Origin of the sequence: Fulvivirga sediminis (assembly GCF_016757215.1) — a bacterium.
GTDB lineage: Bacteria > Bacteroidota > Bacteroidia > Cytophagales > Cyclobacteriaceae > Fulvivirga > Fulvivirga sediminis.
In genome coordinates this window covers 57672-115342 of sequence record NZ_JAESIY010000001.1, presented here as the reverse complement: position 1 = coordinate 115342, position 57671 = coordinate 57672, and the positions used below count along the sequence as shown (strand labels likewise).

Annotated in this window: 54 protein-coding genes (2 of these 54 cut by a window edge); 29 read left to right on the top strand and 25 right to left on the bottom strand. The window is 36.0% G+C overall.

Going from position 1 to position 57671, the window contains the following annotated elements:
* Positions 1–132: the start of a sensor histidine kinase gene (locus JL102_RS00545; protein ID WP_202241535.1), read on the bottom strand. The gene continues 918 nt to the left of window position 1, outside the view; the window shows 132 of its 1050 coding nt (coding positions 1–132); the start codon lies at positions 130–132; its stop codon lies off the left edge, out of view.
* A 382-nt stretch (positions 133–514) separates the two neighbouring features.
* On the opposite strand from JL102_RS00545, the gene gldJ reads away from it, so the two are divergent.
* From gldJ to JL102_RS00520, 5 genes are all read left to right on the top strand, one after another.
* Entirely contained in the window at positions 515–1762 is a 1248-nt protein-coding gene (gldJ, locus tag JL102_RS00540) for a gliding motility lipoprotein GldJ (RefSeq protein WP_202241533.1), read from the top strand.
* Positions 1763–2373: 611 nt separating this feature from the next.
* Positions 2374–4752, top strand: coding sequence for a GAF domain-containing protein (locus JL102_RS00535; protein ID WP_202241532.1), 2379 nt, complete (start codon positions 2374–2376; stop codon positions 4750–4752).
* Between the two features lie 170 nt (positions 4753–4922).
* The gene (locus JL102_RS00530) at positions 4923–5462 is read left to right on the top strand and encodes a hypothetical protein (RefSeq protein WP_202241531.1); all 540 of its coding nucleotides are present in this window, start codon (positions 4923–4925) and stop codon (positions 5460–5462) included.
* 129 nt (positions 5463–5591) lie between these two features.
* Entirely contained in the window at positions 5592–6059 is a 468-nt protein-coding gene (locus JL102_RS00525) for a DUF4199 domain-containing protein (RefSeq protein ID WP_202241528.1), read from the top strand.
* Positions 6060–6319: 260 nt separating this feature from the next.
* Positions 6320–7348 (top strand): adenylate/guanylate cyclase domain-containing protein, encoded by a 1029-nt coding sequence (locus JL102_RS00520; protein ID WP_202241527.1) that lies wholly within the window; start codon positions 6320–6322, stop codon positions 7346–7348.
* On the opposite strand, the gene fabF is transcribed toward JL102_RS00520, so the two are convergent.
* The 5 genes from fabF to JL102_RS00495 all read right to left on the bottom strand — a co-directional run bounded on the left by fabF (position 7345) and on the right by JL102_RS00495 (position 13230).
* Entirely contained in the window at positions 7345–8595 is a 1251-nt protein-coding gene (gene fabF, locus JL102_RS00515; RefSeq protein ID WP_202241526.1) for a beta-ketoacyl-ACP synthase II, read from the bottom strand. The two genes, JL102_RS00520 and fabF, sit on opposite strands and share 4 nt — an antisense overlap.
* Positions 8588–9151: a TetR/AcrR family transcriptional regulator gene (locus tag JL102_RS00510; protein ID WP_202241523.1), complete on the bottom strand. Its 564-nt coding sequence runs from the start codon at positions 9149–9151 to the stop codon at positions 8588–8590. Before JL102_RS00510 ends, fabF begins: the two co-directional genes overlap by 8 nt.
* 49 nt (positions 9152–9200) lie before the next feature.
* On the bottom strand, positions 9201–10466 hold the full coding sequence (locus JL102_RS00505) for an MFS transporter (protein WP_202241522.1): 1266 nt from the start codon (positions 10464–10466) through the stop codon (positions 9201–9203).
* Between the two features lie 57 nt (positions 10467–10523).
* Positions 10524–10964 carry a hypothetical protein gene (locus tag JL102_RS00500; protein WP_202241521.1) on the bottom strand — a complete coding sequence of 147 codons (441 nt, stop codon included), beginning with the start codon at positions 10962–10964 and terminating at the stop codon, positions 10524–10526.
* Positions 10965–11181: 217 nt separating this feature from the next.
* Positions 11182–13230, bottom strand: a complete 2049-nt coding sequence (locus JL102_RS00495; RefSeq protein ID WP_237390270.1) for a S9 family peptidase — start codon at positions 13228–13230, stop codon at positions 11182–11184.
* Between the two features lie 160 nt (positions 13231–13390).
* On the opposite strand from JL102_RS00495, the gene JL102_RS00490 reads away from it, so the two are divergent.
* Complete coding sequence (locus JL102_RS00490) at positions 13391–13540, top strand: hypothetical protein (RefSeq protein WP_202241519.1); 150 nt, start codon at positions 13391–13393, stop codon at positions 13538–13540.
* 249 nt (positions 13541–13789) lie between these two features.
* On the opposite strand, the gene JL102_RS00485 is transcribed toward JL102_RS00490, so the two are convergent.
* From JL102_RS00485 to dxs, 3 genes are all read right to left on the bottom strand, one after another.
* The gene (locus JL102_RS00485) at positions 13790–14482 is read right to left on the bottom strand and encodes a response regulator (RefSeq protein ID WP_202241518.1); all 693 of its coding nucleotides are present in this window, start codon (positions 14480–14482) and stop codon (positions 13790–13792) included.
* 581 nt (positions 14483–15063) lie between these two features.
* A complete protein-coding gene (locus JL102_RS00480; protein ID WP_202241516.1) occupies positions 15064–15843 on the bottom strand; it encodes an alpha/beta fold hydrolase in 780 nt (259 codons plus the stop codon).
* Between the two features lie 3 nt (positions 15844–15846).
* Entirely contained in the window at positions 15847–17769 is a 1923-nt protein-coding gene (gene dxs / locus JL102_RS00475; RefSeq protein ID WP_202241514.1) for a 1-deoxy-D-xylulose-5-phosphate synthase, read from the bottom strand.
* Between the two features lie 188 nt (positions 17770–17957).
* Between dxs and JL102_RS00470 the strand changes: the two genes are divergently transcribed.
* Both JL102_RS00470 and JL102_RS00465 read left to right on the top strand, forming a co-directional pair.
* Positions 17958–18707, top strand: a complete 750-nt coding sequence (locus tag JL102_RS00470) for a segregation and condensation protein A (RefSeq protein ID WP_202241512.1) — start codon at positions 17958–17960, stop codon at positions 18705–18707.
* Positions 18708–19754 carry a lysylphosphatidylglycerol synthase transmembrane domain-containing protein gene (locus JL102_RS00465; protein ID WP_202241503.1) on the top strand — a complete coding sequence of 349 codons (1047 nt, stop codon included), beginning with the start codon at positions 18708–18710 and terminating at the stop codon, positions 19752–19754.
* 4 nt (positions 19755–19758) lie between these two features.
* Here JL102_RS00465 and coaE read toward each other — a convergent pair whose 3' ends face one another.
* From coaE to JL102_RS00430, 7 genes are all read right to left on the bottom strand, one after another.
* Positions 19759–20361 (bottom strand): dephospho-CoA kinase, encoded by a 603-nt coding sequence (gene coaE, locus JL102_RS00460; protein WP_202242382.1) that lies wholly within the window; start codon positions 20359–20361, stop codon positions 19759–19761.
* Positions 20354–21307, bottom strand: a complete 954-nt coding sequence (locus JL102_RS00455) for a YbbR-like domain-containing protein (protein WP_202241501.1) — start codon at positions 21305–21307, stop codon at positions 20354–20356. The genes coaE and JL102_RS00455 overlap by 8 nt, the downstream gene beginning before the upstream one ends.
* Entirely contained in the window at positions 21304–21648 is a 345-nt protein-coding gene (gene yajC, locus JL102_RS00450; RefSeq protein ID WP_202241499.1) for a preprotein translocase subunit YajC, read from the bottom strand. The genes JL102_RS00455 and yajC overlap by 4 nt, the downstream gene beginning before the upstream one ends.
* A gap of 107 nt (positions 21649–21755) precedes the next feature.
* Entirely contained in the window at positions 21756–22301 is a 546-nt protein-coding gene (locus tag JL102_RS00445) for a DUF1573 domain-containing protein (RefSeq protein ID WP_237390268.1), read from the bottom strand.
* A 48-nt stretch (positions 22302–22349) separates the two neighbouring features.
* Positions 22350–22673, bottom strand: coding sequence for a YtxH domain-containing protein (locus tag JL102_RS00440; protein WP_202241489.1), 324 nt, complete (start codon positions 22671–22673; stop codon positions 22350–22352).
* A gap of 11 nt (positions 22674–22684) precedes the next feature.
* Positions 22685–23791 (bottom strand): transcription antitermination factor NusB, encoded by a 1107-nt coding sequence (gene nusB / locus JL102_RS00435; RefSeq protein ID WP_202241487.1) that lies wholly within the window; start codon positions 23789–23791, stop codon positions 22685–22687.
* A gap of 188 nt (positions 23792–23979) precedes the next feature.
* Complete coding sequence (locus JL102_RS00430) at positions 23980–25083, bottom strand: Glu/Leu/Phe/Val dehydrogenase (protein ID WP_202242378.1); 1104 nt, start codon at positions 25081–25083, stop codon at positions 23980–23982.
* A 196-nt stretch (positions 25084–25279) separates the two neighbouring features.
* On the opposite strand from JL102_RS00430, the gene JL102_RS00425 reads away from it, so the two are divergent.
* On the top strand, positions 25280–27067 hold the full coding sequence (locus JL102_RS00425) for an ABC transporter ATP-binding protein (protein ID WP_202241485.1): 1788 nt from the start codon (positions 25280–25282) through the stop codon (positions 27065–27067).
* A gap of 1 nt (position 27068) precedes the next feature.
* On the opposite strand, the gene JL102_RS00420 is transcribed toward JL102_RS00425, so the two are convergent.
* The 6 genes from JL102_RS00420 to JL102_RS00395 all read right to left on the bottom strand — a co-directional run bounded on the left by JL102_RS00420 (position 27069) and on the right by JL102_RS00395 (position 32841).
* The gene (locus tag JL102_RS00420) at positions 27069–27596 is read right to left on the bottom strand and encodes a hypothetical protein (RefSeq protein ID WP_202241483.1); all 528 of its coding nucleotides are present in this window, start codon (positions 27594–27596) and stop codon (positions 27069–27071) included.
* 54 nt (positions 27597–27650) lie between these two features.
* Positions 27651–28331 (bottom strand): hypothetical protein, encoded by a 681-nt coding sequence (locus JL102_RS00415; RefSeq protein ID WP_202241482.1) that lies wholly within the window; start codon positions 28329–28331, stop codon positions 27651–27653.
* Positions 28332–28436: 105 nt separating this feature from the next.
* Entirely contained in the window at positions 28437–30209 is a 1773-nt protein-coding gene (locus tag JL102_RS00410; protein ID WP_202241480.1) for an ABC transporter ATP-binding protein, read from the bottom strand.
* Between the two features lies 1 nt (position 30210).
* Positions 30211–30954: a tRNA pseudouridine(38-40) synthase TruA gene (gene truA / locus JL102_RS00405; RefSeq protein WP_202241478.1), complete on the bottom strand. Its 744-nt coding sequence runs from the start codon at positions 30952–30954 to the stop codon at positions 30211–30213.
* Positions 30954–31655 carry an HAD family hydrolase gene (locus tag JL102_RS00400; RefSeq protein ID WP_202241476.1) on the bottom strand — a complete coding sequence of 234 codons (702 nt, stop codon included), beginning with the start codon at positions 31653–31655 and terminating at the stop codon, positions 30954–30956. Before JL102_RS00400 ends, truA begins: the two co-directional genes overlap by 1 nt.
* Positions 31642–32841 carry a thiolase family protein gene (locus JL102_RS00395; protein WP_202242376.1) on the bottom strand — a complete coding sequence of 400 codons (1200 nt, stop codon included), beginning with the start codon at positions 32839–32841 and terminating at the stop codon, positions 31642–31644. The genes JL102_RS00400 and JL102_RS00395 overlap by 14 nt, the downstream gene beginning before the upstream one ends.
* Before the next feature lie 111 nt (positions 32842–32952).
* On the opposite strand from JL102_RS00395, the gene JL102_RS00390 reads away from it, so the two are divergent.
* From JL102_RS00390 to JL102_RS00340, 11 genes are all read left to right on the top strand, one after another.
* Entirely contained in the window at positions 32953–33432 is a 480-nt protein-coding gene (locus JL102_RS00390; protein ID WP_202241475.1) for a DUF4293 domain-containing protein, read from the top strand.
* Positions 33433–33647: 215 nt separating this feature from the next.
* On the top strand, positions 33648–35540 hold the full coding sequence (gene htpG / locus JL102_RS00385) for a molecular chaperone HtpG (RefSeq protein WP_202241473.1): 1893 nt from the start codon (positions 33648–33650) through the stop codon (positions 35538–35540).
* Positions 35541–35722: 182 nt separating this feature from the next.
* Complete coding sequence (locus JL102_RS00380) at positions 35723–36538, top strand: toxin-antitoxin system YwqK family antitoxin (protein WP_317191601.1); 816 nt, start codon at positions 35723–35725, stop codon at positions 36536–36538.
* Between the two features lie 521 nt (positions 36539–37059).
* Entirely contained in the window at positions 37060–37500 is a 441-nt protein-coding gene (locus JL102_RS00375; protein ID WP_202241471.1) for a hypothetical protein, read from the top strand.
* On the top strand, positions 37497–38999 hold the full coding sequence (locus JL102_RS00370) for a sensor histidine kinase (protein ID WP_202241469.1): 1503 nt from the start codon (positions 37497–37499) through the stop codon (positions 38997–38999). Before JL102_RS00375 ends, JL102_RS00370 begins: the two co-directional genes overlap by 4 nt.
* Before the next feature lie 5 nt (positions 39000–39004).
* On the top strand, positions 39005–39430 hold the full coding sequence (locus JL102_RS00365) for a response regulator (RefSeq protein ID WP_202241467.1): 426 nt from the start codon (positions 39005–39007) through the stop codon (positions 39428–39430).
* Positions 39423–40871 carry a sensor histidine kinase gene (locus tag JL102_RS00360; RefSeq protein WP_202241466.1) on the top strand — a complete coding sequence of 483 codons (1449 nt, stop codon included), beginning with the start codon at positions 39423–39425 and terminating at the stop codon, positions 40869–40871. Before JL102_RS00365 ends, JL102_RS00360 begins: the two co-directional genes overlap by 8 nt.
* On the top strand, positions 40855–43179 hold the full coding sequence (locus JL102_RS00355; RefSeq protein ID WP_202241464.1) for a hybrid sensor histidine kinase/response regulator: 2325 nt from the start codon (positions 40855–40857) through the stop codon (positions 43177–43179). Before JL102_RS00360 ends, JL102_RS00355 begins: the two co-directional genes overlap by 17 nt.
* A complete protein-coding gene (locus JL102_RS00350; RefSeq protein ID WP_202241462.1) occupies positions 43169–43543 on the top strand; it encodes a response regulator in 375 nt (124 codons plus the stop codon). The genes JL102_RS00355 and JL102_RS00350 overlap by 11 nt, the downstream gene beginning before the upstream one ends.
* The gene (locus tag JL102_RS00345; protein WP_202241460.1) at positions 43540–44196 is read left to right on the top strand and encodes a response regulator transcription factor; all 657 of its coding nucleotides are present in this window, start codon (positions 43540–43542) and stop codon (positions 44194–44196) included. The genes JL102_RS00350 and JL102_RS00345 overlap by 4 nt, the downstream gene beginning before the upstream one ends.
* A gap of 174 nt (positions 44197–44370) precedes the next feature.
* On the top strand, positions 44371–45093 hold the full coding sequence (locus JL102_RS00340; RefSeq protein WP_202241458.1) for a sensor histidine kinase: 723 nt from the start codon (positions 44371–44373) through the stop codon (positions 45091–45093).
* On the opposite strand, the gene JL102_RS00335 is transcribed toward JL102_RS00340, so the two are convergent.
* On the bottom strand, positions 45090–45446 hold the full coding sequence (locus tag JL102_RS00335) for a YraN family protein (RefSeq protein WP_202241456.1): 357 nt from the start codon (positions 45444–45446) through the stop codon (positions 45090–45092). The genes JL102_RS00340 and JL102_RS00335 overlap by 4 nt on opposite strands.
* 26 nt (positions 45447–45472) lie before the next feature.
* Here JL102_RS00335 and lipB point away from each other — a divergent pair, with 26 nt between their 5' ends.
* From lipB to JL102_RS00310, 5 genes are all read left to right on the top strand, one after another.
* Positions 45473–46192 (top strand): lipoyl(octanoyl) transferase LipB, encoded by a 720-nt coding sequence (gene lipB, locus JL102_RS00330; protein ID WP_202241454.1) that lies wholly within the window; start codon positions 45473–45475, stop codon positions 46190–46192.
* Positions 46189–46593 (top strand): hypothetical protein, encoded by a 405-nt coding sequence (locus JL102_RS00325; RefSeq protein ID WP_202241452.1) that lies wholly within the window; start codon positions 46189–46191, stop codon positions 46591–46593. The genes lipB and JL102_RS00325 overlap by 4 nt, the downstream gene beginning before the upstream one ends.
* 2 nt (positions 46594–46595) lie before the next feature.
* Positions 46596–47315 (top strand): 3'-5' exonuclease, encoded by a 720-nt coding sequence (locus JL102_RS00320; RefSeq protein WP_202241450.1) that lies wholly within the window; start codon positions 46596–46598, stop codon positions 47313–47315.
* Between the two features lie 110 nt (positions 47316–47425).
* On the top strand, positions 47426–49579 hold the full coding sequence (gene rnr / locus JL102_RS00315) for a ribonuclease R (RefSeq protein ID WP_202241449.1): 2154 nt from the start codon (positions 47426–47428) through the stop codon (positions 49577–49579).
* 25 nt (positions 49580–49604) lie between these two features.
* Positions 49605–50579, top strand: coding sequence for a polyprenyl synthetase family protein (locus JL102_RS00310; protein ID WP_202241437.1), 975 nt, complete (start codon positions 49605–49607; stop codon positions 50577–50579).
* 67 nt (positions 50580–50646) lie between these two features.
* Here the strand turns inward: JL102_RS00310 and JL102_RS00305 are convergent, their stop codons facing one another.
* Positions 50647–52506: a M61 family metallopeptidase gene (locus JL102_RS00305; RefSeq protein ID WP_202241435.1), complete on the bottom strand. Its 1860-nt coding sequence runs from the start codon at positions 52504–52506 to the stop codon at positions 50647–50649.
* 140 nt (positions 52507–52646) lie between these two features.
* Between JL102_RS00305 and JL102_RS00300 the strand changes: the two genes are divergently transcribed.
* From JL102_RS00300 to msrA, 4 genes are all read left to right on the top strand, one after another.
* On the top strand, positions 52647–53036 hold the full coding sequence (locus tag JL102_RS00300) for an acyl-CoA thioesterase (RefSeq protein WP_202241433.1): 390 nt from the start codon (positions 52647–52649) through the stop codon (positions 53034–53036).
* A 136-nt stretch (positions 53037–53172) separates the two neighbouring features.
* Complete coding sequence (locus tag JL102_RS00295) at positions 53173–54270, top strand: 6-phosphofructokinase (RefSeq protein ID WP_202241431.1); 1098 nt, start codon at positions 53173–53175, stop codon at positions 54268–54270.
* A 22-nt stretch (positions 54271–54292) separates the two neighbouring features.
* Positions 54293–56653, top strand: a complete 2361-nt coding sequence (locus tag JL102_RS00290; protein ID WP_202241430.1) for a sensor histidine kinase — start codon at positions 54293–54295, stop codon at positions 56651–56653.
* A 54-nt stretch (positions 56654–56707) separates the two neighbouring features.
* Positions 56708–57259, top strand: coding sequence for a peptide-methionine (S)-S-oxide reductase MsrA (gene msrA / locus JL102_RS00285; RefSeq protein WP_202241428.1), 552 nt, complete (start codon positions 56708–56710; stop codon positions 57257–57259).
* 31 nt (positions 57260–57290) lie between these two features.
* Here msrA and JL102_RS00280 read toward each other — a convergent pair whose 3' ends face one another.
* A protein-coding gene (locus JL102_RS00280) for a hypothetical protein (RefSeq protein WP_202241426.1) crosses the window boundary here: on the bottom strand, positions 57291–57671 show its 3' portion. The gene runs 168 nt beyond the window's last position; only the last 381 of its 549 coding nucleotides appear in the window; its start codon lies beyond the right edge, outside the window — the gene reads right to left on this strand; its stop codon occupies positions 57291–57293.

Genomic DNA, 57671 nt, shown 5'->3' with positions numbered 1-57671 from the left:
AAGGAATACTGCTGATTTAAAACCAGAAACGTATGATGCAATAGAAACATATATCAAATAAAATAATAACCAGCCCACGCCTTGGAAAAGCCAATACAGTTTCTTTTTATTAAAATTATCAATGGTTATCATTTCGTTGGTTTACCAAAAGGAGCAATTAAGTATATACAGTCTCAAATATTATATAAGTTGATTTAAAAGTAAATCAATACTAATTATGCGGCTTGGGGATTTGTTAAGTGGTTTTTTAGTCTTCTCGCGTATTCTATAAAAGTATTATGGGCTATTATGATATGCTGAATCATTTTCTGCTTATATAGAAGTGAGCATATTTTTTAGTAATTTTGGCACTCTTTGGTAGCTATTCACAAAATGATAATATTTAAAAATCTATCTTTTGTTTAATAATTATCAAATAGAAATGTTATTTTGGCTACCAAATAACTTGTATTGGATATATTTATATCACTATATTAGTGTTTGCATTTGATTTTTTTGAATAAATAAAACAGGTATGAAAAGAACTGCAAGCTTTTTTAAAAGTGCTTTGTTAGTTGTCAGTGGTTCAATGTTGCTTACTTCGTGTTTTATGGGTGGAAGTAGTAGACCTACCAGTGTACACCCGGGAGCCGTAAGTACAGCCACCGGATTGGCTTATAATGATGAGGATAATAATGGATTTATGGTAAACCCATATGCAGGTCAGCCTGAAGGTCCTAATTTGCGTTTTATTGAAGGTGGTAGAGCTGTTATAGGCTCTTACGAAGAGGATGTACTTAAAAGACGAGACAATATAGAGAGAACTGTTTCAGTGGCTTCTTTCTATATGGATGAAACAGAAATTGCAAACATCCACTGGTTAGAATATCTACACTATCTCAATGTGTCTGATTCTTCAAGAGAGGTATATATGTCTGCCTTACCAGATACCTCAGTTTGGGTAAGTAGATTAGCATATAACGATCCTTATGTAGACCACTACCTTAGATATCCTGGCTTTAGATATTTCCCTGTAGTGGGTGTTAGCTGGGTACAAGCAAATAACTATGCAGAATGGAGAACTAGGGCCGTAAACATGAAAATGGCTGAAGATTCTGGTGAAGAATATGCTGAAACGGATGGAAGAATTCCTTTAGAGTCAGGTGTGGTACTTCCAAACTACAGACTACCTTCAGAAGCTGAGTGGGAATATGCTGCTACCGCACTTATTGGTACTCAGTGGTTAGATGAGAACCAAACACACCAAAGAGTATACCCTTGGGATGGACACGCTTTAAGAAATCCATATGGTAAAGAAATGGGTTATTTCTTGGCTAACTTCAAAAGGGGACGTGGTGACTATGCTGGTATAGCGGGTAAATTAAACGATGGAGCATTAATTACCTCATATATTTACGAGTTTCCTCCTAACGACTTCGGTCTTTATAATATGGCTGGTAACGTAAGTGAGTGGGTTCTGGATGTATACAGACCTATGTCATTCCAGGATTTTGATGATCTTAATCCAATCCGAAGAGATGGTTATATGGATGAGACTAGAAATGCAGCAACTGGAGAACAATATTATAATAGTGATAGAGAAAATAATCCTGAAGGCTTTACTTCATTGATTACTGACGAAGCAAGAGTTTATAAAGGTGGTTCTTGGAAAGATGTTGCTTACTGGATGTCACCTGGAACAAGAAGATATCTTGATCAAGATTCATCTACTGCAACTATAGGATTTAGATGTGCTATGATTAGAGCTGGTTCTAATTATTAATTACCAGCCTGAAAATATACACAACCCCATTCGTTCACTCGGATGGGGTTTTTTATTGCTCAAAATCTACTATTATTCCCACACTTTGATCATATTCAACATCTCGAAGATTTTCATATATGAAAAATTTTATTGAGAAAGCTTATTTATATTTTGATCCAACATGTCGAACAAGTTATTCTATATTTTGACAAGAGCTTTTGAATAAATTCTTAAACACTAGATTATATTCTATTTCTAGCTGCAATATTACGAGCTGATTCCGGTACCATTCTTTTCTGGACTCTCTGTTCTATAGATAAAAATCAAGTCACTATAGACGTGAACAGATTTATAAAACAGCTAGATTATCCTATTCTTTCAACAACTTAATGGCCAATTCCAAGCCGATTTCAAATCTAATTTGCATAGTTAAAACCAGCTATAGCAGCATGCAAAAGATAAAGTGGATAAACGGAAGGAACCAATTTATACGAAAAATCGGTATATATATAAAATATTTTAATCGCCAGCACGACTTTAATGATATAGTATATGTTAGGATTTCAATCTAACCATAATTCTAATTTTAACGTATCAATCAAAAGACAGCAACTAACTCCTTACGCATAATGAAGACCTGTTTTTCCTATCCCTACACTATTCCTTTTAAATCGGTGCTTAACCTATCCGGTTTAATAGACTATTGGGAGGTCAATCTTGATGAAAACGGAACGTTCTCTGGCTATCCGGCAGAAAAAATCAAGACGTTAATCAATGGGGCCCCTGAGCTCAGGCAGCCCATTGAGGACCTTAGCATCGTAGACAAGCACAAAGAGCTTGTAGGCCTCCTTATGAGCGTTATTTTTCCTCCAGCTCTTATAGAATCAGAAATTGCAGCAGCCATTTTACCGTTTAGCGCAGAAGGTTTCTATGCTACTCCAAGATATGCTCATTTACTTCCGTTTGGAAAGGTGAGAGAAGATCTGGAAGCCAATATTCCTAAAAATGATATTGCTAAAGGGAAAATACGCATGGCTTGTTTATATATTTTAAACAAATACTATGGAACTAACTTTGAAATAGACCAACCGATAGTTATAAGTATACCTGATGGCAAAACAGGCTTAAGAAGGGTATACAAAATTGATATTAATACTCAATTTGCTGATGTTATCACTCTTTCTGAGCCTCAACCTATTGATAAGAAGGTTATAAATATGCTATTGAGTAATATCGATGACATAGATTTATGGCTCAAATATATTGATCCTGAAGTTTTTGAATTTCAAGGATTTTGCATCATGAGGTTAACAGATGTAACTATAGAAGAAATGCTATCTTCTGTGAAATATGATTTATTAAAAAAGAATGCCGTAACTGATCAAGAAAATTTCATTTCTATCCGTGAAAAAATCCGCTCTATATTTGGTATGCCAAACCTACAGCTTGGTTTATCTTACTTTGATCCTAACTACAATATTATTTCAAATTATGGTGAGGACAATTGGAGTAGTTTTTTGATGGATCCAGAAGATGATCGTTTGGAGTGTGAAAACTTAATTGATTCGATATATGTAAAAGCTTATACTGATAAAAAACCTGTTATAATAGAAGAGCTATCAGACTATGATAGCTGTGGTTGTATTGAAAACGGTCTGCTGAGACTTGGCATTCAAAATGTAGTAATAGCCCCTCTCGTTCATGAAGGCAAAGTACTGGGCATTATAGAATTGGGTAGCCCTGAGCCAGGGAAACTCAATGCACTTACCGCGGCCAAATTATATAGCGTATTGCCTATGTTCACCGCCGCCGTAAGAAGGGTACTATCTGATATGCAAACAGAAGTACGTGCGCTAATACAGGAAGAGTGCACTGCTATACATCCTACTGTGGAATGGAAATTTATTGAAAGTGGCTTTAACTTAATGCATAAAAGAAGAAAAGGAATTAAAGCCAAGTTTGAAGAGATCGTATTCCCTAAAGTTTATCCTATCTATGGTTTGGCTGATATTAGAAATTCTAGCGGAGAAAGGTCTGCAGCCATTCAAATGGATCTCATCAATAACCTCGAGCAGGTTAAAAAAGTCATAGATACTATCATGACTTATAAAAACATTCCCATTCTGGATGAAATTAATTTTAGAGTTGAAAAGCAGATTGATCAACTTTCTAAAGGTTTAAATTCTGGAGATGAATCTGGAATACTAGAGTTCCTTAGGGAAGAAGTAAGTTCAATATTCAAATTTTTCAAGAAAGATGAGCTGTTAAGGCCTATTATAAATAACTATGAAAAGCTGCTTGATCCAAATTTGGGAGTAATTTATAATAAGCGAAAAGATTTTGAGGAAAGCCTTACACTCATCAATGACCACATCACTACTTATCTTGATAAAGTGGAAGAAGATGCTCAGGAGATATTTCCTCATTATTATGAAAAATATAAAACTGATGGTGTAGAGTACAATATCTACCTAGGAGGCTCATTGGTTCAAGAGCATAATTTTGACATTATATACTTGAAAAATTTCAGGCTTTGGCAGCTGATTACTCAATGTGAAATAGCTGTTAACATCGCCAAGTTGAAACCTTCCTTACCTAGACCATTAGACATCACACAGCTTATACTTGTGCATGGAGAACCTTTATCTATAAAGTTTAGAAGAGATGAAAAGCACTTTGATGTAGATGGTGCCTATAATATCAGTTATGAAATAGTAAAAAAACGCATTGATAAGGCATTTATAAAAGATTCGGATGAGCGGCTTACTCAACCAGGAAGACTAGCCATAGTATATACACAACAAAAAGAAGCTGAGGAATATGTAGGCTATATCAATTACCTGCAATCTATAGGGTATCTCACTGAAAACGTAGAATTTCTAGAGCTAGAAGAGTTACAAGGTGCTAATGGCTTAAAAGCGATTCGAGTAGAAATCAATTTAAACACTTCTGCAAAACAATTTGGTAGTGATCTACTTAAATCGGTACTAGAACAAATAGAAGCTTAAAAGTTGTATTTCGACAGATACTTTGAGAAAAAGAAAATTACTCGGAAATTGCAGCTGTTTATCGACTTATATCATTCACCAAATAGCAAGAAATTCTAAACATTAAAGCTATTTAGGCGTTTGAATTAGGTATAAACAACCTTAAATACTGTTAACAAATAACTTAAACAATGAAAAAGGTATTAAGAAGTACAATTTTAATAGCGCTAGTTTTTTTTGGCTTTAATTTAAAAACCAACGCACAAGGCTTTGAGCCTGGTCAAGGTTTCAGACAAGTAAACTTTGGGCTCGGATTTTCAGATTGGGGTGTACCTGTATATGCAGGAATGGATTTTGGAGTATCTGACAAAGTTACTATTGGTCCAAGAGTTAGTTACAGAAGACGTGGTGAGGACTTTTGGGTTGGCGGCAGACGCTATGATTACCACTATAATATCTTCAATATAGGCTTCAGGGGAGACTATCATTATGGTGGCCATATTAGTGGGTTGCCACAAGAACTAGATTTATATGGTGGACTTACTTTAGGTGCAACTATTTGGGGAGATAACTATGATGGACCCGGTAATGATTTAGAAGACTCAGGAGCCTTAGTAAAAGTGCAAGCAGGTGGAAGATGGTATTTTTCTAAGCAATGGGCCGCTAATGCTGAACTATATAGTGGAAACAGATTTTCAGGACTTGACTTTGGTCTTTCTTACTCATTCTAAGAGTATTATAAAATCATAAATACTAGAAGCTAAGCTCATATGGGCTTAGCTTTTTTTGTATTAATCGAGTTTTAATTAAACTTTTCTTATTTTTCATGGTTATATATTTATAACCAAAGTACGATAGCCATGAAAAAGCATACTCTCGAAAACACCAGTTTTTATTATGGACTGCTTACAGCGGCAGGACTAATAGCATTCTTTTTTTTAATGCGCCTTACCGGATGGATACATATATACGAACTGAGAGCCCTCAATTATGTATTTGTCTTCTCCGGCATATTTATGGCTATCAAAAGCTTTAAGCAGCATAACAGAAATTCCTTCGCGTATTTCAATGGATTGGGTGTAGGCATCGCCACATCTGCTATTGCACTTTTTATATTTTCTGCATTTGTAATTATATACCTGCTTATTGATGTCAACTTCATGAATGAATTAAAACAATTCGAATATTTCGGCCCTTATTTAAATCCATTTATATCAGGAGTAGTAATTCTTTTTGAAGGCACATTTTCAGGGATACTTACTTCATTTATCTTGATGCAATATTATAAATATAGCCACCTGAAAGAAATGGAAAAACCTATTCCTTAAGAAATTAGCACTTATAATTTTAAAGAGGCCGATTCCGATGAATCGGTCTTTCTGTTTATGTCAAATAATATTAAGTTTTAGATTTACTTAAACATTCTACCAAATATTTTGTCGTATAAGCCAGATGTAGACCTCTACATATCAATATTTTAAGAGTGGGTAAACTTATATCAAATAATACTAAAATAAAGCTGAGAACTGTGCTATTCATAACACTAAGTTGGATAGCTCTGAGTGTGCTAATTGTATATTATAATCACATGCTTAAGTTATCTCAAGAAGCTTTTGAGTTTAATGATTATGACTTAGAAACCACACTTTACACCAGCATTCTTGCCGTTACTATTGGCGGCTTCCTCGGTGGATTTGCCATCACTTTCTTTCTAAAAGACCGGCTACGAAAACTTCCTTTAGGCCTAGTTATCATTATCAACTTACTTTCTTTCATAATCATCATTTCCGTGGTGAGCATAGCCGCATTTCTTTTTTATTATTGGGTATTCATAGGAGAATCTTATTTTGACGGCAACTTGTGGTTCAACATCACTGAGTTTGTTAGCAGCTATGCATTTGCTTTAAATGTAGTATCCTGGAGTACCATTTCTACTCTTACCATGATCATTCTTCAGATTAATGACAAGTATGGAAGAGGGGTATTCTTTGAAACACTTTTAGGAAAATATCATTCACCGATCAATGAAGAACGTATTTTCATGTTTTTAGATCTCAAATCCTCTACTACTATTGCTGAAAAGCTTGGCCATAAGCGCTATTTCAAGCTTCTTAACCGCTTTTTTGAAGATGTAACTAAAGCGATAATAGAAAGAGAAGGAGAAATTTATCAGTACGTAGGAGATGAAGTCGTAATTACCTGGAAGCTAGAATATGGTGTGAGCAAGGCCAATTGTGTGCGATGCTTTTTTGATATTGAAGATATCATTCAGCAAAAAGCTCACAAGTATATGGAAAAGTATGGAGTGACACCAAGTTTCAAGGCGGGCCTGCATTGTGGAGAAGTGACAACAGGTGAAGTAGGTACGTTTAAAAAAGACATTATTTTCACAGGGGATGTGCTTAATACCACATCACGAATAGAATCTAAGTGTAATGAATTTAACAAAAGACTACTTATATCAGGTGAGTTGGCGTTATTGCTACCCTTGAATGATGATTATGAAGTAGAAGAGTTAGGAGACCTAGACCTGCGAGGTAAGCGTAAACCGGTAAAAGTACACAGCATATCTCGCAGGTTTGTGAATGAAAATAAGGAGTTTATAACCGATGATTAAGCCTTATATTTCTTAAAAAGAGCTATGGCATTATGACCACCAAAACCAAATGTATTACTGATGGCATAATTAATATTCTTTTCTACCTTCTGTCCTAAAGTAAGGTTTATACCTTCAGGCAAATCTGGATCAACATCCTTTGTATTGATAGTAGGAGGGACCACGCCCTTTTCAATCGCTTTTACAGCTGCTATGGCTTCTACCGCCCCTGCAGCACCCAATAGGTGCCCGGTCATAGACTTAGTAGCACTTACATGCAAATGGCTTGTATTACCTTTAGAAATATTATAAATGGCTCTTAATTCTGAAGCATCACCTACTGGTGTACTAGTAGCATGCAAGTTTACATAATCAACTTCAGCCATAGTAATTTGAGCTTCATCAAGAGCCATTTGAATGGCCAGCTGAGCTCCTTCTCCTTCAGGGTGAGTAGCGGTAGCATGATAGGCATCATTAGACATGCCGGCACCCACCAGTTCAGCATATATATGTGCCCCGCGGGCTTTTGCATGCTCGTATTCTTCAAGTATTAAAGCTCCGGCACCTTCACCCATTACAAAACCATCACGATTTACATCAAAAGGTCTGCTGGCCTCGTTGGCATTATCGTTATTAGTAGACAAAGCTTTCATGGCTCCAAAACCTCCAATTCCTGCCCTTGTAATGGCTGCTTCAGAACCTCCAGCAAGCATTATATCTGTTTTGCCTAATCTGATATAATTTAATGCATCCATCAGAGCACTAGTAGAAGAGGCACAGGCTGATACTGTACAATGATTTACACCTCTAAGTCCATATTTTAATGCTATCGCACCAGAAGGAGTATCAACTAAAATTTTAGGAATAAAAAAGGGAGAGAATCTTGGTCCTCGTGTAGACTCAGCGTACTCTAGCACTTCATTTTCAAAGGTAGTAATACCTCCGTTACCAGAAGCCCATATTACGCCAAAGCGATTTGTATCTGTTTTATAAAGCTCAATTTTTGAATCTTCCATAGCTTCTTTACAAGCTATGAGCGCATATAACGTAAAAGGATCATTCTTACGAATTTCTTTTCTATCAAAATGATCCTCAAGGTTAACACCCTTTAACTCACAGGCAAACTTTGTTTTGAAAAGCTCTGTGTCAAATTTGGTGATAGGCCCGGCGCCACTGGTACCTGCCAGCAAAGCATCCCAAAAGTCAGAAACATTATTTCCAATAGGAGTTAATGCGCCTAATCCTGTTATCACTACTCTTCTAGTCATTAGTATGTATGTTTAGTTCTAATCTTAATTGATGTTTTAAACGGGTAAAATAATCTTCCTCCAAAGCACGAGTAAATTGAACCCCAGCAACGAGACTGCATAAAATTACTTTGGCCTTGTCTTTAGGTTCACCTACAAAATTGAAAGCCTCTTCTGCTACTCCTTCATTTATCACACCGATTAGCCATTCTTCTATATCATTCATGATTAACTTCAGGCGATCCTGAATAGCCTCTGTGACGGTAAAGAAAGAAGAACATAAACTCCCCAGCATACACATTTGCTGCTCTATAAGCCTAACATCATATAATTCGAAGAATGCCTCTAGCTTTTGCCAACAGCTCAGGTCTTCTATATTAGCAAACCAATTTTGAAAGCGTTCAATTTCATTATTTAATACCTCTAATCCAAGGTCCTCCTTCGTAGGAAAATAATAATGTATAGCTGCATTTTTAACATTTAAGGGTGCCGATATATCATTAAAGCTAAACCCTTTATACCCCATTTTTAGTATTTGCTCTCTGGCAAGAATAATTATTTTTTCTCTAGTATTCACAACGCAAATATACAAAGACTTACTAATTAGTAAGTGTTATTCAATAAAGCTAACTTAAATCATTATCATGCAAGTCTTTACTAAAATCAAGCTTTCGCATCTTAGGAGAGAATAGACCCGTAAGTAATACCACAAGACATGTCATGCCTCCACCAAATACCACAGCTGTAACGGTACCCATGAGCTTTGCTGTTATGCCACTTTCAAAGGCTCCTAGCTCATTAGATGAGCCCACAAACATACTATTTACTGAGGAGACCCTACCTCTCATATTATCAGGTGTTTTTAACTGTAATATAGTCTGCCGAATGACCACACTAATACCATCCGTAACACCGCTGAAAAACAGCGCCATTAAAGAAAGTAAGAACCAATCAGAAAGTCCAAAAACAATAATGGAGGCACCAAACCCAAAAACGGCCATCAACAGTTTTGCCCCAGCATATCTATTAAGAGGAAAGTATGTCACTGTCATAATGGTGAGGAAGGAACCGACTGCGGGCGCGGCTCTCAGTAAACCAAAACCCGTGGATCCTACATGAAGTATATCCTGAGCAAAAACCGGCAATAAGGCCGCCGCACCACCAAAAAGAACTGCTACCATATCAAGAGAAATAGCTCCAAGAATTTCCTTGGTGCTATAAACATACTGAATACCTTCCTTCAAGCTCTTCCATACACCTTGATCTTTTGCAGTATTCATGATCGGCTTACTATCTATAAAAAATAAAAATATAAAAGCCAAGAGAGCAAAACCTACTATTACTAATAAAGACCAATGTACACCTATCCAACCAATGGTAAGTCCACCTACTGCAGGACCTAGCACAGCACCCATCTGCCAGGCACCACTGCTCCACACTGAACCGTTAGGGTAGTGCTTTTTAGGAATAATAAGAGAGAATAAAGAAAATACGGTAGGACCTAAAAATGCTCGTACTATCCCTCCAATAAATACTAAGGTATAAATAAGGATTAAGGTAAGATCCCCAGAAAGATTTACATTGAATAATGGCCAAGTTAATAAAAACAAGCCTGCGCTAATGAATAACAATCCCATAATGCATTTTTGCAATAGGGATCTTTTTTCCATTTTATCCACAAAATGCCCTGCAAAAAGGGCTAATGATACAGCAGGAATAACTTCAGCCAGTCCTATAAATCCTAATGATAAAGGATCTTTAGTCATACTGTATATTTCCCACTCTATTACTACGAACTGCATCCCCCAGGCAAATATCAAGGCAAACCTTATCACTAAAAAGTGTCTAAACTCCTTAAACCTTAGGGATGCATAAGGATCTTTTTTAGGCATGATGCGAATTTAACATGCCTAATCATCTTATTTCAATTTATAAGAAAATATATAATTTTAAGCCGCTTTAAGCATTCCAGTACCAGAAAACTTCTTAGCCAATTTGAGCCTATTTCTCAAGGTTTCCAGTTGAGCTTTCAAAATACTCTCGGTGGTATTGCTAAAAGTGTTACTTCTTATAACCTGCATATAAACACCGACGATCGACTTTTCTACCTTCTCTACGAGCTGACTCATTTTACTTCTACTCACCTTACCAAACGTGAGTACATTCATCCTTTTATTTAAATTAAAATCAGTAGTTAACTTATCGATTTCATCGTTCAAATCTTCAATAAGCGTATTTCTTAAAGCGATAGCAGTATCACAATATTCTTGAAGCTTTGCATCTGAAGTACTTTCTTTAACCTTACTGAAAGATTCAATAGCCTCTTGGTGGTGTTTTACCAGTTCTGCTAATGGTTGAGCAACTTTTTTACTATGTTGTGTATGATTCATTGGTATATTAATTTTCAAATTAACTCACCTCCTCCCATTAAAATATCATGATCAAAATATAATGAGGTGTGTTAATAGGTTTGGTTACATTGTTTTAACAACCATTTGTAATCAACTAATATACCAAATAAGATTAAAGCCCTGTTTATGCAAAAACGGGGTAGGTTAAGGCAAAATATGTGGAATTTTTGCCTTAACCTGTTTTTAAATGACTACACTATTCCTTGATGTTTGCCAAATCAAGAATAAAGGCATAATCCAAAGCAGTTTCCTTATACTGTTGAAATCTGCCCGATGCGCCACCATGTCCGGCATCCATATTAGTTTCAAGAAGAATAATATTATCATCGGTTTTCATCTCTCGTAACTTAGCCACCCACTTAGCGGGTTCCCAGTATTGTACTTGAGAATCATGAAGCCCGGTAGTTACAAGCATATTGGGGTATTCTTGAGCTTTCACATTATCATAAGGAGAATAAGAAAGCATATAATCATATGAATCCTTTTGGTTAGGATTGCCCCATTCGTCATATTCTCCCGTGGTAAGAGGTATACTCTCATCAAGCATAGTAGTCATTACATCTACAAATGGTACTGCTGCCACTACCCCCTTCCATAAATCAGGTCTTTGGTTTACCACCGCTCCCATGAGTAAACCCCCAGCACTACCACCCATAGCGTATAGTTCATCCTTTTCTGCATACTGCTGGTCTATCAAATACTCCGCACAATCAATGAAATCATTAAAAGTATTTATCTTTTTAAACATCTTTCCATCTTCATACCACTGACGCCCCATCATCTGACCTCCTCGTATGTGAGCAATGGCATATACAAAACCTCTATCAATAAGACTCAGCCGAACGGAACTAAATGACGGATCAATAGTAGCTCCATAAGAGCCATAGCCGTAAAGCAGGGTAGGATTTCCCTCTTCGTTCTTCAAAGATTTTTTGTAAACCAAAGAAATAGGCACTTTAACGCCGTCGCGAGACGTAGCAAAAAGCCGCTTAGTTTCATATTCTTCAGGGTGATATCCACCTACAACTTCTTGCTGCTTCATTAGCGTCTTTTCTTTACTCTGCATATTATAATCATAGACAGAATTAGGCGTAGTAAGCGAAGTATAACCATATCTAAGTACATCAGTATCAAATTCTGGGTTGGTCCCTATATAAGCAGTATAAGCCTCCTCACCAAAATCAAGGTAGTGTTCCTCTTTCGTCGATTGGTTAATCACTCTTAGTTGAGTAAGACCATTGGTTCTTTCCTCCACCACAAGGTATTTTTGAAAAACTTCTATTCCCTCCAAGTAAACTTCTTCCCTGTGCCTAATTACCTCCTTCCAGCTAGATTTAGCTGTGGAATTTTCTGGAGTTTCCATAAGTCTGAAGTTAGTAGCCTGCCAGTTAGTAACTATATAAAACTTATCCTCAGAATGTTCAATCATGTATTCCAGTCCACGCTCTCTTGGAATAAACTCTCTAAATTCACCATCAGGAGTATCAGCATTAAGAATGCGATAATCATTTGTAAGTGTACTTCCTGACCAGATGATTAAATACTTATCAGATTTCGACTTATATATACCAGTGTAAAAAGTATCATCATTTTCCTCATAGATAAGCTCGTCATTAGTATTAGAAGCAAGCTTATGCTTAAATATTTGATTAGAACGAAGAGTAGCCGGATCCTTTTTAGTATAAAATAACGTCTTATTGTCATTAGCCCAAGTACTGCCACCAGTAGTATTACTTATAGCGGTCTCCATTATTACGCCAGTTTCCAGGTTCTTCACGTGTATAGTATATTGCCTTCTACCTACAGAATCTACACCATATGCCAGTAGCTTATTATCCAAACTAACATTTATACCTCCCACTTGATAAAAATCATGACCCTCTGCCATTATATTAACATTAAGCATTACCTCCTCATCATTATCCAAAGAACCTTTCTTTCTACAGAAAACCGGGTATTCCTGCCCCTCCTCAAACCGGGTATAATACCAATAACCGTTGCTTCTATAAGGCACAGATTCATCTGTTTGTTTTATCCGGCCTACCATTTCATTGTATAACTTTTCTTGTAAAGGCTCTGTATGCTTCATTATAGTATCTGTATAAGCATTTTCTGCCTCCAAGTAATCTATAACCTTCTGATTTTTACGTTCGTTGAGCCAATAATAATTATCTACTCTCACCTCTCCATGGGCATCCAACTCCTTATTAATCTTTTCCGCTTTAGGCGGTATTGGTCTATTCATACTATTTTCCTTTTCAATTTTATTACACCCCACAAACATACAGCTAATGAATAAAGAGATGAATATTGATATTGGTAATTTCATATTATGTCAATATTGTAAACTGACCATCAAAATATGGTGTTATAAAGAATAATTACTATTAAATAATTTAAGTGGCATGAATAATCATATAGAAGGAAAAAAGAAGGACAAGAAGAACCTAGCAAATAAAAAAGAAGAGACGAAAGAAAATGACATTGAAGAATTCAACTCATTCGGTATCTTACCTCATAATAATATCAAGAAAAACCTCGGATGTGGTGGATAAATCGGCGTAAACCAAAAATAAGTATATTTACGTATTTAAATTACGTACGTATAAATATATTACGTAATTTAAAGCTGTATCATAATTACGTATTTTGTTTAAACAAAACAATACGTAATAATATCTATAAATCCATACAATAGGCAATACCAAAAAAACATAAAAGCCTATTATTAAGACATTTAAAAAATATCACATAGCCTTTATATACGTAACAGCTAAAATATTATGCTTATAACATCGAGATTGTCAATATTTTGTCAATTCCATCTTTAAGGAAGGCTCATTCTCGATGGTATGAAAGAGCTCAGAAACATTACTCACCTCCAGCTTCTTCATTATATTAAAACGATGAGTTTCAATAGTTCTTATGCTTTTATCCAGCTGCTCAGCAATCTCTTTATTAGAAATACCAGAATAAATTAACTTCAAAATCTGTCGTTCTCTCTTAGTTAAGCCATAATCGATTCTTCGCTCTACTTGTAATTCTGGCGCCATTTTCTGAGCCTTCTTGGCAGAAAGGTAGTTGCTTACTAATATATCAGAGACCTCTCCACTTATGTATTTCTGCCCAGAGGAAACCGTTTGTATAGCTCTTACCAGCTCATCTACACCACAATACTTAAGCAAATACCCGTCAACACCCGCATCAATATATTTGGTTATAATCTTTTCATCTTTTCTGGCGGTAAGAATCATAATAGGTAAATTAGAATACATTTCCCTAGCCCTATTCACCAACTCTACTCCATCAGAACTGAGCAAATTATTATCCATTATAAGCAAATCAGGCTTTAAGCCTGTAAGCGATCCTAAAGCCTCTTTCCCTCCGCCAACATCCGAGACCACTTCAAACTCTTCATATCCATCTAAAAGCACTTTTATACCCTTTCTCACGATCTCATGATCGTCTACTAGCATTAGTTTAATAATGTTATCCATACTTTTTTATAAACCTTTTACCTCTTTTCTTAATAAAATTTTACACCTCAAATAGCCAGTTTAATATTCACAGAAATATTAAGTCAACATTCTTGATCCATACCTCTACATACTTAATCGGCCGCTTCAATAGAGTCGAATACTCACCCCGTTAAACCAAAATTTAAAGATCAAAACTAAGAAAAATAATTTAACACACTAAGTATTTGTACTTATTTTTTCATCAACTATATTTAGATTAATACGTATTTCAATTAAAATTATATGTAAATTACTTAAAAACAGAAAATTACAAGCCAAAAAAAGAGCATTATTCAACTGAATGAAACCGAACAAAATCGACCCTCAATCAACACAGAGGCCGATTTTTCAAAAAAATTAAATGAAGACAGAGTTAAAATTAGATACGTAGAAATAGGAAATATACTACTGAAATGGAAGCCAAAATTGAATCTTAACTCCATGTAAAATCCCTAAAGGCTGAGAATATCACAGAAAATTAAAATTCGTACATATTATCGTACAGACGCTCTGAGAGCGTTTAGAAATTAATCAAATTAATAAGGTAGAATAGGGGACAACTAGTAAACTATAGAATCAACGAATTTCAAAATAGCTCTTTGAGTTTCCACTGGCTTTTCAAACATTCCTTTATGACCAGTTTCGTTCAACAAAACGAAAGTAGAGTTTAAAGATATATCTGCCATTTCTTTACTTTTATCCACCGACACGGCTATGTCATTGTCACCTGCAATAATTAGAAATGGCTTGCCAGATTGTTTCAGTACATCAGTACGATCATAACGATCTCTCATGGCCTTTGCATACTGTATAAGCGCATTTGAACTTGCGCTTGATACTATAGAGATAGTCTTCTCAATAGCTGCGCTACAAGCCTCTCTGTTGCCTATATAGAATAGCTGCTGTACAAAAGAGTCGGCAAAAACCTTTACGCCATTCTTTTCCACAAAAGATATAGTTTTATTACGAGTTTCTTTTTTTGTTTCGTCGTCAGGAAAGACAGAAGAATGAAAAAGGCACAAACCCTTAATATAATCAGGATTATATTTAGCCATGGACAGAGCTACATAACCACCAAGACTATGACCTACGAGAATACATTCTTTTATATTGAGACTATCTATCCACTCAATTAGCAGTTCTGCTATATCGTCTATAGTAAAGTCTCCCTCTGGCAAAGGACTCTCGCCAAAACCTGGTAAGTCAGGAACTAGTATGTGATAGCTATCGGGGAGCTCTCCGACAAAGTCATCCCACATTTCTTTGGATTCACAATAACCATGTATGAAAACCAATGGGAAGCCCTTACCTTTTTCCTGGTACTTAACAGGTGATAACATTCATTAGCCAGCTAATTCTTTTTCAGATATCTTTATAACAGCTTCAACGATACCATCAGCATCAAAACCACACTCTTTATGCAATTCTAGCTGTTCTCCATGTTCAATAATAGCATCAGGTATACCTAGTCTTGAAACCTGAGCATTGTATCCGTTATCAGCCATAAATTCAATTATAGCACTACCCATACCTCCAGGCAAACAACCATCCTCCACGGTAATGACCTTAGAATAGTTTTTAAAGACCTCATGTAAAATATCTTCATCTAGAGGTTTAACAAAACGCATATCATAGTGAGCAGGATTGAGGCCTCTTTTAACCAATTTTTCACAAGCCTCCACGGCATAATTACCAATATGACCTATAGTTAATATGGCTACTTCCTCACCATCTTTAATTTTTCTTCCTGTTCCTACCTTCACTTCTTCCATCGGTGTTTTCCAATCTGGCATTACACCTTGCCCACGAGGATACCTAATAGTAAAGGCCTTTCCATCTCTTGGTTTTTGAGAAGTATACATTAGATTACGAAGCTCAGCCTCATTCATAGGAGAAGCGATAATCATATTAGGAATGCACCGCATGTAAGCGATATCGTAAGCCCCATGATGTGTTGGTCCATCGGCACCAGCAAAGCCAGCCCTATCCAGGCAGAAGTTAACTGGAAGATCTTGAATACAAACATCATGAATAACTTGATCATAAGCTCTTTGCATGAAAGAGCTATAGATATTACAGAACGGAACTAATCCCTGACTTGCCAAACCAGCTGAAAAGGTAACAGCATGTTGCTCAGCAATACCCACATCAAAGGCACGATCAGGCATTTCCTTCATCATAATGTTCATTGAAGAACCAGAAGGCATCGCTGGGGTTATTCCCATAATACCATCATTCTTACGTGCCAGCTCTACCAAAGTATGCCCAAAGACATCCTGATATTTAGGAGGCTGAGGCGTTTCATAAACCTTTTTTCTGATTTCGCCTGTTACTTTATCAAATTTACCCGGTGCATGCCAGGTAGTCTGATTTCCATTTTCGGCAGGACCATACCCCTTACCTTTCATGGTAATACAATGCAGTATTTTAGGACCTTTAATATCCTTTAAGTCCTCCATTACGCTTACTAGATGATTTACATCATGCCCATCAACAGGACCAAAGTAGCGTAAATTTAAAGACTCGAACATATTGCTCTGGCTGAGCAAAAATGATTTTATGCTGTTCTCTACTTTAGAAATTATCTCTCTTGCATTAGGTCCAAACTTACTGACCTTGCCAAGAATTTTCCATACATCATCTTTTACCTTATTATAGGTATGTGATGTAGTAATATCAGTTAGATAGTCTTTTAATGCACCCACATTAGGGTCAATAGACATACAATTGTCATTCAGAACTATCAGTAAATTCGTATTAGAAACACCTGCGTGATTCATGGCCTCAAAGGCAAGACCACCAGTCATGGCTCCATCACCTATTACGGCTATATGCTGCCTATCTTCAAGACCTTTATATTTAGATGCTGCTGCCATCCCTAAAGCAGCAGAAATAGAAGTTGACGAATGGCCAACACCAAAAGAATCATACTCACTCTCCTTCATTTTAGGAAAGCCAGAGATACCTTTATACATTCTATTAGTATGAAACAAATCCCTTCTGCCTGTAAGAATTTTATGCCCATAAGCCTGATGACCAACATCCCAAACCAGCTGATCTTTAGGTGTATTAAAAACATAATGTAAAGCTACAGTGAGTTCTACCACCCCAAGGCTTGCACCAAAATGGCCACCATAGACAGAGACATTATCTATAATAAAATGTCTTAACTCATCACAAAGTCTCACCAACTGCGTTTGATCTAAATTTTTTAAATCATCCGGGCTATTGATGGTAGATAAAAGTTTTCCGGGCTCAATTAACATCAGAAAAAATGGGTTTGTAACTCTTAAACAATAACTCAATGTAACTGTTTTGTAAACCTATTGCAAATGAAGCAATGATTATAACACAGATGGTGCAAATTTACATTTTTTTTGGCAACAGGGTATTATTTGACCTTTAAGTAATATCTTTGAAGTGGTTCATTTATTATCAATAAAGCAGATTTATTTTGAGTTTTGAAATAAAATTACCCCTATTTGAAGGTCCCTTCGACCTACTGCTTTTCTTTATTGAGAGAGATGAGCTAGATATTAATGACATCCCTATTTCTAAAATTACAAACGACTTTTTAGATTACCTACATCATTTAGAGCAAATGAATATAGAAGTAGCCAGTGAATTTATTCTAGTAGCTGCTACTTTAATGCGGATAAAATCTAAACTTTTACTCCCCAGGCCACAGCTTGATGATGAAGGAAATGAAATTGATCCGAGGGAAGAGTTAGTAAAACATTTGTTGGAATACAAAAAGTACAAATCGGTTATTGAGCAACTCAAAAATATGGAGGATGCTCAGATCAGCAAAGAGAAACGTGGCAATATAGCCAAAGAAGTAAGATCTCTATCTGAAACTATTAACGTAGAGGCTGAAATTCAAGACCTTGATTTATACAAATTACTAAGAGTATTTCAGCGAGTTATAGAAAGATATGAAATAGAAAAGAATAAGCCTACGCATGAGGTAATTCAATATCCTTACACTATTTCGGGACAAAAAGATTTTATTGTAGATGAACTAGCAAAATCACCGAGACTTGCATTTTCTAAGGTAATAGAGCATGACCCTAATAAAATAGCGGTTATATTTAATTTTTTAGCCATTTTAGAACTACTACAGCTCAATATCATTACCATGCATATAGGAGAGGGGTTTAATAATTTTTGGATAGAGAAGTTGGAGGAGGTTGCGGCAGGATAAATGAACCTTGATACTCAGAAAATATTAAAAACACTTAACCCTAATAAAATTTGGGTTCCTGCTGTAATAAGTTTAGGCTTTGTTGCCTTCAAAATCTTTACGGACGACACGTTCACGCCTCAGAAGCTCAACCTTATATTTCAAGCCAGGGTTATACCAGTATTGTTAGCTTTTGCTGTTCTATTTATTAAAGATGCCGCCTATGTCTATAGAATTAGGACGCTTACCAACAAGGACCTAACATGGGGTAGCAGCATATATGTAATAATTCTCTGGGAGTTTGCTTCAGCAGTAACTCCTTCAGTAGTAGGAGGAACAGCAGTAGCCGTATTTATTCTATTAAAAGAAGGTATCAATTTAGGCAAGTCATTGGCCTATACGCTTCTTACAGCCATATTAGACAATCTTTTCTTTGTAATTTTTGCACCTATAGCATTATTACTTATTGGTACGAGCAGTTTCCCCGATTTCGAAGGCACGTTAAAGGGCCTTTTCATTACCAGCTATTCACTTATAGCTATCTATACCTTCGTAATGGCTTTTGCTCTGTTTTTCCGACCACGAATATTCAAGTGGATACTTATTAAGGCCACCTCCATAAAATTTCTCAGAAGATGGCGCTATGCCGCATACCAGCACGGTAACGAGGTGATGTGGGCTTCTACTCTCATAAGAGGAAAACAGAAAAGATATTGGTTTAAAATAATAGCAGCTACCATAGTGGCCTGGGTAGCGAGGTATGCCATTCTTAACTTCATTATCAGTGCATATACCAATGGCCTTGGTCTTACGGATCATCTGCTCATATTAGGCAAACATTTAATACTGTGGATAGTAATGCTAGTATCACCTACTCCTGGTGGTAGTGGCTTGGCAGAAGAGTTTTTCATTAAATTGTTTGATGGCTATCTCGTAGAATTTACACTGGGGACCACCTTATTTTGGAGATTAATTACTTATTATCCTTACCTAATTGGTGGAGCTGTAGTATTGCCGAGATGGATTAAGAAGGTATTTTATAAAAAGCCGAAAACGGATGAAGAATAGAAAGTTAACAAACTTTCTCAACCATAAATGCTGAATGTAAATCAAGAAGCTGAGGTAAGAGCATTTCCGACTCATCGTTATTTACTATATAGTCAGACCTGTCATGCCTTTCAGGTTCAGGCATTTGCTTTTCTATAATTGCTTTTATTTCCTTCTCAGTCCTAAACTTGTCTCGCTGCATCACTCGTTTGATTCTCATCTCCTCTGATGCATAAACATTTATGATCTTATCAAGCATCTTATGAGAGCCTGATTCAAACATTATAGCTGCCTCTTTAATAACATAAACATAAGTCTGCTCTTTCAACCAAGTAGAATAGTCTCGCCCAACCTTGGGATGAATAATATGGTTAAGCTGGTTGAGTTTTTCAGGATTATTAAATACAATATTAGCAATATATGGCCTATCCAAATGATTATCCTTATAAGCTTTGGCGCCAAATAGAACCGTTACTTCATGGATAATTTCAGGATCATTATCAGTAAGCCATTTACCTCTCTGATCAGCATTATAAACGGGTGCACCTAAAGCCTGAAAAATCTTACAAACAAGGCTCTTACCAGACCCTATGCCTCCCGTAACCCCAACCTGCAGCGGGCTAATCATTTTTCTCAATCCCTATTCTTGTACTGTCGAGCTGTACATTCTGCACAAAATCAGGAAATTCTGCAAGAACAGGCAATATAGTAGAATCTTGCTTGTCCATAGATTTGAAATCAAGCACTATGCTAAAAGAATCGTCTCCCACTTCTTCCTCTCTATTTCCTGCTACCGAGTAAGTTATTTCAACCTCCTTAATCACTGGAATAAATTCTTCAGGAAAACTATCCAGAGTAAGAGGCACTGTCCTTTTCTGAGAAATAAATTCCGCTACATCAAACCTAACATTTAAGGTAGGAGGGTTTCTGTGTATTAATGATTGATTAGGAATAGAAATTGATACGTCTTCCTTATAATTCTCATCTATATCTTCCTGCGGTATTTTCACAAATACTGTATCAGGCATTTCATTAAGAATATTTTCAGGGCCTTGCAGCAGAACGGAGTCAGGACTGAACACAATAGGGGATACTATTTTAAAATCCTGATCTAAGGCAATTGTTGTGCTATCTACAGATAAATGAAAGGTTCTACTTATTCGCCTTTCTATATTAACAAACAAAGTATCTGTGAGCACATAATTAAGCTGAAATTCATCCAGTTGCTCAGAAATAAGACCTGGTAGGGAAGTACCTACTATTTTCTTATAATCAGCTGGTGTTTCAAGTGGTATTTCCAACGGAGTCACTTTAATACCAAGACTGTTTCTGAATAAATTCCAGCCTAAGCCACTTACATTTAGCTGTACGTTTTCCGGAAGCCTCTCCACCGCCATATAGCTATCCTGATCATAGATAAAACGTACCGGATATTTTAGAGTAGTAGAGTAGTTTTCATTTAGGGCATTAAGAAACCAGAAAGTAGTAGCTGCGAAAACGCAGAGTACTATTACTCTCACATTATTAGAGCTTTCTGGCTTGAATGTCCTTAAGATTTCTTTTATTCTACTCAACTTTTATCTTCTTTCTTTACTTCTTTTTTATCTGCGTCTGAAGGCACTGTAGAGTCCAAAGAAATGGCAGATTTAAGAAATGTCATTTTCACTCCTTTATCCACTTCTAATACTACGGTAGTCTCATCAGAACTTAATACTTTACCATGAATACCACCAATAGTAACTACGAAATCACCTCTTTTTATTTCTTCAATGAATTTCTTTTGTTGCTTTTGTTTCTTTTGCTGAGGCCTTATCATAAAAAAATAAAACACTAAAGCCACACCTCCAAAAAGTATTAATGAACCGTAACCGCCTCCACCATCTGCTCCCGCTTGTAATAAAACTGTTTTTAACATTTCTTATTCTAATTAAATATTTATGTAAAAGTACATGAATTAAAACAAAACATCCCAACCCCTTTTCAGGAGCTGGGATGAATTTTTTTAATTTTCTAAAGGTCAGCTTATTTCACAGGGCCATCAGTCGTTTCTGAAGGATTCACCTGAGCTTTAATTCTAAGCCTTGTTTGCTTAGGCCAAGTATTAGCAGTAAGCGTAACAGTTTTGTTTTGAGCATTACTCTTTCCTTTACTGTTAAATTTAGCTGTTACTTCACCTGTTCCTCCTACTGGAATAGGCTCTTTAGGCCACGTAGGTACAGTACAACCACATGAACCAACTGCATTTTGAATGATAAGTGGAGCATCTCCAGTGTTCTTAAATTTGAAAGTATGCTCTACTACATCTCCCTCATCAATAGTTCCGAAATCGAACTCTTCTTCTTCAAATGCAAAAGCAGGAAGCGGCCCTTCTGGCTTCACTTCTGGTTCAACCGGAGTTGCAGAATTACCAGATGCCACACCAGCGCCAGCACTTGTTCCTTCTAATTCATTGATTCGATTTTCGAGCTCAGCAATTCTTTTTTCTGATTCTTTATTACTGCTACAAGAAACAGCAAAGATCATGGCCAACATACCAACAAACAGTGATAATTTGATTCCTTTTCTCATTTTATGCTTAATTTATTCTCTTGTTAAGGTTAATAACTATGGTACTTATTAAAAATCTGATTCGTTCTTTCTCTCACCTTTTTTAATATGGCTGATCAATTCATCCACATCTTCAAGTAGTCTTTCAGCCTTTTCTTTAGCATCATCTACTACTTTTTGCCCATGACTTCTCGCTTCATTGAAGCTACCATCCTTCTCTGAAACTAAATCCTCAACCAAATCTTCAAGGGTTTTTTTATACTTGTCTAATCGGTAAGTTAATCTGTCTCTTGTGTTTGAGCCCTTATCGGGCGCATATAATATTCCTAATACAGCTCCTGTAGTAGCTCCTAAAAGAAACGCTAAAAAGGAGTTTCCTGATTTCGTACTCATAATTGGTTTATTTATTTATTGTCGATTAATCCTCGTCCACTTTTTCTGATATCTCCAGATTCAACGAGTTCATTAGCTATAACATCTAATACACCATTAACAAATGTTTTGCTTTTTGGTGTACTATATTTTTTAGCAATCTCAATATATTCATTAATTGTCACCTTTACCGGTATACTAGGAAAATTTATCATTTCACTAATAGCCATATCAAGTATCACCTTATCGGTAGCAGCTATTCTCTCTATATCCCAGTTTTTAGTCTTTTTAGCAATTAATTCTCCATATTCTGATTCCACACTTTTTGTTTCCTCGAATAACAGTATAAAAAAAGCTTTATCATCTTCCCAGTTATAAGATAACTCTTGTAACTCAAAATCTTCGTCTTTATCCTCTGGTATAGACTTTATGGTTTTAGTAACTAAACTTTTAATAATGGCTCTATCTTCCACCCAGTTTAAATCACCTTCTTCCATATGCTTATCAATCACGTCATTTTTAAATAAAATGTTTTTTACAATATGATTAATAATGGCTCTATCATCTTCAAAAGTAGGAGTCTCTAGCCTTTGATATTGCTGATACTCTTCATCTACTTTGATAAACTCCTTAAACCAATGCCAAGCTATGGATTCATCCTCCCATTTCAAATTACGTCTCAAGCTAACATTTTCCAGAGACTCATTAAACTTTAAAGCATGTATTAACAAATTTTTAACAAAATTCTCGTGACCTCCACGCTTATCCTGCTCTGCTCTATCTGCTAGCGTTATAATAAGATTAAGAATAGAAATGTATTGATCATGGACCTTTTCGGCCTCAAGCACCATGTTCTTTTTAAAGAACTTAAAGTCCTTATCTACATCTCTATAATAATGTCTGATGGCATCATCTACCGCCTCATTAACTTTCTTCTCTGAGCCCTTCACACTATGATAAGACTCATTTTTATAGTTTTCTTTGAAAATTTTCAGTGCTTCTTGCTTCTGCTCATTTAATAAGCCTTTATCCTGCACCTCCATTGAATTAAGGTCTGGAGCGAAGCGCTCTGCTATATACTCCTGGGCTATCCCATAGTTAGCTTCCCTGCTTTGCCTATAAGCAAAGATGGTTTGCATGGCCTTGATTCTTAATGTTCGTCTGTTGAGCATCTCTGTATTAAAAAAAGAACTTTAGTGTTCATTAACAAAAAAGACACTCTCAAAAGTCTTTTTAAGAAATAATCTACATTACCGGTGCATTACTTTGCCATACCGGAGACTGTTGAGAGTGCCTCGTATCTATTGCAAAATTAAGCAATTATTAATTATCGTGACAACTTCACCTTACCAATATCTGCTATCCTTTTTTCAGCAGCACGAATTGCCGCCTCTTGAGAAGGAATACCTTCATTTTCGGCCTCTATAAGTATATTAAGGCATGTGTCATAAATATTTTCTGCCATATCATAAGCTCTCTGACGATTATAGTTTCCTAAATATTCCTCATACACATTAATAATTCCGCCTGCATTGATAAGAAAATCAGGAGCATAAGCAATTCCTTTATCAATTAACTTACGGCCATGTTTATTTTCATCTTCCAACTGATTATTAGCTGCACCAGCTACCATAGCACATTTCAATCTATCAATTGTCTTATCATTAAGGGTTGCTCCCAATGCACATGGAGCATAAATATCTATATCCAAATCATAAATTTCATCCATGCCTACCACTTTTGCCCCAGTAGTAGCAGAAAGTTGCTTTAGCTTATCTTCATTAATATCTGTAATAAATATTTCAGCATTTTCCTTCACCAAATGATCAACGAGATACATCCCAACCTGACCCACACCTTGAACTGCAATCTTTTTACCTGTTAAACTATCGGTTCCAAAAACCTTCTTAGCTGTAGCCTTCATGCCCATATACACACCATAAGCCGTAACAGGAGAAGGATCTCCACCACCGCCCATAGTTTCTGGCAAGCCTGTAACGTGCTTTGTCTCCATACCGATGAGTTCCATATCACGGGTTTTCATATTAACATCTTCGGCCGTTACATATTTACCATTAAGGCTATTTACAAACTTGCCAAACCTTCTCATAAAGGCTTCTGTTTTCATGGTAGTGGCATCTCCAATAATAACGGCTTTACCTCCTCCAAGATTAAGGCCTGTAATGGCAGATTTATATGTCATTCCTCTCGACAGCCTGAGCACATCTTTAAGTGCTTCTTGTTCTGATGCATAGTTCCACATACGTGTACCTCCCAGCGCTGGCCCCAGCACAGTATTATGCACAGCAATAATCGCTTTCAATCCTGTTGGTTCATCATGGCAAAATACCACCTGCTCATGCCCAAGCTTAGCTAACCCTTCAAATACCGAAGCTCCAGCAACCTGTTCCAACTCATTTATTTGCATCATCATAATGTTAAATAATTAGTTTATTGTAGTTTTGGCTCATTCAAGAAAAATGCTCTTAAATAAGATCGCGCAAAATTAGACTTTTTTAATATTTTATCAATCTGACAAACGCGAGTAAGTAACCTCTTTTAACTACTTTCGTTATTTAACTAATTGGTATGTTCCTGACCCATTTAGCCCTGTTGGTAGCTGCTGCATGAAAGAATTAAGTTATTTAAATAAGTATTTCTTCAAATACAAGTATCACCTCATCTCAGGGATACTGTTTATTACGTTATCCGTAATATTTCAAATTGCTCCTGCTTTAATAGTAAGATATGCTATTAATCTGGTTACAGAAAATATAAACATCTATAGATCACTTGATGGCCTAAGACTTCAAGACAGTTATTATTCCGTTTTTGCGGGTAGCATAATAATATATGCGGTGTTAATACTTGCCCTGGCATTACTAAGAGGCATTTTTCTGTTTTTTGTAAGGCAGACTATAATTGCTATGTCCAGGCTAATAGAATATGATTTGAAAAATGAAATCTATTCTCATTACCAATCTTTACCTCTCAGCTTTTACAGAAGAAACAATACAGGAGATTTAATGAACAGAATCTCTGAGGATGTAAGTAAGGTGAGGATGTACATAGGGCCATCAATAATGTATGGTCTTAATTTATTCGTGCTTTTCGCCATACTCATTCCGTATATGTTCACTATCAACGTTACCCTAACACTCTTCGCGTTGATACCCTTACCTATACTTTCGATCAGTATCTACTATGTAAATAACATCATTAATAAGCGTTCTGAAGAAATTCAGATCAGCCAATCAGGTTTGTCTACATATGCTCAAGAAGCCTTTTCAGGTATTCGCGTTCTAAAATCCTTTACTAAAGAAAAGGACTCCGTAGAGCAGTTCACCAATAAGAGTGACGAATACAAAATTAAATCACTTAAGCTTACTAAAATCCAGTCCTTATTCTTTCCACTTATATTGGGACTAATAGGAGTAAGCACTATACTTACTGTATATGCCGGAAGTACACAGGTTATTAATGGTACGCTTACTTTTGGTAATATCGCCGAGTTTATAATTTATGTAAACTTGCTTACCTGGCCAGTAGCATCTCTGGGTTGGATAAGCAGCCTTATTCAAAGAGCGGCAGCATCACAAAAGAGGATTAATGAATTTCTGAAAACCAAAAATAACATAATAAGTACTGAAAATCTTAAGAAGGAAATCAAAGGAGAAGTAGAATTTAAGGATGTCACTTTTGTATATCCTGATTCAGGCATTATTGCTCTTAAAAAAATATCCTTTAAAATAGAGCCCGGACAATCTTTAGCAATTATTGGTACTACAGGTTCAGGTAAAAGCACTATAGCCAATCTTATTTCCAGATTGTATGATACCAGCGAAGGCAATGTGCTGATTGATAACACTGATATTGAAAAATACCATTTAGTAAGTCTTAGAAGTCAACTGGGTTATGTACCTCAAGATGTTTTCTTATTTAGCGATACTATTTATAATAATATTGCTTTCGGCACTATTAAGATGGACGAAGATAGGGTAATAGAAGCCGCAAAAGAGGCTGATGTATACCAAAATATCATGGATTTTCCTGAAGGTTTTAATACAAGAGTAGGAGAGAGGGGTATTACTCTCAGCGGTGGACAAAAGCAGAGGGTTTCGATAGCCAGGGCCATTTCCCGAAATCCGAAAATACTCATGCTTGATGATTCACTCTCTGCTGTAGATACTAAAACAGAGAATACCATTCTAAACAGCATGAAAAGAATAATGAAAGGGCGAACTTCCATTATCATTTCACACAGAGTATCGTCTGCCAAGCTAGCAGATAAAATTATTGTTTTGGATGATGGACAGTTAGTTGAAAAAGGTACTCATGAAGAGTTAATAAAGCTCAATGGAATGTATAAAGAGCTTTATGACAAGCAGACACCTAACGAAGAGGAGCTTTCCTAAATCATTTTTTAGTTAAAATGGGAAAGTATATCTCCATATCTCTACTGTCCTTATATAATTCAATAGTATAATTATCCAGCTTATAGCCCTGTTGATCAGCATATTTCTTCGCTTCTTCTCTCACATCTTCAGGGCGCGGCATTACCAGGTTATGGGCTGTAATAATCGTCTTTAGAAACATAGCATTATGAAAAGTCCTTACATCATTAAAAGCTAATCCAGAAATAATGGTAGAATCTGCAGACGTAACACCAATAAACTGCCTTACTGAATCTTTCATGACGGGCGTTAAATAATTCACTACAGTAAGATCACAATCTCCCCTCTGCTCAGCTATTTCCTTAGCCTCAAAGAAAAGATCTTCCATTTTAGGATCATTGTATTTAGCGATATACTCTTTACCACTTATGTATAAATGAGGATAGCTTTTTACTTGAAACTCTAATTCTTCACCTCCTCCGAGTTTAAAGAAAATAAATGAACCTACAAGGGCCACCATAAGAATGCCCAGAATTATCTTTTTTAACATTAAAATAAATTGTAATTAATCACTTTATAAAACCAATTATTACTCTAATCCCTATTAGAAAACCCACCTAATACCTACACCACCTTGCGGCCTAATATATCCTGGGTCTTCAGAAATATCAGCAAAACCAGCTACCTCTATAAAAGCAGCTATAGGCAATTCAAAATAAGAATACTCAAGGCCTACTGTACCTGTGGGGCCTAAGGCATATCTAGTTTCATCGAAATGCAAGATTTCATTTTCATTACGGCCTTTCTGCCATATATACTCATACTTAATTTCAGTATGTCTCCATTCAACCCCCAAGCCAATATAAGCCTGTAAACCCTTCACCCAAGCATCCAAGCTAGTTTGGTACATCATACGAACTTCGCCAGTCCAATTTGATTTTACCTTATGGTTAAGATAACTAAACCCTTCCCCAGGATCAAGAAGTGAGTCTAACCCTTCGGTATATGTCTCAAACTGATCTCTAAAATAACCACTGTACAGACCACTAGCCCCCTTGCCAAAATCAACAGACATGGCTAAGTTCTTGGTAAAATATAGTTTATAAGTAAGAGCAAATGGATCTCCCAATTTAATACCTATTCCATTATAAGGGTAGCCAGAGTCTTCAAACACAGGACAAGCTACTCTTGCCTTTTGCCTGGTAAATCGTCCTGGTTTTCTAAACTTACCTTTATAAAAAGGTTTATGCTGAGCGTGTGTACTTACTAAGGGCGCAAATACCATCAACAGGGCAACAAAAAATATTCTACAAAAAATAGAACGCATGCAAGTATTTATATTAAGGCATAAAATTAATCTGGTCAGAGATATTTTATATAAATATAAAAATCAAACTATCTCCTTATACTGCATCTTATGAAGTTGAGTATAGTAACCTCCGAGCTCTATCAACTCTGTATGATTACCCTCTTCCTTCACCTCTCCTTTATCCAATACTATAATTTTATCAGCCTTTTGAATAGTAGAGAGACGGTGAGCGATAACTATTGCTGTCCTGCCTTTCATCATTCGCTCTATAGCATTTTGTATCAGCTCTTCAGTTTCTGTATCAACAGAAGAGGTAGCTTCATCAAGAACTAAAATTTTAGGATCGTAAACCATAGCACGAACAAAAGAGATCAATTGCCTTTGCCCTACAGAAAGCGTAGACCCACGTTCCATCACATTATAGTGTAGGCCTCCTGGTAATCTTTCTATAAATTTTTTGGCTCCTACAAGCTCCGCCGCATGCATCACTTCCTCTTCAGTAATAGATTCATTTCCTAAAGTGATGTTATATAAAATGGTATCACTGTATAAAAATACATCTTGTAGCACTACTCCTATCTTACTGCGTAGACTGCCCAAGTCGTATTCTTTAACATCCACACCGTCTACCTGTATTGTGCCTTTATTAATATCATAAAACCGGCTAAGTAAATTGATGATAGAAGATTTACCTGCACCCGTAGCACCTACCAGAGCTAGAGTTTCTCCCGACTTTACCTTAAAATTGATATCCTTTAATACATAATCTTCATTATTGTATGCAAACCATACATTTTCAAACGACACTGCACCTTTAATACTATCAGGAGCATGGCTTCCTGTATTTGCGATATACTCGTCATTATCTAATAGCTTGAGTATTCTGGATGAGCTTACTATTCCTAATTGTAAGGTGTTAAACCTATCAGCAATCATTCTTATAGGTCTGAAAAACATCTGAATATACATTATGAAAGCGATGAGTTTACCGATAGTAACTCCGGTTACCGCTTCATCTATCACACCTCTGGCTCCATACCAAACTAGTAGACCTATACCAGCGGCACTTATAATCTCAGCCACTGGGAAATAAACTGAATAATAAAGAACTGATTTGAGGTTAGCTCGTTTGTGCTCTCTGTTAATTTCTTTAAATTTTTCGTATTCGCGCTCCTCACTTCCGAAGATCTGTACAATACTCATCCCTGTAATATGCTCTTGCACAAAAGAGTTAAGGTTAGCCACAGCATTTCGAACATCGTTAAAGGCTACCTTTATTTTCTCTTTAAAAATATAGGTAGAAATAAGTAATATGGGCAATGTGGATAAACTGATGAGGGCCAATCGCCAGTCACTAGAAAACATGATGATTAAAATAAATATGAGCTGTAATAAATCACCCATCATAGCTGCTAAGCCTTGAGAGAAAACATCGGCCAAAGTTTCTACATCAGAAATAGTTCTTGTAACTAATCGTCCGATAGGGGTATTATCAAAGAACTTAAGTCTCAGCTTTACTAAATGTTCATATAACTGAACTCTTATGTCTCTGATAACATATTGACCTAACCAGCCAGAAAGATAAGTGTGCGCATACTGCACCAGAGCCTGAGCAAATAGTATCCCACCTAATACCATCATCATATTCACCATGCCTTCATAATCACCATAGGCCACATGATTATCTAGCGTCTTCTGAATAAGCAGGGGCATTAAAGGAGCTAGCACGCCTAAGGCTATGGTTAAGAAAATAAGTAGAAAAAACCTTCCTTTATAAGGCTTCACAAAGCGCATTAATCGCTTCAATACATCTAAATCTACAATGCTTCCGCTATTTACTTTCTCTTTTTCCAAACTACAATCTAGTATCTTCGGGATAAACAACCCTGGTTAAAAAAAGTCCTTGAGGAGGTGCTGCTGCTCCTGCATCTCTTCTATTTTTATTATTAATGATCTGCTGAAAGTCATTTATACTCAGCTTACCGCTACCTACTAAAAACAAAGTACCTACTATAGCTCTTACCATTCCACGCAAAAATCTATTGGCTGAGATATGAAAAACATAATATTCTTCATGATCCATCCATACTGCTTCAGTAATATTGCACCAGAAGTTATTCACATCTGTTTTTACCTTACTAAAAGATTCAAAATCATGCTCACCAATCAGTAACGAAGCCGCTTGATTCATGGTTGTAATATCCATCGGTTTTACAAAAATAAAACTCATATCATGATAGAACGGATTCTTTTGCTTGCTAACATAATATTCGTAACTACGAGATGTAGCCGTGAACCGCGCATGTGCCTCCTCATTTACTGCAAATATGGCATTAATGCTAATATCTTCTGGTAAATAACTGTTTAAATTGTAACGAAGCTTACCAGTATCAATTTCCTGCTCCAGATCAGCATGAAAAAATTGCTGTTTGCAATGTACGCCTGTATCTGTTCTTCCGCTACCCGTTATAACTATGGACTGATTGAGTATTAAACTCATGGCATCTTCTACTACCTGCTGAACTGAAATAGCGTTTTTCTGCCTTTGCCAACCATGATACTTTTTACCATGGTAAGAAATCTCAAAAAAATATCTCATCAAATATATCTTAGGATGTCATGAAGAGCCTCTACTTGGATATATCCTTCAGTTAAAACCTCTTCAGTAGGCACTTCATGTTGCCAGGTTATTTCATAAGGAACATAAATAGCGTTACTACCGATGTTCAACACAGGTATTATGTCTGATTTTAAAGAATTTCCAATCATTAAAAATTCCTCAGGATATAAATCAAGATGACTCACAAGCCTACGATAATCCGCCTCTGATTTCTTATTCATCACCTCTATATGATGAAAATACCCTTCAAGACCAGATTTTTCTAATTTCCTATGTTGATCTAGCAGATCACCCTTTGTTACCAAAATAACTCTATATGTCTTCCTTACTTTTCTTAATATATCTTCTACCTGATCTAAAAGCACCACTGGCTTATCAAGCATTTCCTTACCTATTCTTATAATTTCTGTACTTATACTCGCCGAAAAGTTTAGACCACATATTTCTAATGCGGCCTCCATCATAGAAAGTGTAAATCCTTTTATACCGAAACCATAAAGTTCCAGGTTTTTAACCTCCACCTCATAGAGCTTTTTCATTAAAACTTCGCTGCTTTGATATTCTGCCAATAGCTGACAAAAAGCACTTTCTGCCTCTCTGAAATAATTTTCATTTACCCACAAAGTATCATCAGCATCAAAGCCAATTACTTTTATGTTTTGATTTTTAAAGTCTTTCATAAATAATAGCGGCTCCTTGTCCCACACCTACACACATGGTAGCCAGACCATATTTTGCCGATTTTCTTTTCTTTAATTCATGAAGCAAAGTAGCCGATATTCTTGCTCCGCTCGCTCCCAGCGGATGCCCCAGTGCTATAGCACCACCATTTACATTTACCTTTTCAGGGGCCAATTCCAAATCTCTCATACAAGCAATAGACTGAGCAGCAAAGGCTTCATTCAACTCAATCAGGTCAATATCATTGATTTTCAGGTTAGCTCGGGCTAATGCCTTTAGAGTTGCTGGAACAGGACCTATTCCCATAAGAGCAGGGTCTACTCCTGCCACGGCCATGGAAACTATCCGGGCCATAGGCTCTAGATTGTATTTCTTTAAAATCTCCTCACTCACTATTAATGTAGCTGCAGCTCCATCATTTATACCAGAAGAATTACCCGCAGTAACTGAGCCCCCCTTTTTAAAGGCGGCTTTGAGCGTTGAAAGTTTTTCAATACTGGTAAGCCTTGGATGTTCATCCTTATCAACAAGTAAATCATCTTCTTTTTTCCTAGGCACAGATACGGGAAACAATTCCTCTGCAAAAGAATTCCTTTTATAGGCCTCTGCATATTTAACTTGAGAAAGGTGAGCAAATTCATCCTGTTCCTCTCTGGAGATATTATATTTTAAGGCTACATTTTCTGCAGTTTCTCCCATTCCGTAAGGGTAGTGCTTCTCGGCCAATTTAGCATTAATAAACCTCCAGCCTATTGTAGTATCATACACTTTGGCTCTTCTATCGTATGCCACTTCTGATTTACCCATTACTAAGGGGGCTCGCGTCATGCTCTCACTACCGCCAGCTATGTAGGCTTCACCTTCTCCCAACATAATGGCTCTTGTAGCATCCATTATAGCTTGCAGACCAGAGGCACACAGCCTATTTACCGTTACTCCTCCTACAGTTAGTGGCAAGTCGGCCAATAGAGCTGCCATACGAGCTACATTTCTATTGTCTTCACCCGCCTGATTAGCAGCACCAAAGATCACATCTTCCAATTGGCTAAGATCTAAAGCCTGATTTCTATTTACCAAGCCTTTAATAACATGAGCAGCCAGATCATCTGGCCGAACTGTAGCCAAACCACCGCTAAATTTCCCGATAGGAGTTCTAAGGATATCTACTATATAAGCTTGTTTCATCATCACAAAGTTTATATTGAGGGATTAAGGACCTGATGGTATCTGCAGTTTTGTTTTTTTTAACCGCGTGGTTTGATTTAATTTGCAGCTGCAATTTAAGCTAATAGCCATATGTTACAAAGAATTCAAACCGTATTTCTATTACTAGTAGTATTACTGATGCTACTAACTCTTATTTTTCCTATGTGGGTTTATCATGCACCTGATTCTGACAAAGGAATTATGCTTACTGCCTTTTATCTAGTTACTAACAACGGATTAGAACAGGCATCAAAAGAGTATTTCCCATACATTCTTATTGGTTGTTTTGCTATTCTTTCTGTTATAATAGGTATAATAGAAATCTCTCGATTTAAAAACAGATTGCTTCAAATTAAACTTAGCGCACTCAACTCACTACTAATTTTCTGTACGCTAGGGCTAAGTTTCTGGCTTGGTAAAGGAGTAATGGAAAGTGAACAAATTCAAAATAGCTGGACTTACGGCATTGGAAGTTTTCTGCCAGTAGGAGCCATGTTATTTAATGTACTGGCTAACCGTTTCATAAGAAAAGACGAAAGACTGGTAAGATCGGTAGACCGAATTAGATAAGAGTACATAGAATATAAATACTATAAAGGAGTGAACATTTTCACTCCTTTTTTTATGTCAAAACCTGACTAATTAACCTGCCATTAGTGTTTAGCTCCTTCTTAAGTTATAGAAAAACGGGAAAATCTGTCAATTTGTCATCACTTAGCTAATGGAATAGATTTTGGTCAGCCGATGATTGTAAAACTGAATTTTAAAATTAACTCATAATAGCAATGGCAGAAAAAGGCACCATTTCAATCCATACGGAGAATATCTTTCCAATCATTAAAAAATTCCTCTATTCAGATCACGAGATATTCTTAAGGGAGTTGGTTTCTAACGCAGTAGACGCCACTCAAAAGCTGAAAAGGTTATCATCATTAGGAGAAATCACCAGTGAGATAGGAGACACTACCATAGAAGTAAGCTTCGATAAAGAAAAAAAGACCATTACCGTAAGTGATCGAGGTATTGGTATGACCGCCGAAGAGATCAAAAAATACATTAACCAAATTGCCTTTTCTGGAGCTACCGAATTTGTTGAGAAGTTTAAAGATAAAGGAGATGCCAAAGATATCATTGGTAAATTTGGTTTAGGTTTTTACTCGGCATTTATGGTAGCCAGCCAAGTAGAAATCATCAGTAAATCACACCAAGAAGTTGCTGAAGCTGCCCGTTGGATTTGTGATGGATCTACCGAATTTGAAATCACTGAGGCCACTAAAGAAACACGAGGTACAGATGTAATCCTCCATGTAGCAGAAGATTCTGAGGAATTTTTAGATGAATGGAAGTTAAAGTCTATTCTTGATAAATACTGCAAGTTTTTACCAGTGCCTATTAAATTTGGCACTAAAGAAGAGCAAGTAGAAGATGGAAAAGATGATGAAGGCAAGCCTAAGTATAAGTCTGTTACTAAAGACAGAATAATTAACGATACTGATCCTTTGTGGACTAAAGCACCTTCAGATCTTAAAGATGAAGATTACCTAAACTTCTACAAAGAGCTTTATCCTATGTCAGAAGATCCATTATTCTGGATCCACCTGAATGTAGATTATCCTTTTAACCTTACGGGAATTCTTTATTTCCCTAAAGTGAAAAATGACTTTGAGGTTCAGAAAAACAAAATACAACTTTATTCTCGCCAAGTGTTTATCACTGACGAGGTAAAGGATGTAGTTCCTGAGTTCTTAATGTTACTACACGGTGTTATCGATTCTCCTGATATCCCTCTAAATGTTTCAAGAAGTTATCTACAGTCTGATGGTAATGTGAAGAAAATCAATAATCACATTACTAAAAAAGTAGCAGATAAGCTGGAAGAACTCTTTAAGCAAGACAGAGAATCTTACCAGTCTAAATGGAATGACATAGGTGTATTTGTAAAATACGGTATGCTTAGTGAAGATAAATTCTATGATAAAGCAAAGAATTTTGCGCTGTTCACTAACACTGAAAATCAGTTCTTCACTTTTGAGGAGTACAAAGAAAAAGTAAAGGAAACTCAAAAAGATAAAGATGACAACGTAATCTACCTTTACACAACAGATGCCGGCAAACAAGACGCTTACATACAGTCAGCCAAAAATAAAGGCTATGATGTGCTTCTATTAGACGGAGTTATCGATAGTCATTACGTTAACTTCTTAGAGCAAAAAATAGAAAAGACGCAGCTAAAGCGTGTAGATGCTGAAAATATAGAAAAGATTATTGACAAGGGAGAAACCATTGCCAGTGTTCTAAGCAAGGAAGAAGAAGAAAAAGTAAAAGAGATCTTTGAGAAGGCAGTGAATAACCCAAGTATGAATATCTCTATAGAGTCTCTATCTCCTGATGATATGCCTGTAACCATAACTATGTCTGAGTTTATGAGAAGAATGAAGGACATGGCTAAAAATGGTGGTGGCCCTTATGCTATGATGGGTAGTATGCCTGATCAGTTTGAGATGTCTGTTAATGGTAATCATAACATTGTAGGTAAAATCTTGAATGCTGATAACGAAGAGAAAAAGGCTCAACTAGCTAAGCAAGCTTATGACCTGGCTATGCTTTCTCAAAATATGCTACAAGGTAAAGACCTCACTAACTTTATCAAAAGAAGTATAGAAATGGCCGCCGAATAAGCTGCTGTAAATTTTGAACATTTTTAGGCCATTCGTTGTAAAATGAATGGCCTTATTTTTTAGAAAATAAATATAAAAAGGACCATCAATATATTTTTTGGAACTTTTATAAACCTAACCTTATTGAAGAATAGAAATAAAATTTAGTTCTTTACGTTAACTATCCTAAACTAAAATTTATTGTGAAATACCCTTTTCTAATCATATTGCTTCTTTTTATTGGTATCCATGCTAAAGCTCAGGAGGTTGATCCCGAAAGTACAGATAAGATGTTTACTATAAACACACCTATCACCATAGAATTGGATGATGACAAGGAAGAGGAAGACGATACTGTAGAGCCCAAAAAGAAAAAAAGAAAGAAAAAGGTCTTTTATGGTATAAAAACAAAAAAACGGTTTACTCAAAGTGGGAGCGGAACACGAAAAAGTTATGAGCTATTTTATGTAATAAAAGATCCTATTGAACTAGACCCTTACGTAAGAGATATTTATTGGGTAGACTATCGCAGAGGTGCTATTCGACATGGAGGAGAAGTAGATCAGGAACATGGTGCCGTACTTCATGGTCCTTATAAGCGTATGCAGGGTGAACAACTTATAGAAGAAGGCATATTCTATAAAGGTATGAAACATGGCCGATGGGTAGAATATGATAAAAATGATTTACTGGTAGACAAAGAAAAATACTACAAAGGATGGCCGAAAGAATCGAAAGTAAGCTATTACGATAGAAATCGTGAAAAAATGAAGGAAATAGTACCTATCGAATACGGTGAAAAAGAAGGAAACTATTTTTACTTCCATGAAAATGGGAGAGTCGCTGTTCGTGGTGAATTTAAATGGGATCAAAGAGTGGGAGACTGGGTAGAATACTATACTACAGGCCGCAGAAAAAAGGTAGTAAGATACCCTAAAGAACCCTATAATGATGACATGAATCCATATACATGGAAAGAATGGAATCAAAGAGGTAAATTAGTATATGAAAAAAGATAAAATCTAACCTCAAAGACGCCGAAATAATATAACTATTACTGGTACAAATAACTACTGTCGGATATTAAGCCCTAATTTCTCTTCAAATATTACCTATAGCTCAAAAATTACCCATTCATTATTTAGTGATTTTTTGGTATATTATTATCATGATTAAATGTAAATAATGTGAGTATAAGGTTAATAAAATATCCTATATGTTTTTTTAAAGATATAACGATATTTAAATACTTGAATATGTTGGTATTATGAGGTTGCTTGCACAATTTATCCTAATTTTTTTTATTGTAGGCATAATAGCTCATACGCTTTAAAATACTTGTATTCTAAAACCTCAAAAAAGAGTAGTTCCTTACACATCACATTATCTATTCATGTTTTTACTGAACATACTGACCCTAATGTCGGTTTTATTGGTTTTAAGCTTAAAGTAAAACAAAACTGTTGTTGCGATATAACTTGAGCATAAACATTGTAAAGGCAATTAGACAGAAGCAGGAATAATAATCAAAAAGAAGGTTGTGAGGAAGGTTATAAGTAACAAATTATCATTTAATATTTCAGCTACGAGAACGCTCCGTTCTATAAACAGCCTTGTGCTATTTCTATCATTAGCCACTGCTTATTATATCGATATAATTTCTGCACTTGGAATAGCAACAAGTAGCTTTTACGTGATAGCTTTTATTGCCATAAAGGATTCGGAAAGTCTTGTTTTACCGTTCCTCATCGCTTTATTGATAAGCCTTTTTATTGTGATTGGACCTTTTCTATCTCCAGTAAAGCTGGGTATCCACTCGGTATTCTTTAACCTATCCCTTACTATTATAATTTCATGGATGATGGCTAGCCTTTTCCATTTCAAAAAAATTAGGAAGCTCAAGATGAATGAAATTGATCAGACATTAAAATCTGAGAGCAAACACATACCCGAAGAACCTCAAAACGAAGTTTCAATATGATGGACAGCACAGTGAACTATCAACGAGAACTAGAAGAAACACAATTAGTACTGGAAATGGCTACTGAAGCTGCCAAAGCAGGGGTATGGTCATGGAATAGTTCTACCAACCTAATGACTAGTGATGAAAGAATGCACTTGTTATTCGACTTGGAAACAGAACAAAAAAAGGGATCTGCTAAGCCATTTATTAATAGGATTCATCCGGAAGACCGTAAACGCGTATTAGAAATCCTTCAAACGTCAAGAGAGCAAAATAAGAGCTTCCAGTTTGATATCCGAATTGTTGATCGATACGGAAACCGAAAACATATCAAAACCATTGGTACCGTAAGACCAGTGCTATCCACAGAAGAGCAAGAAATAACTGGCTTGTGCTTAGATATTACCAGAGACAAACTTAAAGACGAAGCCCTTAATGAAAGTACTCAAAGGTTTCAGTCTGCTATAGAATATTCACCTATAGGCATAGCCGTACTCGACTTACACGGCCATTGGATACAAGTAAACAAAGCATTAGAGAATATATTTGGCTATAGTGCAAATGAATTATACCAAACTGACTTTCAAAGCCTTACTCATAAGGATGATTTGAATGATGATCTGAAATATGTGGAAGAATTGGTAGATGGTAAAATCAAAAGCTATCAGATGGACAAGAGGTACCATAAAAAAGACGGCTCTGTATTCTGGGCTCAGCTCAATGTATCCTTGCTACGGAGTAGCAGTGGGGTTCCTCAATATTTCATTAGCCAAATACAAGAAATAACGGAGCGTAAAATCGCCGAGCAAAAAATTCAAGATATAGTTACGGAAAGAACACAGCAACTGCAAGTAGCCAACCAAGAATTGGAAGCGTTCAGTTATTCTGTTTCTCACGATTTAAGATCTCCATTACGTAGTATTCATGGCTTTAGCCAAGCCCTTTTAGAAGACTACTCCGAACAATTAGACGAAATCGGGAAAAACTATCTCAAGCGGGTTTCTTTGGCGAGTATACGAATGGGAAGACTTATTGATGATTTACTTACTTTGTCTCGTATAACCAGACAAGATATTAATATATCAGAAATAAACATTTCTGAAATTGCTAATCAAGTTGTATCTAGTCTTGCTCAAGACTATCCCAACACAAATTTTAAGATACAACCCAACCTCATGGGAAATGCAGATCGCGGACTTATTTCTGTAGTGCTGGAAAATTTATTAGAGAACGCTGCCAAATATTCCAGCAAAAAGGATGATCCCGAGGTAAGCCTACACATGGAAATGATCAATAATAAGAAGACCATAGTAATTCAGGATAACGGAGTTGGTTTTGACATGAAGTATTCATCTAAACTGTTTGGCGCTTTTCAAAGACTACATAGTGACAGTGAATTTGACGGAACAGGCATAGGCCTGGCTACCGTAAAGAGAATACAAAATCGGCATGGAGAGAAAGTATGGGCAGAAAGCACGTTGAATCAAGGATCTAAATTTTACTTCACATTAAACTAAATACTATGTCAGACGAAATTCTACTAATAGAAGATAACGAGGATGATATTACTCTAACCCTCAGGGCGCTGAAAAAACAAAATATTCTTAACCATGTAGTCATCGCTCGTGATGGTACTGAAGCTCTAGATTTATTATTAGGTAATAAAAATCATGAAGCCATTAAGCCAGCATTAATATTACTTGACCTTAAGCTTCCTAAACTAGATGGTATGGATGTGCTTAGAGAAATAAACAAAGTAGAGATTGATCGTCCTCCTATTGTAATTCTCACCACTTCCACGGAAGAAGAAGATATAATTAAAAGTTACAACCTCGGTGCCAATAGCTACATTCGTAAGCCGGTTGACTTCTCAAAGTTTACTGAAGTAGTAGGACAGTTAGGTTTATATTGGTTGGTTATAAATGAAAAAAGGCCTAAGAATGAGTGAAGCATTGCTTAAAATACTAATTATAGAAGACTCTGTAGATGATTATGACTTATTGGTTATGCAAATAAGAAGAGCCGGCTATAAATTAAATTCTAAACGAATAGAGAGTAGAGAAGAACTCATCAATTCTTTAGAAGATCTTTGGGATTTGGTTATCAGCGATAACTCTCTGCCACAATTTAATGCTCAAGAGGCTTTAAAAATTACTCGCTCAAAAAATTTTTTCCTGCCTTTTATTATTGTTTCGGGTACTATTGGAGAAGAGGCAGCAGTGAGTGCCATGAGAGCAGGAGCTAATGACTATATATTTAAGGGCAACCTGAATCGTCTCTTGCCTGCCATTGAAAGGGAAGTCAGAGAGTCTGATAACAAAATTAAAAAAATTAAAATAGAAAAGAAGCTCGAGCAAAGTGAAAAAATGTATCGCTTCCTTTCTGGCAGTATTCAAGATGTGTTTATAGCTCTTGATGCTGATTTTAACGTTACCTTTTGGAATGAACATGCCCAAAATGAATTTGCTATAGGTAATGAAGTTATAAAAACTCCAATTTTTAAAGTGCTTCCTGCCTTTGAAAATAAAAAACTAAAGTCACTTCTTGGACAGGTTTTACATGAAAGAAAGTCACAACATTTCGAATTTCAACATGGCACCCATAAATATTTTGAGGGTAGCATTTATCCCACAGAAGAAGGTATTACTATCATAGCTAAAAATGTAACCGAGCAAAGACAGGTAAAAGAAAACCTCATTAAAATTAATAATGAGCTGGAAACACTCATGTACCGCATATCGCATGATCTCAAAGGACCAGTAGCATCTATTAAGGGTCTTATTAACATTGGAATGAAAGATTTTAATGAAAATAAAGAAGTGCAGCTTTTATTAAAAATGTTTGATAACAGCACCCTAATGCTAAATAATACACTCAACGAGTTACTAAATATCACACGAATCAAGCAAGGGCAAATCAAACCAGATCCTTTCGATCTCAGTTTGCTACTCAATGATGTAATTAACAGCTTGAAATTTTCAGATGGATTTGATGATGTTGAAATAAAATTAGAGGAATGTGAAGACATTGAAATTTTAAGTGATAAAAGACTATTTAGATCTGTAATTCAAAATTTACTAGAAAATGCTATAAAGTACCGTTCGAAGGATAAAAGCAGAAAATTTATTAGAATATACGCCTCAAAGGAAAAAAATATATCTACACTTTGTATAGAAGATAATGGTCAGGGAATTCCTCTTAAGCTACAAAAAAATATCTTTGAGATGTTCTATCGAGCTAATGAATCTTCTCAAGGATCAGGATTAGGGTTATATATTGTCAAGAGCGCATTGGACAAATTAAATGGAATAGTTAACTTAAATAGTAAAGAGGGCTGTGGCTCTACATTCATTATTAAAATTCCGGATTTAAATGATCTCTGGGGATAACAAAAAGAACATTAAAATTCTATTTATAGAAGACTCTGAAGACGACTTCGAACTTATTCTCAATAAATTAAGAAAAGAAGGATATACAGGAAAGAATACGCGTGTTCAAAACTCAGAAGAACTTATTGAGGCACTACAAGAGGAGTGGGATCTTATTATTAGTGACAATCAATTACCTCGACTTAATGCCCAGGCAGCATTAAAAATAACTCGTAATAGAGACCTGCATGTGCCCTTCATAATAGTATCTGGTACTATAGAAGATGGAGATGCTGTTAATGCAATGCGAGAAGGAGCTAATGATTATATCATAAAAAATAATTTGGCTCGCTTTATTCCGGCCATAGAGAGGGAGCTAAAAGAGGCTGAAAACAGGAAAAATAGGTACAAGGCAGAAAAGGCCTTGGCCAAGCGACAAAAGGAATATAAGTTATTGGCAGAGAACATTCATGATTTGGTTTGCCTTCACAACCCCTTTGGCACTTATCTATGGGTAAGTCCGTCAGCTAAGAAGATAACTGGCTATAATTACGAAGAGCTGGTTGATAGCGCACCTGAAAACCTGCTGTTGTCTCATGAAAAAGGCCTATTAGAAGAAAGAATATGGAGCGTATTCAGAGAGCAAAGCACAATACAGTCCATTCGCTTAGATTATAAATTGAGAAGAAAGGAAGGTATCATTATCTATCTAGAAACGATAGCTCAGCCTATTTATGAAAATAAAGAGCTCAAACAAATTCTTACTACTTCCAGAGATATTACAGAACAAAAGCTAGCCTATGACCTGCTAATAGAAAGTGAATCACAATATCAAAGCGTAGTAGAATCTATTGCCGAAGGTGTCATACTTTATGATGAAAAAGGAATTATTATTAATTATAATAAAAGTGCCTCTCTGATATTAGGCCTTTACGATGAAGTAAACAAATTCACTAATCTGGAGGAACACTTTCAATTAATTAAACCAGACCGTACCCCTTTTCCAACAGAACAGCTGCCACATAAGATTACATTAAAAACAGGAAAGCCCTGCTCCAATGTAGTTATTGGCCTACCTAAAGAAAGCAATATTTTATGGCTTTCTTTTAACTCCTCTCTATACCTACAGCCGAATGGTAAAACAGGAGTGGTTATTTCTATTTCAGACGTTACCAAACAAAGAGTATATGAAGAGCGGGTTACAGCAGTGGCTCAAGAACTTACCACTCTAATAGATACTGCTAACGCACCAATTTTCGGGCTAGACTGGTACGGAAAAATTAATGAGTGGAACCAAGTTGCCTCTAAAATCACCGGATATAGCAAAGAGGAAATTATGGGTAAAACTTTGATAGACGAGTTTATATTAGACGGATACAAGGTAGCGGTAACTAATTTACTCAAGTCAGCTTTCAGAGGTAAGAGTGTTACCAACTACGAATTACCCATTTACACTCGCACTGGAAAAGTAGTAACCATTCTGTTCAATGCTACTCCACGCAGAAACATTAACAATGACATTATTGGCCTCTTAGGTGTAGGTCAGGATATCACTGAGCTTATAGACTACAGAGAACGACTGGAACATAAGGTAGCCGAAAGAACTAAGGAACTGAAAGAAGCCCTGAATAAGGAAAAAGAGCTGGTAGCTTTAAAATCAAAGTTTGTTTCTATGGCATCCCATGAGTTTAGAACCCCTCTATCCACTATTAACTTCGCGGCTAACTACCTTTTAAAATACAGTGAAAAGCTTACCCCACAAGATTCTCAACAAAAGCTCAACAAAGTCATGGAGCAGGTTCGTCACATGACTTATCTGCTGGATGATGTATTGCTAATTGGTAAATCAGAAGCAGGAACCATTAAAGTAAATCCCGACGTGCTAAACATTCAGGAATTTTTCTTAAAAATGAAAGAAGAAGTAACTAATAGCACCCAAAACACCCATGAAATAGTGGTTTCCCTTGGTCTGGAAAAAAACATGACCGTAATAGATGAAAAGCTGCTGAGAAATATAGTAATCAATCTATTAACCAATGCCGTCAAATTCTCGCCCGGGAAGAAAAAGGTATTGCTTGATGTTATATATAAAAGCGGCCTGCTTACCATAAAAGTCAAAGATTGGGGTATCGGTATAGACGATGAGGATAAAAGCAAAATTTTTGAAGCTTTTCATAGATCTAACCAGGCCCATGCTATACAAGGTACAGGCCTAGGCTTGTCCATTGTAAAAAAAGCAGTTGATATGCAAAATGGAAACATTGAGGTAGAAAGTGAACTGAATGAAGGTACCATGATAAAAGTAGAAATTCCTGTAGATGAAAAATAGGATCCTAATCATAGATGACACTATTCCTCTTTTAGAAGAAATCACTGATATTCTAAAAATGGAGGAATATGAGGTAGAAACTGCCAACGATGCATATGAAGGTATGCGCAAAGTGGCCACAACGTTACCTGACCTCATCATTACAGATGTGCTTATGCCAGAGATCAATGGTTTCCAGTTTATCGAAAAAATTAGGTCTTTAGATAAACATAAACATATACCTATCATAGTTCTGTCTGCCCAGGCGTCTAAAGAAAATATAGATAAAGCCAAAGAGGTAAAAGCTGATCTTTATTTGAAGAAACCGTGCTCTGCAGATGAACTTATTTATTCTATTGAAAGCCTTTTAAATAAAAGCTCATGACTCCTGTAAAAATATTGTTGGTTGATGATCATACCTTAATGAGGGAGGGAATAGCCTCCATGCTTCAACATATCGAATTTGTTCAGATAGTAGGTAAAGTAGAAAGTGGAGAAGATGCCATAAACGCAGCACAGAGCATGCAACCCGACATTATACTTATGGATATTGTAATGAAAGGAATGAGTGGCATTGAGGCTACCAGGTGGATCAAAGAGCAAAACCCTGAAATAAAAGTAATTCTGCTCTCGAGCGAAGTAAGTAAAGATTACATTACTCTGGGAGCCAAAGCCGGTATAAATGGATACTTACCAAAAAATGTCAATAAAGAAGGCCTCGTTGAAGCCATTAGAAAAGTTAATGCAGGCGAAAAGTACTTTAGCCCATCCATAATGGAGATAGTATTTGAAAACTTCTATGAGCAAGAATCATCTAATAAAAAGCCTGTAAAAAAGAATACTGATCTTTCCAACAGAGAAATGGAAGTACTGGAGCAAGTAGCTTTAGGTAAAAGCAACAAAGAAGTAGCAGATGCACTTTTTATAAGTGTTAAAACTGTTGAAACTCATAAAACAAATATTCTTTCAAAACTCGGCTTAAAAAACACCGCCGAACTTGTGAAGTATGCCATTAAAAATAATATTATAGAGCTATAAAAAATTAATAACACTTATAATATTTACCAGCTGCTCATAACATTCTTATACTTGAATCTACCGCTATAAAACACTATTTAAGTGCTTTACCTAATATAAATTTTCAGGAAAAACCCTTAAAAAGTCACTAATCTTTATTGACAAATTTGTATCAGGGAATGAAGATTTAGGGATATGAAAAATAAATTAGATCAAGACTTAGTAGAAGCTAACGACCTGCTGGAGCATTTTATTCTCGGTTGTTCTAGTGACTTAAAAAGTCCTTTAGGTTCCATAAAAGACCTAATTCATTTAGCTAAATTATCTCAGAGTGATAAAAATAGGGAACAATATTTAAGGTGGATAGATGAAAGTACTGTAAGAATGGATCGACTCATCCAGTCCATGGAAAATTATCTAATCAATACTAAAGAGCCTATTAAAAATGAAAAAGTAAACTTTTATGAAATCATAGATGCAGTAGTGGTTCCTATGACACCACTTATTAAAAGGAAAGGAATAAATTTAAGTAAGCGGATAATGCAGAAAGCCATCTTAATTGGAGATAAAAATAGAATATTGCTCATTCTTAAATATTTAATTGATAATGCCATTTGTTATCAGAAATCAGGGGCAAAAAATAATTTTCTGGATATAGCCATAAAAGTAAATAAGTATGAGGCTAACATCGAAATATGCGACAATGGGGAAGGTATTAGTAAAGACAACATAAAGAATGTATTCAAAATGTTTTTCCGCTCTTCCAAAAACTCAAAAGGTTCAGGTTTAGGCCTATACTTGGTAAAAGAGGTTTTACAAAAGATGAATGGTAGTATAAAGGTGGTTTCGAGCCGTGGAGTAGGAAGCAACTTTATCATCAAAATTCCGAACAGTTTAAATAACTTTCCAGAATGTTAATAAAAGGCATCAATAAAATGATCTATCTTTTTAGTTATATTATTATATGAAATTATATCAAACCGTATATCCTTTTGCCAGCCTCTCTCATAAGTAAAATGATCCGCTGCTTCTGTCACTTTTTTTACCTTAATATGGTTCACGGCCTCTTCCGGATATCCATAAGCCGTAGATGATTTGGTTTTCACCTCTACAAAAATGACGATATCATCCTTTTTAACTATTATATCCACTTCAGAGCGACGATACCTATAATTTCTCTCCAAAATTTCGTAACCTTTGCAAATCAAATAATTCACTGCAGCATCTTCCCCTTCTCTTCCAGTTTTCGCCTTAGTGTTTATATTATTCATACCTTTGTACATTAAAGTTAGTAATTGTGAATACGGTTTTAAATAAAAAAGTAAAGTTGATAGACCTAGGCACTATCGATTATAAAGAGGCCTGGGATTATCAAACCGAGCTGTTTGATAAGGTTGTAAACATTAAAATAGAAAACAGAAAGGCTGAAGATAATGATCCCATCATCACGGATAATTACCTTATTTTCTGCGAGCATCCTCATGTTTATACTTTAGGAAAGAGCGGGCATCCAGAAAATTTACTAATAAACGATGAGCAATTAAAAGAAAAAGAGGCCACTTTTTACAGAATAAACAGGGGCGGAGACATTACATATCATGGTCCTGGGCAGATTGTGGGATACCCTATTTTGGATTTAGATAATTTTTTTACCGATATTCATAAATACCTTAGATTCTTAGAAGAGGCTATAATTAAGACCTTGAAAGAATATGGCATAGAAGCGGGTAGGATAGAGGGGCTTACAGGTGTGTGGATAGATCATATTGAAAGAAAAAATCCCAGAAAAATATGCGCATTAGGTGTAAAATCAAGCAGATGGGTAACTATGCATGGTTTTGCTTTTAATGTTAATGTAGATTTGAATTATTTTAAAAATATAGTCCCATGCGGTATAGATGATAAGGCTGTAACCAGCCTGGAACAAGAGTTAGGAACACGCCAGGACATCAATGAAGTAAAGGCTAAACTTAAAAGGCACCTTGCCGCTCTTTTTGAGATGGAATTGTACTTATGAAAGAAGATATTCAAAAACCAAAAGTAAAAAATGTAACATTGGCTATAGCCAAAAAGGTAAATGAGCTAAACGCTGTAGAATGGCACGTGTACCTTATTAACAACAATAGTTTTGATATAGAAAACACCTTAGTAAGCTCTACAGGATATGGCAAAAAAGATGGAGAAGAACAAAAGACATCTACTTTAAGGCATTTCTTACAAACGGTAGCAGCTAAGAGCACTGCGCTTATTGAACCTATAAACCCAGACGTATTTCACCTCAACAACGAATATTGGGTGAGCTATTATATCGGATCTACCATTTATGACAAAAAGTTCATCTTCGTACCTGACTCCATTCAAGATGAAAATTTGGTATATATTAAAGAACTAAAGATGGAAGGTATCCTACATTCTTAAGCATGTATCCGCTCAAGAACATATTGTTTTTAGATATTGAAACTGTAGGCTGCACCGATGATTATGACAGCTTGCCAGATCGACTAAAAACGCAATGGGCCCGAAAAACTTCTTTTTTGAAAAAAGGTGACGATCTTACAGATAAAGAAGTATTTGAGGACCGTGCCGGTATTTTTGCCGAATTCGGTAAAATAGTCACTATTGGTTTAGGCTTCTTCTCTTTTGAGAATGAAGAGCAACCCATATTCAGAACCAAAGCACTATTTAATCACGATGAAAAACTTATTTTAACGGAATTTGTAGATACATTAAGCAAATTCTCCAAAAACGGGTTATCATTATGCGCACATAATGGTAGAGAGTTCGACTTTCCTTATCTGAGCCGAAGATTATTAATTAACGGAATACCTCTACCAGAAGTGCTCAACCTTATGGGCAAAAAGCCATGGGAAGTACAGCATATTGATACTATGGACATGTGGAAGTTTGGCGACTGGAAGCACTACACTTCTTTAGACCTGCTTGCCACTATTTTTAACATTACCTCCAGCAAATCGGATATCGATGGCAGTGAAGTAAATCAGGTATATTATGAAACTAAAGACCTCCGAAGAATAGCGGAATATTGCCTGAGAGATGTAGTAGTTACTGCCAAATTATTTCTTAAATTAAAAAGTATTCCTCTGGAGGATTTCAAAATTATAGATGTAACTGATTATTAAGAGAATAACCTAAAGCATTGTCGCTTGTTAATAAATAATTGTTTATTAATAATGGTTCAACCTAAAATAATGTTATTGGTTGCATCTTTGTAAAGATTCAACACTTATTTATGAGTAAAAAAAAGAGAAAAAAAATAAGGAAAGGAAAGAGTGATGGCATTCAAAATAAACTAAAAGCCAAAATAATATCTCTTCTCCACCAAAATTTTGATAAAGAGTATTCTACTAAAGAAATTACAAAAAAGTTAGGTTTCAGAAGGAAAGACTACAATAATGCCATACCTATGGTTCTTTCTGCCCTCACTCAGGAAGGCCAAATTTTAAATAATAGTGGCAGGTACAAAAGTACCCAAAGACCAGATTTAATAAGAGGTAAGCTAGACCACGTTAACCCCAGATTTGCCTATCTACTCACTCCTGAAGATGAAGACGACATATACATCAAAGCCAAAGATTTGAACTTCGCAATTGATGGTGACTTGGTAGATGTAATGGTTATACCCACTCGCGCCGGAAAACGACCTGAGGGGAAAGTGGTTAATATTATAGAGCGTAACAAAGATCAATTTGTAGGAAGAATAGAGTTTTCTCCACGCTTTGCCTTTGTGGTGGCTGACAACAGAAAAATTCATCAAGACATATTTGTACCGTTAGACAAAACGAGCAGTGCCGCTCACAATGACAAGGTAATAGTAAAAATCACCCAATGGCCAGGGCATGATAAAAGCCCCGAAGGTGAAGTGAAAATGGTACTAGGAAAAGCCGGTGATAATAATGCGGAGATACATTCTATCATGGCTGAGTTTGATCTTCCTTTTGAATTTCCTAAAGAAATAGAAGAAGAAGCAGAGAAAATTTCCGATAAGATTACTAAAAAGGAAATTGCCAAAAGACGAGACTTCAGAGAAATCCTTACTTTCACTATAGATCCGGAAGATGCGAAAGATTTTGATGATGCCTTATCTTTTGAAAAGCTTGAAAACGGAAACTATGAAATAGGTATACATATAGCTGACGTTACCCATTATGTGCAACCAGGCTCCTTATTAGAAAAAGAAGCGTATGACAGAGCTACTTCAGTTTATTTAGTAGACAGAACCATACCTATGTTACCAGAAAGGCTCTCAAATGGTCTTTGTTCTTTGAGGCCTCGTGAAGATAAACTGACTTTTTCTGCAGTATTTGAAATAGATGAAAATTCTAATGTGCTAAAAGAGTGGTTTGGAAGAACTATTATTCACTCAGACAGAAGATTTACCTATGAAGATGCTCAGGCTAGTATAGAAACAGGCGTTGGAGATCTTGCTCCAGAGCTACAGCTTATTAACGGTTTGGCTAAAAAGCTGAGGAAAGAGAGATTTAAAAAAGGTGCCGTTAATTTCGAAAGCACAGAGGTCAAATTCAAACTAGATGAAAAAGGAAGACCTTTGGGTGTTATTCCTAAAATCAGGAAAGATGCACATAAGCTTATAGAAGAGTTTATGCTCCTTGCTAATAAGCAGGTAGCCTCATATGTGCATGATATTAAGAAGGATAAAGAAAGGAATACTTTTGTGTACCGAACGCATGATTATCCTGATCCTGAAAAGCTCAATTCATTTTCCTCCTTTGCTAAAAGGTTTGGGCATAGCTTACAAACTGAGGAAACTGCTATATCAAAATCTTTAAACAAGCTATTAGATGAAATAGAAGGAAAGCCTGAAGAAAACGTACTGCAACAATTAGCAATAAGAGCAATGGCTAAAGCCAAATATACTACCGCTGCAGACATCCATTTTGGTTTAGCTTTTCCACATTATACACACTTTACCTCTCCTATCCGTCGTTACCCTGATATGATGGTACATAGGCTGTTACAACATTATTTAGATAGTGGTAAATCAGCCGACAAGCAAGAGTATGAAGAAAAATGTACTCATTCCTCAGAGCGAGAAAAAAGAGCTGCAGATGCAGAGCGCGCCTCTATTAAGTATAAGCAAGTAGAGTTTATGCAAGGAGTAGAAGACAAGGTATTTGAAGGGATTATCTCTGGTGTTACGGAATGGGGCATTTTCATAGAAATTGTAGAAACCAAGTGCGAAGGCATGGTTCGCATGGTTGATCTTAAAGATGACTTCTATGAATATGATGAAAAGAACTTCAGAGTAATAGGCAATAACAATAAAAAGATATATGCCCTGGGAGATAAGGTAAAGGTACAAGTAAAAGCTACAGACATAGACCGCCGAACTATCGACCTGATATTTGTTGAAGAAACAGATTAAACTTAGCTTAGCCTTTTTTAGATAAATGAAAAGTACAGAACAGCTTTTAGAGCTAATTTCAAAGGAAATCAATCAGCAGAAGTATGGTGTAGAACCTGATGAGCTGTATGAACCTATTAGATATATCATGGACCTTGGTGGTAAAAGACTAAGGCCCTTACTAGCCACATTATCCTACTCATTATTTAAAGATGATGTGAAGTCCATAATCCCTCAGGCGATAGCAGTAGAAGTTTTCCATAATTTCACTCTTATGCATGATGACATTATGGACGAAGCACCTCTGAGAAGAAATAAGCCAACCGTACATGAGAAGTGGAATAATAACACTGCTATTCTCTCAGGTGATGTAATGTTGGTCAAGGCTTATGAAATGATTATGAGCGAAGAGCACCCAAGAATAATGCAAGTGTTAAAAGCATTCAATAGGTGTGCCGCGGAAGTATGCGAAGGCCAGCAAATGGATATGACTTTTGAGACCCGAAAAACGGTGGATGAAAAGGAATATATTGAAATGATAAAGCTTAAGACTGCAGTACTTTTAGGGTTCAGTTTAGAAATGGGCGGCCTTTTAGCAGATACCACAGAAGAAAATGGTGCAGCACTTAGGAATTTTGGCATTAATATAGGCATCGGTTTTCAACTTAAAGATGACTTGTTGGATGTATACGCCGATGCGGAAAAATTTGGTAAACAAGTAGGTGGAGATATCATTTCAAATAAGAAAACTTTTCTTCTCATTCGTGCCTTGGAGTTAGCCAAGGGCAAACAAAAGCAAGAACTGGAAAACTGGATTTCAAAAACGGCCTTCGATGTGAAAGAAAAGGTAAGTGCCGTAACAGAAATATATAATCAGCTAAAGATTAAAGAACTTACTGAAGAATTAATGAACGCATACTTCATAAAAGGATTTGAATCTTTAAAAGCAGTAGAAGCTCCCCTTCATAAAAAGGCCATTTTAAAAAAATTTGCCGAGGGCTTGATCAATCGCGAAAAATAAAAATAACGCAAAATATTACTAAGACTTATAATGAAAAAGGCTACTTGTTTGAGTAGCCTTTTATGTTTTACTGTTGTGGTTCCAACCAGTATTTTTGTAATTGCAATTGCTCTTGAGTAGGATCTTCGTCAAACTCTAACACATATATTTGAGCTTGCTGAATAGGGAAGACCTTAGCTCCTAATACTTTTTTCTCCAGTTCTCCATCTGTATTCTCTCTCATAATTGTATAAGAAAGCGTACCATCAACTTCTAAAGATTCTTGTACCTGCCCAATGAAGTTACCAAGTTCTGGACCTAACGGAGGAGTATCTAAACCGTTAATAGCTATTACAATATCTCCATTCTCGAAACCTAAAGAATCTCCTTGCGGATTTAAGTATTCAGCATTCTGAATAGCCAGATACTGACTTCCATTATAAGGTGCTACGGCTATATTATTTTGCTGCAAACCTAAGCTTAAACTTTCCACGATTTTCTCCGGAGTAAAAGTTACGCCTACCTTATTAAATAAGTCTTCTAATGGAAGTGGTTTAGGTCCACCTACATAAGTACTAAGAAATTCACCTATTTCCGGGTAAGTCAACTCTGTTATTACGCCAAAAAGCTCGTCATCATCGAAAGCCTTATCTTTACCATATCGCTTAGAAAGATCAGCCAATAGATTCTGAACACCATATTTACCTTTAGATAATTCTCTCAATTGAATATCTAGCGCCATTCCTATAAGTGCACCTTTTTGATAAACATTATAATACTGATCTTCATATTGATCAAGCGTACCTTTACTAATGGTGGTGAAAGCTACAGTATCAATAAACTGTGTGGCAGTTATCATTTTCTCTCTCAATACCTGTAAATATTCTTCAGGAGTAATCAGTCCATATTTTACCTGCATATTCCCTGCAAAGTATTCAGTAACTCCTTCATACATCCATAAATGCTTTGACATTTCAGGATCATTAAAATCAAAATCAGCTATTTCATCACTATGAATGGTAAGAGGAGTGACTATATGGAAAAATTCGTGTGCCGCAAAATCGCGTAATTGCTGCGCCATTTGAGTGATTGTCATCTCAGGCATATAATAAAAAGAGCTATAAGAATGCTCTAATGCACCGTATGACATTACAGGCTGATCAGTAAAATAAAAGATAAAAGCATATTTATCCACAGGTAATGTACCCCCCAGGTATTTCTGCTGAGCCATTAATACTTCTTCTATGCTGGCGGCAATTTCGTTAGCAGTTACTTTCTTATTGGGTGAATAAGAGGCTACTAAAACATCAGTATTTCCTACCTTCACAAAAGCCGTATCAGCCTGACTATACATTATTGGAGAATCAACCAATTCATCATATCCGGCCACCTTAAACTCATCTTGCTTTTTATCAATTTTAGCAGGAACAAGACCTGTAGCTCCATAAAAACCTACTGGCTTTATAATCTTAAGTTCAAAAGGCTCATCCTTCTTACCTTCAAAGTATCCAAAATAACCACCACTGTTAATAATGAAGTTCTTTCCTTCTTCAATATTAGTACCTGCTGGCTGAAAAATTTCAGGACCTTCCAACTCAGTATCATAAGTATCTTCAATCCAATAAGTGATTTTCGTAAGCTTATTGGCCTTCTTTATCACCCATGAGTTATCATCAGGATGCTCTACTTCCAACTCTCTTCCCTTTTTATCCAAGGCTTTGAAAGCGGATACCATACGACCATAATCCTCAATAGCATAAGTACCTGGAATCATTTTAGGTAAATAAAAGGTAATTTCCTTATCCTTAATGTTGGGTGTAACTAATTCTATATACACTTTATCATCTTTTACCTGAGTAAGATCAAGCGTATAATTATAACCATCGTTAGCAAATAGCGTAAATCCATATAAGAGGAAAGCTATACTAAGTATACCAATTTTCTTCATTTCTTATTGTTAAATATATTTGAACCTGCAAACGTAAAAAAAAGAGAAATAGTTAAAAATTTTTTACAATCGGATATAAGTCCTGTTTAGCGAACATATTACCCGATATAATAAATCATTAAATACTAAAATTAGATAAAATGAATTTTCATACAAGAAAATGGGTAAAACCGGAAGACTTAAATCCTAACAGAACATTGTTTGGAGGAAGTCTATTGAGATGGATTGACGAAGAGGCTGCTATTTACGCAATCATTCAGCTTGAAAATCAGAGATGTGTTACAAAATATATGTCAGAAATAAACTTCGTAAGTTCGGCAAAGGAAGGAGATATTATAGAGCTGGGAATGGAAGCTAGTAAGTTCGGTACTACTTCACTTACATTAAGCTGCGTAGTACGCAATAAGCTAACGAGGAAAACTATCCTGGCAGTAGACAAGATTGTTTTTGTGAGCCTGGACGAAAATGGTGCACCTCAACCACATGGTAAAACCGAGGTCACATATGTAAAAGATCGCTTGCAATCGTAATTATTACGATATATCAGATATGAAACTATGGCTGCACTTATCCAATAGGTGGTGCCATAGTTTTAAAAGTTAAATTAAATAGTGTACTTTTCTATCCAAATTAAAATTGTCTATTGCTATCACTAACATTTAGATCATGAATAAGAAAGTTCTTGTACTTACAGGGGGAGGAGACTGTCCAGGATTAAATGCTGTAATTCGTTCAATTGCTAAACGCGCAAAAAAAGAAGGAAACTGGGAAGTATGGGGTAGCATTGGCGCTTTTAATGGAATTCTCAAAGAACCTCAAGAACTAGTAAAACTAACTAGCAAAAAAGTAGCAGGTATACATGTAAAAGGAGGCACAATATTAAAGACTACCAGCAAAGGTGACCCTTTAAAATTCCCTATAGAAAAAGAAGATGGCAGTTGGGAAATTATAGATCGTTCTGAAGAGCTCATCAAGAAAATTGAAGAAATGGGTTTTGAAGCCGTAATTAGTATAGGTGGGGATGGATCGCAAAGAATTTCTCAAAAGCTATATGAAAAAGGTTTAAATGTTGTGGGTGTACCTAAAACTATAGACAATGACCTATCGGCTACAGATCTTACTTTCGGTTTTAGTACTGCTGTACAAGTAGCTAGTGATAGTTTTGACAAATTAGTTACTACTGCAGAGAGTCATCACAGAGTAATGATTATGGAAGTGATGGGAAGAGATGCCGGATGGATAGCTTTACATACTGCACTCGCCGGTGGAGCAGAAGTATGCCTCATTCCTGAAATTCCTTATGATATTGAGAAGGTGGTAAAAAGGCTTAACAAGCGATATGATAAAGGAAAGGGCTTTGCCAATATAGTAGTAGCTGAAGGAGCGAAACCTATTTCCGGAGAAGTTACAGAAAGACTCAGCGGAGAGATAGGTTATGAAAATACCAGATTAGGCGGCATTGCCTATCAGTTATCTGCACAACTCAAAAAAGCAGGACTTAAAGCAGACATACGAGAAACAGTATTAGGCCATACCCAACGTGGCGGCACTCCTGTAGCCTTCGATAGAATATTAGCTACACTCTTTGGGGTAAAAGCTTTCGAAATGGTGCTTAACCTTGAATATGGAAGAATGGCCGCTTACATAGACAATGAAATAACCTCAGTTCCCTTATTAGATGCTATTGTAGAATATAACTATATTAAGAAAGAATCTTTCTTGGTACAGGCAGCTAAGGGTATAGGTATATCTTTTGGTGATTAAGTGGCTTAAACTATAAATTCTCTTGAGGTATATTTCTTTCACTTTAATACTATTATGCTTTGGTTCTAGCAGCAGCGTTCTGGCTCAGGAAACCTTAGAAATACAGGGGCTAAATAAAAAAACAAATCTAAATTCTTATTTCGATTATATAGTAAATCAGGACAATGATCTTAATATAGATGATGTTGTTGATTTAGACTCTACAGCCTGGTCCCAAATGGGAAAAAATGGCTTGAGGAAAGGAATTGGAAATCAGACCATCTGGTTAAAGCTTCAAGTAGTAGGATTGGTGTATGACCCTGTACACCTAGCTATTGAATTTTATGACCAATCTATTCAGCGTATAGAGCTTTTTGAAATCCGCGCATCAGGTAGAACTACCCACTCACTTACAGGATCCTGCGTAAATCCAAAAGAAAAGAGTATTCAAAGCAATCAGAACAGTTTTATGATAGTGGTAGACCCACTACAGTCCACTGATTATTATTTCAAAATTACTTCTCCCAACACTATTACTATATCAGCTTCTATAGAAGATGATGCACAAGCTCTATCTAAAAACACAAATGAAAGAACATTTTTAGGGCTATTTTATGGCGCACTTATTATTCTCATGCTATACAACATTTTACTGTTTATTAGCACCAAGTTTAATGTTTTTCTATACTATGCCCTCTATATTTTTTCCGTATCATTATCCACTACCTCTAATGACGGCTTTAACTCGCTTTTTCTTTTTGCCATTGTAGATTTGTGTAGTGGATATTTAAATGTAATAACCACATGTACTACCTTAATATTGGGTCTGTTCTTTATGACCGACTTTCTCAATATTGGTTCTTGGTCCAGTAAGATAAGTAATTTCACCAAGTGGTTAATCGGCGCTATTGCTGTGATTACTCTTATTTGCATGTTTACTTATTTGCCGGCGGCATTCGTAGCTACTGCAATATTGTCAATCATAGTTTTTCCTTTCATGCTTATTATTGGCTGGTTAGCCATTAAGCTAAATATACCCCAGGCCGGATATTTCTTCACAGCTAGCCTTATTTTTGCTGTATTCGTTTTCATACTTAACTTCTATAATCTACAGATTTTTGATTTCGGCTTTATACCTAAATATGCCATCCACATAGGATTCATCAGTAGTACTATAATCTTATCTTACGGTCTAGGAGTAAGAATTTACAATATTTACCAGTCACTGATAAGGGAAGAAAAGAACAAGCAGCTCATGGTAGAGCAAAAGAATAAAGAGCTGGAAGAAAAAGTAAAGGAGCGTACTGCTGACATTCTGAGAAAAGAGTTGAACCTACGTTCCATTCTCGATAATTCTGATAATTCGATCTGGCTTATAGATAGAAACTACAGACTCATAGATTACAATACCGTTTTTGCCCAGTCTTGGGCCATTTCATATGGCAACTACCTGAGCAGGGGCAGTAACTTATTAGATTTATATCCATCAGATTCCAGGTTAAAAAAAGTATGGAAAAACAGATTTGATGATATTCTCTCCGGCCAAAGGGCTGTTTATAGAGACATTGTTAATGATGATACTGAAACGGAAGGGCAAAACTATTTTGAAATTTATGCCTACCCCATAGAAGAAAGAGGCAAGGTTTCAGGAGCCTCATTTTTCTTAAAAGATATTACAGAACGTGTAAACGCAGAAGAACAGCTTTTGGCACAAAACGATATGCTAAAAAAGGTAAACAAAGAACTCGATAGTTTTGTGTACAGTGCGTCCCATGACTTAAAAGCCCCTTTAGCTTCAGTAATGGGCTTAATTAATCTGGTAAAACATGAAAAGGAGGTAGAAAACCGACAAGTGTATTATGAAATGATGTCTAACTCCATTTCAAGACTCAATCAATCAATTAAAGATATAATAGATTTCAGCAGAAATGCGAGACTTGAAATAGATTATGAATTGGTCAATATCACAGAGATGCTTTGTAATATTTTTGATGACCTCCAATATATTGCAGGAGCAGATCAGATTATCCGGTGTGAAGATATAGATCGGGCCCTAATGATTAAAACAGACCCCAGTAGGCTACGGGTCATTCTTAGAAATCTGGTAAGTAATGCCATTCATTATGGATGTTTAGAAAATGATGACAAACGCCTTGAAATAAAGGTTCACAAAAATGATTCTAATAGGGTGGAAATATCTATACGTGATTTTGGTCCTGGAATTCCAGAAACCTATCACCATAGAATTTTTGACATGTTTTATCGTGCCAATGAAAACTCCTCAGGAACTGGTCTTGGCCTATACATTGTTAAAGAAACCGTAGATAAATTAAACGGAACCATAACTATGTCTTCAGAAGAAGGTAAAGGATCAATCTTTACAGTAGAAATTCCGTATATCTAGAAGAGCATTAAGTCTTAATTTTTAAATAGAACATTAAACCTAATACTAAAAGATATGAATGAGGAAGAAAATAATCTGGAGCAGGCTACTTTAGGAGCGGGTTGTTTCTGGTGTGTTGAAGCTGTTTTTCAAAATTTAAAAGGAGTAAAAAAAGTAGTATCTGGTTATACAGGTGGCAAGGTCAAAAATCCAACTTACCGTGAAGTATGCAGTGGACTTACAGGTCATGCAGAGGTGGCCCAAATTACGTTTGACCCTGCAGATATTAGTTTTAAAGATATTTTGGAGGTATTTTGGAAAACACATGATCCTACTACGCTCAATAAACAAGGGGCTGATGTAGGTACACAATATAGGTCAGCCATTTTCTATCATAATGATGAACAGAAGGAAATAGCTGAAGCCTATAAACAAAAACTAGATGATGCAGAGGCTTTTCCTGATCCTATAGTTACAGAAATATCTCCACTAGGTGTTTTCTTTGAGGCCGAAGATTATCACCAGAATTATTTTAATGAAAATCCCGGTCAGCCGTATTGTCAGTTTGTAGTAAAACCAAAAGTAGATAAAGTAAAGGCTGTATTTAGCGAGAAACTAAAAGCATAGAAAATATAAAGGGCCTAAATAGGCCCTTTCTTTATTCCAACACATCTTCTATTTCAGACATTTTTTTGTCGCTAAAGCTACCGGATGTAGCATAAACTATTTTACCTTGTTTGTCTAATACAAAAAAGTAAGGAACATCCTTTTTGTCAAAAGCCAATGATTCTTTGTAAGGTTTAAGTTTACCTTTATAGAATAAAATATTGGGCAACAGTTTAGGATCAATGTTTTTAGTTGCCTTATTTTTAGCTGTACCTGTAGCAGCAGCATTAATACCTGTGAACATAGGTATAAAATAAACATTTACATCGTAGCCAAAAGAAGAAAAAAGACCGCCTCCCTCTCTTAAAAACTTATTGTATACAGGACTGAACCAAGTATTAAGATCTTTTTCTGATTTTTTTGAATAGGCCAT

Coding starts and splice junctions, on each gene's coding strand:
- gldJ (WP_202241533.1), top strand. CDS start 515: ATGAAAAGAACTGCAAGCTTTTTTAAAAGTGCTTTGTTAGTTGTCAGT.
- JL102_RS00535 (WP_202241532.1), top strand. CDS start 2,374: ATGAAGACCTGTTTTTCCTATCCCTACACTATTCCTTTTAAATCGGTG.
- JL102_RS00530 (WP_202241531.1), top strand. CDS start 4,923: ATGAAAAAGGTATTAAGAAGTACAATTTTAATAGCGCTAGTTTTTTTT.
- JL102_RS00525 (WP_202241528.1), top strand. CDS start 5,592: ATGAAAAAGCATACTCTCGAAAACACCAGTTTTTATTATGGACTGCTT.
- JL102_RS00520 (WP_202241527.1), top strand. CDS start 6,320: ATGCTTAAGTTATCTCAAGAAGCTTTTGAGTTTAATGATTATGACTTA.
- fabF (WP_202241526.1), bottom strand. CDS start 8,595: ATGACTAGAAGAGTAGTGATAACAGGATTAGGCGCATTAACTCCTATT.
- JL102_RS00505 (WP_202241522.1), bottom strand. CDS start 10,466: ATGCCTAAAAAAGATCCTTATGCATCCCTAAGGTTTAAGGAGTTTAGA.
- JL102_RS00500 (WP_202241521.1), bottom strand. CDS start 10,964: ATGAATCATACACAACATAGTAAAAAAGTTGCTCAACCATTAGCAGAA.
- JL102_RS00495 (WP_237390270.1), bottom strand. CDS start 13,230: ATGAATAGACCAATACCGCCTAAAGCGGAAAAGATTAATAAGGAGTTG.
- JL102_RS00490 (WP_202241519.1), top strand. CDS start 13,391: ATGAATAATCATATAGAAGGAAAAAAGAAGGACAAGAAGAACCTAGCA.
- JL102_RS00485 (WP_202241518.1), bottom strand. CDS start 14,482: ATGGATAACATTATTAAACTAATGCTAGTAGACGATCATGAGATCGTG.
- JL102_RS00480 (WP_202241516.1), bottom strand. CDS start 15,843: ATGTTATCACCTGTTAAGTACCAGGAAAAAGGTAAGGGCTTCCCATTG.
- dxs (WP_202241514.1), bottom strand. CDS start 17,769: ATGTTAATTGAGCCCGGAAAACTTTTATCTACCATCAATAGCCCGGAT.
- JL102_RS00465 (WP_202241503.1), top strand. CDS start 18,708: ATGAACCTTGATACTCAGAAAATATTAAAAACACTTAACCCTAATAAA.
- coaE (WP_202242382.1), bottom strand. CDS start 20,361: ATGATTAGCCCGCTGCAGGTTGGGGTTACGGGAGGCATAGGGTCTGGT.
- yajC (WP_202241499.1), bottom strand. CDS start 21,648: ATGTTAAAAACAGTTTTATTACAAGCGGGAGCAGATGGTGGAGGCGGT.
- JL102_RS00445 (WP_237390268.1), bottom strand. CDS start 22,301: ATGAGAAAAGGAATCAAATTATCACTGTTTGTTGGTATGTTGGCCATG.
- JL102_RS00440 (WP_202241489.1), bottom strand. CDS start 22,673: ATGAGTACGAAATCAGGAAACTCCTTTTTAGCGTTTCTTTTAGGAGCT.
- nusB (WP_202241487.1), bottom strand. CDS start 23,791: ATGCAAACCATCTTTGCTTATAGGCAAAGCAGGGAAGCTAACTATGGG.
- JL102_RS00430 (WP_202242378.1), bottom strand. CDS start 25,083: ATGATGCAAATAAATGAGTTGGAACAGGTTGCTGGAGCTTCGGTATTT.
- JL102_RS00425 (WP_202241485.1), top strand. CDS start 25,280: ATGAAAGAATTAAGTTATTTAAATAAGTATTTCTTCAAATACAAGTAT.
- JL102_RS00420 (WP_202241483.1), bottom strand. CDS start 27,596: ATGTTAAAAAAGATAATTCTGGGCATTCTTATGGTGGCCCTTGTAGGT.
- JL102_RS00415 (WP_202241482.1), bottom strand. CDS start 28,331: ATGGTATTTGCGCCCTTAGTAAGTACACACGCTCAGCATAAACCTTTT.
- truA (WP_202241478.1), bottom strand. CDS start 30,954: ATGAGATATTTTTTTGAGATTTCTTACCATGGTAAAAAGTATCATGGT.
- JL102_RS00400 (WP_202241476.1), bottom strand. CDS start 31,655: ATGAAAGACTTTAAAAATCAAAACATAAAAGTAATTGGCTTTGATGCT.
- JL102_RS00395 (WP_202242376.1), bottom strand. CDS start 32,841: ATGAAACAAGCTTATATAGTAGATATCCTTAGAACTCCTATCGGGAAA.
- JL102_RS00390 (WP_202241475.1), top strand. CDS start 32,953: ATGTTACAAAGAATTCAAACCGTATTTCTATTACTAGTAGTATTACTG.
- htpG (WP_202241473.1), top strand. CDS start 33,648: ATGGCAGAAAAAGGCACCATTTCAATCCATACGGAGAATATCTTTCCA.
- JL102_RS00370 (WP_202241469.1), top strand. CDS start 37,497: ATGATGGACAGCACAGTGAACTATCAACGAGAACTAGAAGAAACACAA.
- JL102_RS00365 (WP_202241467.1), top strand. CDS start 39,005: ATGTCAGACGAAATTCTACTAATAGAAGATAACGAGGATGATATTACT.
- JL102_RS00360 (WP_202241466.1), top strand. CDS start 39,423: ATGAGTGAAGCATTGCTTAAAATACTAATTATAGAAGACTCTGTAGAT.
- JL102_RS00355 (WP_202241464.1), top strand. CDS start 40,855: ATGATCTCTGGGGATAACAAAAAGAACATTAAAATTCTATTTATAGAA.
- JL102_RS00350 (WP_202241462.1), top strand. CDS start 43,169: ATGAAAAATAGGATCCTAATCATAGATGACACTATTCCTCTTTTAGAA.
- JL102_RS00345 (WP_202241460.1), top strand. CDS start 43,540: ATGACTCCTGTAAAAATATTGTTGGTTGATGATCATACCTTAATGAGG.
- JL102_RS00340 (WP_202241458.1), top strand. CDS start 44,371: ATGAAAAATAAATTAGATCAAGACTTAGTAGAAGCTAACGACCTGCTG.
- JL102_RS00335 (WP_202241456.1), bottom strand. CDS start 45,446: ATGAATAATATAAACACTAAGGCGAAAACTGGAAGAGAAGGGGAAGAT.
- JL102_RS00325 (WP_202241452.1), top strand. CDS start 46,189: ATGAAAGAAGATATTCAAAAACCAAAAGTAAAAAATGTAACATTGGCT.
- JL102_RS00320 (WP_202241450.1), top strand. CDS start 46,596: ATGTATCCGCTCAAGAACATATTGTTTTTAGATATTGAAACTGTAGGC.
- rnr (WP_202241449.1), top strand. CDS start 47,426: ATGAGTAAAAAAAAGAGAAAAAAAATAAGGAAAGGAAAGAGTGATGGC.
- JL102_RS00310 (WP_202241437.1), top strand. CDS start 49,605: ATGAAAAGTACAGAACAGCTTTTAGAGCTAATTTCAAAGGAAATCAAT.
- JL102_RS00305 (WP_202241435.1), bottom strand. CDS start 52,506: ATGAAGAAAATTGGTATACTTAGTATAGCTTTCCTCTTATATGGATTT.
- JL102_RS00300 (WP_202241433.1), top strand. CDS start 52,647: ATGAATTTTCATACAAGAAAATGGGTAAAACCGGAAGACTTAAATCCT.
- JL102_RS00295 (WP_202241431.1), top strand. CDS start 53,173: ATGAATAAGAAAGTTCTTGTACTTACAGGGGGAGGAGACTGTCCAGGA.
- msrA (WP_202241428.1), top strand. CDS start 56,708: ATGAATGAGGAAGAAAATAATCTGGAGCAGGCTACTTTAGGAGCGGGT.